Origin of the sequence: Burkholderia sp. Bp8998, from assembly GCF_003854235.1 — a bacterium.
In the GTDB taxonomy this organism is placed as follows: domain Bacteria; phylum Pseudomonadota; class Gammaproteobacteria; order Burkholderiales; family Burkholderiaceae; genus Burkholderia.
In genome coordinates, this window is record NZ_QTQF01000007.1 from 56,800 (window position 1) to 112,011 (window position 55,212).

The window sequence follows — 55,212 nt, forward strand, 5'->3', positions numbered from 1 at the left end:
TCCTTTCCCTTCTCTCGATGCCCGCCGCCGGCGCTCGCCGCGAGGCGGCGCGTTGCCTCGCGCATCGTCGCGCGAGCGTCGTTGCGTCGCATGCGTGCCCGGGCGCGCGCAACGATTCCTGCACCTGCACCTGCACCTGCGCATGTCCCGCTTTGCGCGTTCCTTCCTGTCCGTCCAGACGTGCCCATCGCGACCCGTTTGCGGCGCGTCATATACGCGATTTTTAGACGATTTGGTCGTTGTGACGAAATGTATCGTCATTGCGTCGAATTAATCGGTCGTTTCGCATCATTCTTCGTCTTGGAACTGATTTTGCGCGTCCCTAAACTGTGTTCATGGCTCGACGCCGTACACCAATACCCAACTCATCATCAGGAGATAAGCGCATGAAAATCGCCATCGTCGGCGCAGGTCTGATCGGCCACACCATTGCTCACATGCTGCGTGAAACGGGCGACTACGAAGTCGTCGCGTTCGACCGCGATGTGGATGCGCTCGCCAAGCTGTCGCGTGAAGGCATCGCGACGCAACGTGTCGATTCGGCCGACGCCAATGCGATCCGTGAAGCCGTGAAGGGCTTCGATGCGCTCGTCAACGCGCTGCCGTACTACCTCGCGGTCAACGTCGCCGCGGCGGCCAAGGCGGCCGGCGTCCATTACTTCGACCTGACCGAAGACGTGCGCGCGACCCATGCGATCCGCGAACTGGCCGACGGTTCGGATCGTGCGTTCATGCCGCAGTGCGGCCTCGCACCGGGCTTCATCGGCATCGCCGCACACGAGCTCGTGAACGGCTTCAGCGAAGTGCGCGACGTGAAGATGCGCGTCGGCGCGCTGCCCGAGTATCCGACCAACGCGCTGAAGTACAACCTGACGTGGAGCGTCGACGGCCTGATCAACGAATACTGCCAGCCGTGCGAAGCGATCCGCGACGGCCGCAAGCAGTGGGTGCAGCCGCTCGAAGGCCTCGAGCACTTCTCGCTGGACGGCACCGAATACGAAGCGTTCAACACGTCGGGTGGCCTCGGCACGCTGTGCGAGACGCTGTCGGGCAAGGTCGAGACGCTCGACTACAAGTCGGTGCGCTATCCGGGCCACCGCGAACTCGTGCAGTTCCTGCTCGAGGACCTGCGCCTGTCGAGCGACCGCGACACGCTGAAGTCGATCATGCGCCGCGCGGTGCCGTCGACCAAGCAGGACGTCGTGCTCGTGTTCGTCACGGTGACGGGCGTGAAGGACGGCCAGCTCGTTCAGGACGTGTTCACGCGCAAGATTTTCGCGAAGGACGTGTGCGGGATGCACATGAGCGCGATCCAGATCACGACGGCCGGCGCGATGTGCGCGGTGCTGGATCTGTTCCGCGAAAAGAAGCTGCCGCAGAGCGGTTTCATCCCGCAGGAGAAGGTGTCGCTGAAGGCGTTCCTCGCGAACCGCTTCGGCAAGTTGTACGAAGGCGGCACGATGGAGCGCGTGCACGAAGTCGCCTGACGATCGGTCTCCGGCACGAGGGCCGAGCGACGCCGGGAGCGCAACAGCGCTTCCGGCGTTGTTTTTTTGAAGCGCGTTGAAACGGGGAAGAGCAGGGAAGAGCGGTGCGGTACGCGCCGCTCAGGCGGGCAGCGGCGGCACCATCGTTGCCTGCTGCGCCGGCGGTGCGATGCGGTACAGCAGCGCATCGATGTCCGCGTCGGACGGTGCGGTGTTGTCGAACATCACGATGCCGTCGCATTCGTGGCCGATCGGCGCGAAGCGGCGTTGCCGGTATTCGTCCCAGTGCGCGAGCTTGTACGCGTCGTTCGGATTGCCGCGCGCGACGATCCGCTGGTGCGCGACGTCTTCCGCCGTATGCACCCAGACGACCGTCAGCGTGACGTCCGGCCCGATGCCGAGCCACGCGCGATCGAGGATGCGGCGGTCACGCACTTCGCGCGACAGCGGGCCGACCACGAGCACGCCGATGCCGAGCGCGAGATTCTCGCGGGCCGTGTCGAGCAGGCCCTGGTATTCGGGGTCGCGCAGATGCTTCAGGTAGAGCGGGCTGTCGCGGTCGTTCGGATCGGAGGTGAGGGCGCCCATCGCGGCCGAACTGTAGCGGCCGTAGAGCGTGTCCTTGTCGAGCAGGCAGAAGGCTTCACCGGTCGCGCGCATCAGCGGCCCGATCAGCCGCTTCGCGAGCGTGGTCTTGCCGGTGCCTGCATGACCGCAGAAGAACACCAGGTGCGTCACGAATACCGGCTCCCCGAATCCGCGCGCGGTGCGTCAGTGCGCTTGTCGTCGCGCGAAAACACTTCCGCCTCCAGCCACATCGCGTTGATGATGCCGAAGCCGAGCGCCACGCCGATGCCGAGTATCCACGAGAAATACCACATGGGTCTGTCTCCTTGACGGTTGGGCCGCACGGCCGTGCCGTGCGTCTGTCGAAGCGATGCCGTGCGCGTGCCGCGGCGCAGGCAGTCCGATCATGACCAATATCGGCGCGCCGCGCAAGCCGGGGGCCGCCCGCGCGCCAAACCGGTAAACTGATGCGAAAACGGCAACATCACGGACACCATGCTGATCAACTGTGCTGCATACCAGGACGGCCGCAAGCTGGCCGACATCGATATCGACGCCATCAGCGACTACGTGTCGAAGCCCGAGTGTTTCGTGTGGGTCGCGCTGAAGGATCCGACACCGGACGAGATCGACCTGATGGGCGAGGAATTCGGGCTGCACGAACTCGCGCTCGAAGATGCCCGCAAGGGGCATCAACGGCCGAAGATCGAGGAGTACGGCGACTCGCTGTTCGCGGTGCTGCATACGGTCGAGTTCGACGACGACGGCGAATTCAAGGTCGGCGAGCTGAACGTGTTCGTCGGCCCGAACTACGTGCTGTCGATCCGCAACCATACCGAGCAGGACTTCCGCGCGGTGCGCAAGCGCTGCGAGCGCGAGCCGCACCTGCTGCAGGAAGGGTCGGCGTTCGTCTTCTATGCGTTGATGGACCAGGTCGTCGACCGCTATTTCCCGATCCTCGAGGCGCTCGGCAACGAGCTCGAGGAACTCGAGGACCGTATCTTCACGAAGGCCACGCCCGCGTCGTCGCGCGTGATCATCGAGGACCTCTATTCGCTGAAACGCCGGCTCGTGATGCTGCACCAGCACACGGCGCCGCTGATCGAGCCGCTCGCGAAGCTCACCGGCGGACGCATCCCGCAGGTCTGCAGCGGGATGGAGCATTACTTCCGCGACGTGTACGACCACCTGCAGCGGATCGTGAAGACGATCGAAGGGCGGCGCGAGATGGTCGTGACCGCGGTCCAGGTCAACCTCGGGATGATCTCGCTCGCGGAGAACGAGGTGACCAAGCGGCTCGGCTCGTTCGCCGCGCTGTTCGCGATACCGACGATGATCGCCGGCATCTACGGGATGAACTTCGCGAACATGCCCGAACTGCACCTCAAGTACGGCTTCTACGGCTGCATCGCGGTGATGGTCGCGGCCGATCTCGCGTTGTGGTGGCGCTTCAAGCGGGCGGGGTGGCTGTAGCCATAGCCCCGTGCACCGCTAGCGCGGCGCGTGCTTGCCGATCACGACGCGCCACGGCCGCACGCGCCAGGACTTGACGAGGCCGTTCTGCACGTACGGATCGGCACGCGCGAATGACTCGGCGGCTTCCGGCGAATCGCCTTCGAACACGAGCACGGCCTGGTCGGCCGGATCCTGCAACGCGCCGGCGAGCACGAGTTCGCCGCGTTCGGTTGCCGCCCGCGCGAGTGCGAGGTGCTCGGCGCGATACTGTTCGCGCCGGGACAGGTAATCGTCGACGAGTTCGTAGATCAGCTGGTAGTGCATGGTCGCTCCGGGAAGAGTCGTGGCGGACGGTGCGTCGGCGCGGCCGTCAGCCTGCTGCGGCAGTATAGGACAGGCGGACGGTAGCGGTACGACCCGAACGACGGCGCGTGCCCCCGCTTATAAATGCAACTAACGGTCTGGACCGCATCCATCCTGAAATCCCGGCCCTAACGCACCTTCTATGCAGCCACGCCTGCAGGCCACATTCGGCGGCTCGTATCTACGCCTTGTAGCCGATCGTGCGCAGCAGATCCTTGCGCCAGCGCACGTCGTCGTCGTTCTCGATGCCGAGCGGCGGAAAACCGTCGACGACGCCGACGATTCCGCGTCCTTGCGCGGTTTCCGCGACGATCACGTCGGTCGGGTTCGCGGTCGCGCAATAGATCCGGCAGACCTCCGGGACGGCCTTGATCGCATTGAGCACGTTGACCGGATAGAAACCGTCGCCGAGGAACACGATGAACGCGTGACCGGCGCCGATCGCGCTGGCATTGCGGCACGCGAGTTCGACGAGTTCCGCATCGGTGCCGGAACGGCGCACGAGCCGCTTGCCCGATGCCTCGCAGAACGCGAGCCCGAAACGGATGCCAGGCACGGCGCCGACCAGCGTCTCGTGGATGTCCTCGACGGACTTGATGAAATGCGACTGGCCGAGAATGAAATTCACGGCCTCGGGCTTGTCGACGGCGACGGTTTGCAATTGCAGCATGGCGGACCTCGTCTGGCGATGCGGCGCGGGCGCCGCAATGGGCTCTCCAAGCTTAGTACGCGGCAGCCGGTGCTGATAGCCGCGGCGCGTCCTATCCTTCGTTGTGTATGGCGCGCGAGCGTGAATGCAAAGGGGGGGGCATGGACGTGCGACAAGGCTTCGTCGACTGCGTGGGGCGCACACCGCTGATCCGGCTGGCGAAGCTCAGCGCGGAAACGGGCTGCGAGATCCTGGGTAAGGCGGAGTTCATGAATCCGGGCGGATCGGTGAAGGATCGCGCGGCGCTCTACATCATCCGCGACGCCGAGCAGCGCGGCGCGCTGAAGCCGGGCGGCACCGTCGTCGAGGGCACGGCGGGCAATACGGGCATCGGTCTTGCGCATATCTGCGCCGCGCGCGGCTATCGCTGCGTGATTGTGATTCCCGACACGCAATCGCCGGACAAGATGGCGATCCTGCGCACGCTCGGCGCCGACGTGCGCCCGGTGCCGGCGGCGCCGTACCGCGACCCGAACAACTATCAGAAGATTGCAGGGCGGCTTGCGGACGAACTCGACAACGCGGTATGGGCCAACCAGTTTGACAACGTCGTCAACCGGCAGGCGCACTACGAGACGACCGGGCCGGAAATCTGGCGCGACACGGCGGGCACGGTCGATGCATTCGTCTGCGCGACCGGCACGGGCGGCACGCTGGCGGGCGTGAGCCGCTACCTGAAGGAGCAGAATCCGGAGGTCCGGATCGTGCTGGCCGATCCCCACGGCAGCGGGCTCTACGGTTACGTGAAGACGGGCGACCTCGGCACCGAAGGCAACTCGATCACCGAAGGCATCGGCTCGACGCGTGTCACCGCGAATCTCGCCGGCGCGCCGATCGACGACGCCGTGCGGATCGATGATCCACTGTGCGTGAAGATGGTCTACCGGCTACTGCGCGAGGAGGGGCTGTATGTCGGCGGATCGAGCGGCATCAACGTCGCGGCGGCGGTCTGGCTGGCGCGCCGGATGGGCCCGGGGCACACGATCGTGACCTTGCTGTGCGATCGCGGCGACATCTATCGAGCGCGGCTTTTCAACCGCGAATGGCTGCGCGAAAAGGGGTTGGAACCGGAGTTGGAGCTCGAATGAGGAAGGGGCGAAGCGGCGATTTCCATCGGGCCGAATGCGACCTATGCTGAACGAATCCGGAGCGATCTTCGTTCGCCCGATTTGCCCAGACGAGGTGTGCCATGCCTATGTCAGCCACCCTGCAGGATTGCCTGCGCCAGAAGTCATCGCGGTACGAGGTCGTGTACCACCCGTATAGCCATACCAGCATGGAGACGGCCGCCGCCGCGCATATCCCCGGCGATCGCCTCGCGAAAACCGTGCTGCTCGAGGACGACGAAGGCTACGTCGCCGCCGTGTTGCCGACGTCGCACGCGGTGCGGCTGTCGGATCTCTGGGTCAAGACCGGCCGCCATCTCGTGCTCGCCAGGGAAATCGAACTGCGCGAACTGTTCAAGGATTGCGACCTGGGCGCGTTGCCGCCGGTGTGCATGGCGTACGGGATGAAGACGTTCCTCGAAGAACATCTCGCACAGCAGCCGGAAGTGTATTTCGAGGCCGGCGACCACGAAGCGCTGATCCACATGATGCAGGACGAATTCCTGTCGCTGATGGAGACGGCCGAGCGCGCGCATTTCTCGCACAAGATGCAGGGGATGTGGTTGTCCTGATCATCGTCCTGTTGCGGGCGGTTTGCGGTGGGTGGAGACGGCGTCTGGCGGGCGGCCGTCGAGGGATCGCGTGTCGGCGGTTTTGCCGTGGCCGCGTTCACGGGGGAAAACGATGGCTGCGGGCGACCGGTGAGGCGGGATTCTGGCGGCGTCCGGCCGGGGTTTCAGTGGTGGTTTCGGGTAAATTTCGCATTTGACATAATCATAATTATCAAAGTTAAATTGCGATTTTGATTTGGCCCTTAAAGGGGCTGTCAGGCCCTGTAGTGGCTAGATTGAAACGGCTGTTTTTGCGGCCGATCTGCTGCCCGGATTCCAGTTGCCGGTTGCCGACGACGCGGCGTTCAACCCGCATTCATCACGTCCCGCGCGTTCCGGACGACGTATTCGCGGCCGTCTTCCTCGGCCAGCTTGACGTACTGCGCCAGCTTGCCGGATTGGATCTCCTTGAGCACCCACAACGCGGCGATCCGCTGATATTCGTGGCCGGTGTGCCATGCTCGCTCCGCGAGCGCTTCCGCATGAGCCGATCTCAGTGCGCCCAGCGCAAGCAACGCGCGCCGGCGCACGTATTCGTCTTCGTCGTTCACCAGGCGCAACAGCAGCGCTTCGGCCTCGGCGGCATGCGAGCCCAGTCCGCCGAGTCGCGCGGCCAGTTGCCATCTGGCGTTCGGCTCCGACGCATCGATCGAGGCGCGCGCGAGCGCCAGCAACGCGCCGGGTTGTGTCCAGAGCATGCTCGAAATGTGTTCCAGCGCGTGGTCGCGGGCAATCGCGTAAAGCAGGTCGGCGCACGCGGTTGCGGTCCAGGCGTCGGGCGCAAACGAGTCGACGACGGCAAGCGACGCGTCCCACAGCGCTTCCCAATGGCCGTACTCGCATTCCCATTCGGCGCTTCGCTGGCGGGCCGGGTATAGCGCCGCCCATTCCCTGAATTTCTCGACCTGTTCGTGCAGTGTGTTCGACGCGTGCATGGAAAGTGTATTGATTGCGGCGCACTTCGCGGTGCGATGCATGCGGCGCGAATGCGCGCCATCAGGTGCCGAGCGCCGCCCTGGCCCCGAATCGGATGCATCCGCCCCGCCCTCCGCGTTTGTCTTGCCGCCCAGCGCCGGTTGTGCCGCGAGACTCGCATGCCGCGCCGGCCATTCGACGGCACGCGCATGCGGTCCCGTGCCGGCGCCCGCGCGATCCGTGCACATATGCAGGTGAGGCGCGAATGTCCGTCGCGCTCGAAGCAAGCGTCCGGCAGGAACGGATCGGCGTCGTCCGGCGCGGGGCGAGATCGCGTCGCATCTACGGACGTGGGCAGGATTGTGCCAGCTTTGGCCGCGTTCGGAATGACGGATAGCGCACCGAGCAGGCGCGTGCGGCGGCAGCCCTGCCCTGATCCGCTTTCGGAGCCGTCGGAGGGGCGTGTGAACGGCTGGTCAGACGCGTTTTCATATTCGGCAGTTTAGGAAAATAATAATGCTATTGTGATAAGAAAAGTTATCCGGATAGTATCGATAAACAAGCGAAGTGCCCGACGCGTTCGAGCAAGCCACCGCGCAGCATTCGCAGCATTTCACCGCGCAAACCCCCGAATTCACGGCGGTCGATGCGTGTCATCGCGCACCAATGCCGGCTCGTTGGCGGCCGCGTCGATTCACCGCCAGCAATACGCCAGCAATACGCCGCCGCACCGATCGCCGCTGCGGCCGCCCCCCGCTCTACTCCGCATTTGTTCCCGTGACGCAAGACTGTTGGTCCACGGTGGGTGTTCGAACTCCGGCCTGACACGCCTAGAGTCTGGTCCATCGGATTCATCGATCCGGTCGGCACTGAAGCCGAAAACCAGTCACCTGTCGAGGCATATCATGAGCACTTCCAAAGTCATCATCGTCACCGGCGCATCGCAAGGCATCGGTGCTGAAACGGTCAGCGCATTCCGCGCCCAGGGCCATCGGGTGGTCGCGACGTCCCGCTCGATCGGGCCGTCGGACGATCCCGATCTCGTCGCCGTTGCGGGCAACATCGGCGACCCGGCGGTCGCGCGGCGTGTGGTCGACACCGCAATCGAACGCTTCGGCCGGGTCGACACGCTCGTCAACAACGCAGGCATCTTCATCGCGAAGCCGTTCACGCAGTACACGGCCGACGACTACGCGGCCATCAGCCGCGTCAACCTGGACGGCTTCTTCCACGTCACGCAGCGCGCGATTGCGGCGATGCAGCGCAATGGCAGCGGTCACGTGGTCAGCATCACGACGAGTCTCGTCGACCACGCGAACAGCAACGTGCCGTCGGCGCTCGCATCGCTGACGAAAGGCGGGCTCAATGCGGCGACGAAGTCGCTCGCGATCGAATATGCGAAGGCCGGCATCCGCGTGAACGCCGTGTCGCCCGGCATCATCAAGTCGCCGATGCATGCGCCCGACACGCACGCGACGCTCGCATCGCTTCACCCGGTCGGCCGGATGGGCGAGATGAGCGACATCGTCGGCGCGATCCTGTATCTCGATTCGGCGCCGTTCGTCACTGGCGAGATCCTGCACGTGGACGGCGGCCAGAGCGCCGGGCACTGAGCGCAGAGTAGCCAGAATGCGACGGCGCGGACGGTGCGAGGCGGCCCGCGACGGGCGCAGCCGTGCCGTTCGCGCCTCCCTGCTCCGTTGCCGGCGTGGCCGGACGCGGCTAGCGCGCCCGCTTGCCGGGCGCTTGCTCCAGATGTTCGACGAGAAAGTCGACGAAGACGCGCACGCGCGACGACAGATAGCGTGCATGCGGATACAGCAGCACGAACGGCCGCGACCGACCGCCCTGGCCGGACAGCACTTCCGTGAGCGTCCCCTCCCGCAGATCCCGTTCGACGATGAAGCGATAGGTCTGGAACAGGCCCGCGCCGCTGCGCGCGAGCGTGACGCCGGCAAGGACGTCGCCCGACGCGCCATAGCTGCCGGTCGTCGCGATTTCGATTTCCGTCGAGCCGTCGTTGAACAGCCACGGAATCGGCCGGCCGCTGCTCGGAAGCTCGAACTGGATGCATTCGTGCGCATGCAGATCGTCGACGGCGCGCGGCACGCCGGCGCGCTGCAGGTAGCCGGGCGTCGCGACGACGACGAGTTCGGCGTCCTCCAGCTTGCGTGCGACGAGGCTCGAATCCGCCGGCGCGCGGCCGCGGATCGCCAGGTCGAAGCCCTCCTCGGCGAAGTCGATGTTGCGGTTGCTCAGGTGTGTTTCGACGCGCACGTCGGGGTAGCGCTCGCGAAACGCGGGCAGCAGCGGCAGTACGCGATAGTGGCCATACGGCGTCGGCATGCTGATGCGCAGTACGCCCGCCGGGGTCGCCTGCTGCCCCGTCGCTTCGCGCTCCGCATCGACGAGCTGCGACAGCGCATCACGGCATTGCTCGAAGTAGCGCCGCCCGGAATCGGTCAGGCGGATTTGCCGCGTCGTGCGTACGAACAGGCGTACGCCGAGACGCTCCTCGAGCCGCGCGACCGACCGGCTGACCGCAGCTGGCGTGACGCTCGCGGCCGTCGCGGCGAGCGTGAAGCTGCCGAGTTCGGCTGCCAGGCAGAACAGCTCGATGCTGCCGAGGAGGAGGTCGTCGAATTTTCGTTGCATGGGGCGGCTCCTGCCGTGTCCGGTGCTGTCGTCGCGGGACGTCCAGACAGCGAGTGTGCAGGAATCCCGGGTGGGAAACCAGCGAACCGGCGAACTCGGCAGCCGGCACCGGGCGGCTTTGCCGGCATGCGTTCGCGTCGTTTGACGCCGCGCGCGATTCGTTACATCGCGTGTCGAATCAATTGCGCGAACGATATTTACCGGCCTGGGTGTTGTTCCTGTCCGGGCAACTGCCGCTCGCCGGCGGCAAGGTGGCCTATACGGGCCGCGTCGGCGAACAACTGAGCGTCGATGATGGTCGGCACGCGGCGCAGCTCGCAGCGTTGAACGTGCTCGCACAAATCCGAAAACACCTGGGCGGGTTCGACCGCCTGCATCACATCGTTCGGGTCGAGGGCCACGTCGCGTCGGCTGACGGCTTCTACGGCCAGCCGGCCGTGATCGACGGTGCGTCCGATCTGTTCGCCGCAGTGCTGGGCGACAAGGCGGGACACGCGCGTTCGGCCTTTTCCCAGCGCCTGTTGCCGGCCGACGCGGCCGTGATCCTGGTCGTGATCGCCGAATTCCGCGCGGCGTAATCGGGTTGCGGCCATCGGGGCAACGGCCGTTTCGACGGGCATCTGCCCTGCCCGTCGCGAAATTCTCCGTCCACCTCATTCTTTTTCGTGTCAGGGTCGAATCGTCCGGAAGCCTTGTCCCGCAAGGATGGGCGCGATCCGGATACATTGAAATACAAAATAGCGCATGCGATTTAATCGAATGCGCTTGACGTGGCGGATCGTCTCGACCAAACTGCATCGCATGCGATCGAATCGCATCTGAGAAAAACCTTCCAACCTGACGGAGTGAACGATGAGCAAGATCGAAAAAGTGCTGTACACGGGCAAGACGCATACGACTTCCGGCGGTCGCGACGGCACGGCCCGCAGTTCCGACGGTCGCCTCGACATCCAGCTGTCGTCGCCGGGCAGCGCCGGCACCGGCACGAATCCGGAACAACTGTTCGCGGCCGGCTGGTCGGCCTGTTTCATCGGCGCGATGCAGCTCGCGGCCCGTGCGGCGAAGGTCACGCTGCCGGCCGATCTCGCGGTCGACGCCGAAGTGGACCTGGGCATGGCCGGCACTGCGTACTTCCTGCAGGCGCGCCTGAACGTGAGCGTGCCGGGCCTGGATCGTGACGTCGTGCAACACATCGTCGACACCGCGCATCAGACCTGCCCGTATTCGAAGGCGACGCGCGGCAACATCGACGTCGAGATCCGCATCGTCTGATGCATTGCACCAGGTGGCCGCGTGCTGCCCTCCCGAATGTCCTGCCATTTTCTTGTCGAGGTAAATGATGAAAACCCAACTGATCGCTGCCCTTCTCGTTGCCGTGTCCGCTGCCGTTACCGCGCCGGCCTTTGCCAATGAAGCCGCCGTGACGCGTGCGCAAGTGCATGCCGAACTCGTTCAGCTGCAGCAAGCCGGCTATGTGCCGGGCCGCGCGAACGATCCGCACTACCCGGACGACCTGCAGGCCGCGCTGACGCGTATCCATGCGAACGACACCGTCGCGGCCGATACGGCGACGTCCGCTTATGGCAGCGACGCTGCAGCCGTCACACAATCGGGCAGCCGTTCGGTCACGCGTGTCGCCGAGCGCTCGATCTACTTCGGCCATTGAACGTCGAGACCAAATCGGCGATACCGCCCGTCAAATAAAGCGCATACGATGTAATCGTATGCGCTTTTGCTTGTTTACAACCTGGATAGGCGATCGCGTCTATGCTGTGCGACGAACGGCCTTCAAACAAGGAGCAGGCGATGCGGGAAGCAACGACCGGGCAGGAAAAAGGCGGATCGCATCCGCTCGACAACGCCGTATGGCATGCGCTCGCCGGCGCGCAGCATCGTTTTGCACTCGGCGACGCGCTCGCGCGCCGGTTTCCTCCGGCAATCGCGCCGTTTGCCGGCATGGCCGACCGCAGCCCGGCCGCCTTCGACGCGTTGCGCGGACTGATCGACGCACACGGACCGGCGGCACTGGTCACGCCGGACGAGATCCCGACGCCGGCCGGTTCTTCCGTGGTCCGGCGCGCGATGCTGCATCAGATGATCTGGCAGGGAACGCTCGGCGACGCGCATCCGCTGGAGCATGTCCGGCTGACCGAAGCCGATGTGCCGGAGATGCTCGAACTGATCGCGGCGACGGAACCGGGCCCGTTCGGCCCGCGCACGATCGAATTCGGCGGCTATATCGGTGTACGCAGACAGGACCGGCTCGTGGCGATGGCCGGTCAGCGAATGAGAGCCGGCGGTCATGCGGAGATCAGCGCCGTGTGCGTGGATCCCGCGTTTCGGGGCCAGGGCCTTGCGGCCGGGCTGATCCGGTCATTGATCGCGACCCTCCGCGCGGGAGCGGAAACGCCGTTCCTGCACGTGCTCACGTCGAATCACGCCGCGATCGAGCGCTATCGGACACTCGGCTTCGTGATGCGCCGCGACATGCATTTGCTGGTGCTGGGGCGCGAGGAAACCGGGACGGGCCAGCCGTAAGGGGCGGGTCGCGGTAGTGCGTCGCGCCTGACGGCGGGAAATGGACGGACATTGCGGAGGGTGCGGGCGGCAATCGCATCGCCGGCTCGACATCGAGCCGGCGTTTTACTCGTCTATTCGTCGATCGAATCGATCAGGTTGCCGCGCAGCGTGACGATCGCCTTCTGCATCTTCGCGAATTCGTCGGGCTTCAGCCCGGTGGCTTCGACCAGGTCCATGTCGAGCCCCTTCTCGCGCACGCGGCGGCCGCTTTTCGTCAGGCTCACGAGCACCTGGCGCTCGTCCGACGGATCGCGGTGCCGCTCCAGATAGCCCATCGCCTCGAGCTTCTTCAGGATCGGTGTCAGCGTGTTCGACTCGAGGAACAGCTTTTCGCCGAGTTGCCCGACCGTCTGGTTGCCCTCCTCCCACAGCGCAATGATCGTGATGTATTGCGTGTACGTGAGGCCGAGTTCTTCGAGGATCGGCTTGTATGCCTTGCCGAACGCGAGGTTCGTCGAGTAGATCGCAAAACACAGGAACTCGGACAGTTTCGGCGTGGCGGGCGATTGTGCTTCGGTCGGTTTCATGAGCGTCCTCCATCGACACGGGCTCGTGTCGCAGATGAACGCATTATATATCGCGTGCGATCTTATCGGAAGCATGATAATCGTTTCCGATCAACAACGTGCGATACCCGTGGTCCCTGCCCGCGCTCAGTCTCGTCCACCGTCGTTTCGACCCCGCCGGTCGGTCCGCTGCCGGCTGATCGACAGCAGCGAACACTGTACCGGATGCGCGATTTCGGTCGCGAGGCCGCCCGCGGCGAACAGCAGGATCATCAGCCAGCGGGTCATGCGTCCTCCACGACGGAAAGGCTCGCGCCGTCGGCGATCGCGGCATCGAGCGCATACGGATCGACGCCTTCGAGGCAGCCGAGATTGACGCGCCAGCACGCGGGATCCTTGCGCGTCTGATGGAACGGATAGACGCCGCACCGGCTGCAGAAATAATGGCGGGCCGTGTGCGTGTTGAAACGGTAGAGCGTCAGTGCGCCCTCGCCTTCGACGATCTTCAGGTCGGCCGCGGCGAACATCGGACTCATCAATGCGCCGCGCCGGCGGCAGAGGCTGCAGTTGCAGCGAACGGCCGGCGCAAGCGCGGTCCGGACTTCGAATTTCACGGCGCCGCAATGGCAGGATCCGTTGAACCATGTAGCAGACATGTCGTGCTCCTCAAGAGGTCATGTCTGCTTTATAGCGGGCGCAGGCCGATGCTTTGTATCGCGATGTATCCGCGCCGCGCGCGGATACAGAGCATTGCAATTTCGTGGCCGGCGATGCGCGTCGCGGCGCGTGGCCGGGGAATCAGTCCAGCGCGTGCTGCAACCGCGCGATGGCCGCCCGCGTCTCGCGCTCGAGCGTCGCGAACAGTTCGGCCGCCGGCAACGACCGGACGAGCGGTGCCGCCTGCCCGGCCCACTGCGCGCCGTAGCCGAACTCGCCTTTCGCCTTCGCGGCCGCATGCAGCGCCTTGCCCGCGTCGTACGCGATCGGATAGGCCGGCGTGGCCGGTGCGTGCGGGTCGTCGCCGAGCGCGGTCAGCCGGTTCGCGATGCCGCGCGCGATCCGGCCGGAAATCGCGGTCGTGAAGGTCGTGCGGCGCGCCGCGTCGCCGAGAATCGCGCGGCGATAACCGTCGTCGATCGATGTCTCCGGGCACGCGACGAAGGCGGTGCCGAGCTGCGCGGCCTGCGCGCCGAGCGCGAGCGCCGCGGCGATGCCGTCACCGTCCATGATGCCGCCGGCGGCGATCACCGGCAGCGTGCATTCGCGCACGAGCAGGCGCGTCAGCGCGAACGTGCCGAGCCGGGATCGAACACGCCACGGTGCCCGCCGGCCTCGATGCCCTGCGCGACGATCGCATCGATGCCGGCCGCGACGATCTGCCGGGCTTCGTCGGGATGCGTCGCGGACGCGAACAGCGTGATGCCCGCGCGCTTCAGCACGGCGATCGCCTCATCGGACGGCAACCCGAAATGAAAGCTCACCACCGCCGGTTTTTCCTCGACCAGCATCGCGAGCATTGCGTCGTCCGCGACGAAGCTCGTGTAGATCTCCGACAGCGACGCCGGCGGTGTCGCACCGTGTTCGCGGAACGCCGGCGCGAGCCAGTCGAGCCACGCGTGTTCGACGGCGGCATCGGCACGGGCCGGCTGGTGGCAGAACAGATTGATGTTGAACGGCCGGTCGGTGAGCGCGCGCGTATCGCGGATCATCTTGCGCGCGCCGTCGGCATTCGTCGCGCCGACGCCGAGCGAGCCGAGCCCGCCCGCATTCGACACGGCAGCCGCCAGCGCGGGCGTGCTGACGCCGGCCATCGGCGCCTGGATGATCGGGGTGCGGATGCCGAGCGTGCGCAACAGCGTCCGGTTGTCGGTCGAGGGAATCATGTCGTGCGTCTCCTGGGGGGCGGCGTGAACGCAAACGGGAAGCGTGCGGCGGGTGGTACGTGGATTGGCCGGCGGGCCGGCATTTCAAGAGTTCAGCGCTCAGGATAGCCGACCGGGAATACGCATCCAAGTCTGCCGAACGGCATATGCCCCATCGAGCCGCTTCGTGAAATACTGCGGCCACGCGTCCCTCCGGAACCCCGTGATGACCGACATGCCCTCGTTCCGTTGCCCGATCATGCGTTTCGCGTTGACGTGCGCCTTGACGTTGCTGATCGCCGGGCCGGCCACCGCTGTCTCGGCCACGGACGCCACGGACTCGCCGAGCGGTCCGCCCGTCCCGGCAACGCGCACGCCGCAACGCATCCTGTTCGTCGGCGACAGCCTCACGCACGGCCGTTACACGCCCGTGCGTTCGTACGGCGCGATGCGTGCCGGCGGCCAGGTGATAGACGGCCAAGCGATCGACGGCACCGCGCAGGTCGTCGACGAAAACGTCGGGCAGACCGGTGCTCGCTCGGAACGTGAACCGGGCCCGTGGGGCGGAATTCCGGGGATCTTCGCGCGCTTCGCCGCCGAAGCCGGGCTCGACTACGAGGTCCACCTCGAGGCGATGTCGGCGACGAGTCTCGCGAAACATGACCGCGTCGCATCGGATGTGATCGACCGGCCCACGTGGGACGTGGTCGTCCTGCAGGAGCTGAGCGCGAAGCCGCTGCCGTTCGCGCTCGCGCACAGCCGCGCGAGCGATCCGGCCGGTTTCCGTGCGAGCGTCGCGAAGCTGGCGCGCGGCATTCGTGCGGCCGCGCCGCAAGCGCGTATCTACCTGTATGAGACCTGGCCGCGCGCCGATCTCGCGAAAGCGCTTGCCGGCGAACCGGGCAGCGCCGGTTTTCACACACGCTACGTCGATCGTCTCGCCGACCTCGTCGCCGCCTATCGCGATGCATTCGAGGGTGCGTGCCGGACCGATCCGGCGATCGCCGCCGTCGCGCCGGTCGGCCGCGCCTGGCAACGCGCATGGACGACCGGCGTGGCCGATCCCGATCCGTATGCGCCGTCCGGCGCGCCGCTGCTGTGGTACGGCATCCGCGCGCAGAACGACCCGCCGATCCCGCGGCCCGATTATCTGCATCCGGGCGTGCTGGGCGCTTACCTGAGCGCGCTGGTGCTGTTCCAGCAGATCGCCGGTATCGACGTCCGTACATTGGGCCCTCGGGAGCAAGCGGCCGGGCAACTCGGCATCGCACCCGACATGGCGGCAAGGTTGCAGGCAGTTGCGTCGGATACGGTTCGGCAGGAACGGGCCGACCCCGATATCGATGCCGGTCTGGCGGCGACAGCCGGACGTCCCGATCGGTGCGCGTCGCGATGAGCGGTAACGGGGCGCGACCGACGCATCACATCGGGCAATAGTGTGTGACGAATGCGAGCGGCTGCGCCTGCCGCTCCGTAGTGCGGCGCCGGCCGGCTCGACCGATGCCGGACCGCTCCGTACGGCGTCGCGGACCGCCGAACACGCGCGGCGCCTCCCATGGTTTTCCCTGCCCTTGCGTTTGCGCGGTGGCCGGCCCTTCATCCGAAGCCCGTCCCGCGGGCGTTCCGCAGCCTTTCTGCGCGGGAAAGGATGCTTGAAGCATCCGCAATTATCGCGTCGAGCAAATTCGCCCACCATGGTTCGGACGATCGGCGCCACCCGCGCATCCGGCCTTTCGCGGGCCTGGCGGGCACGTGCGTCGCGTCGCGCGAGCGGGCTCGCCAGGCCGGCCGCGAACGGCCGGCCGTCGCGCCGCGGCACATCGACAATCTGGAGACACGATGAACAGCCAATCCCTCGAACTTGGCGGCACCGCGGGCGGACCCGCGACCGCCGTACCGTCCGCGGCCCGGGCCGGTGCCGACGTAACGGCCCGGCCCGCGCGCGGCATCACGCTCGGCGAATTCATGGACGATCTCCCGGTCGGTGCGCTGCACCGGTTCGTCGTCTGGGTGATCGGCATCGGGCTGTTCTTCGACATGTACGAGATCTTCCTCGTCAGCACGATCGGCTCCGCGCTGCAGAACGAATACGGGCTGAGCCGGCAAAGCGCCGATTTCAAGCTGCTGCTGGCGTCGGCATTCATCGGGATGTTCGTCGGCGCGATGTGTCTCGGCAGCCTCGCCGACCGCATCGGCCGGCGCAAGGCGTTCCTGATGACGCTCGTCTGGTACAGCGCGTTTTCGCTGATCGGCGCATTCTCGGTGAACGCCGACATGCTGGTCGCATGTCGGTTCCTGACGGGGATCGGCGTCGGCGCGATCTACCCGGTCGCCGACAGCTTCCTGTCCGAAATCCTGCCGAAGGACAAGCGCGGCCGGCTCGCCGCGTGGGCCTATACGACTTCGTACGTCGCGGTGCCGCTGGTCGGCTTCCTCGCACTGTGGCTGAATCCGCTGCATGTCGCGGGCGTGACCGGCTGGCGCATCATCCTCGCGATCGGCAGCCTCGGCGCCGTGTACGTGCTGATGGTCCAGCACCGGCTGCCGGAAAGCCCGCGCTGGCTGCTCGCGCAGGGCCGCACCGCGGATGCGCATGCCGCGGCCAAGCGCTTCGCGGACAGCGCGGGTGTGCCCGTGCCCGCGCAGTTCACGGCATCGGCCGAACCGCAGCGGCCACTGAGCCTCGGCGAGCGCATCGCGCTGCTGCGCCGCCGGCCCTACGGCGCGCGCTACCTGATGCTCGCGGTGTTCCACCTGTTCCAGGGCTTCGGCTATTACGGCTTCGGCACCCTCGCGGGCACGGTCGTCAAGAGCCGCGGGTTCGACGTGACGGACAGCACGCTGTTCATTGCGCTGTCGTTCATCGGCTATCCGATCGGCTCGCTGCTGTCGATTCCGCTGTTGAACTGGATCGAGCGCCGCACGCTCGTGATCGTGTCGATCCTGTCGATCGCCGCGTTCGGGCTGTGCTTCGCGTATTCGGGCAATACGATGCTGATCGTGTGCTTCGGTTTCCTGACGACCTGCGCGTCGAACGTATTCAGCAACGCGTATCACGTGTACCAGGCGGAGATCTTCCCGGCACGCGTACGCTCGACCGCGATCGGCAGCACGTATGCGCTGTCGCGCATCGTCAGCGGCGCCCTGCCGTTCATGCTGCTGCCGGTGCTGGCCGAACACGGCGCCGGTGCGATGTTCGGCGTGATCTCGGTCGCGCTCGGCATCGTCGCCGTTACGCTGCGCGTGCTCGGGCCGCTGACCACGCGACGCAGCCAGGACGACATCAACCCGGTATGACGCGGCGGGCGGCACGGGGCATGCAGATGCGTGCCCCGTGCATCGCGCGCGGTATGTTCAGCGCGCCGACATGAAATCGAACAGCTTCGCGATGTCGGTGGTCAGCACGGTGCCGGCCTTCACGCCGACCCACAGCGTGCGAGTTGCCCACGCGTCGTCGAGCTTCACGACCCCCAGCCGCGCCGCGCGCTCGCCGGTCACCGCATCCCGCGGCAGCACGCCGATCCCGAGCCCGGCCTCGATCATCCGGCTCACGCCGTCGAAATTCGATACCTGGATGCGCAGCTTCAGCGAGCGCTCGGCCGCGAACGCGGCGTCGGTCATCCGCGCGAGCAGCGAACTGCCGTCGCTCAGGCCGACGTAGTCTTCCTCGAGCGTATCCGCGAAGCGGATGCTGTCGTGCGCGGCGAAGCGATGCCCGCGCGGCACGAGCAGCACGAGCTCGTCGCGCCGGTACAGCCGGCGTTCGATGCCGGGCGCCGGCACGTTGTCCGCGAACACGCCGAGATCGGCCTTGCCGGACGCGAGCGCGTCGACGATCTCGTGGCTCAGCCGCTCCTCGAGACTGACCTTGATGCCCGGGTTGTCGGTGAGGAACGCGGCGAGATCGGCCGGCAGGAACTGGACGATGGCCGACGTATTGGTCCACACGTGAATGTGGCCGCGCACGCCGGCGACGTAATCGCTCATCTCGTGCGCCATCCGGTTGACCTGCTCGATGACCTTCGCCGCATGGTCGAGCAGCGCGCGGCCCGCCGGCGTCAGCTCGACGCCGCGTGCATGCCGGACGAACAGCGCGCTGCCGGTCACGCTCTCGAGTTCGGCGATCCGCTTGCTGACCGCGGACAACGTGAGCTGGCCGTGTTCGGCCGCCTTGGTCAGGCTGCCGTGCTCGGCGACGAGCGCGAATACGCGCAACGACTGCAGATCGAAATGAAGCGGGTTCACCATGATGAAGGTCCTGGGGAAAGCCGTGCGGCGCCGGACCGGCCTGATGCCGATCATACGCCCGGCCGCGCGCGGTGCGACATCGCGCAAGGCGACGTGAAACGGCGTGGTCAGCGCGGCGCGATCGCCTGCAATGCGGCGAGCATCGCGCTGTCGGGTGTCGCGAGATCGTCGAGCACCGTGAAGTGCTGCATGCCGGGCAGCCACGCGCGTGCGATCCGTTCGCCGGCCGCTTCGCACGCGTCCGCGTATTCGTGTGCCTGGCGCACGAGTTCGGGCAACTCGGCGGCACCGACCGCGACGACGGTCGGCGTGCCGGGCCCGACATGGCGCAGCGGGCTGTACGCGGCGATTTCCTGCGCGGTGAGTTTCAGCTTGTCATCGAGCACGCATAACGAGATCGGTTCGAGATCGACCAGCGGGCTGATCGCGAGCGCCGACACGACCGCCGGATGCGCGCGATGCACGGCCGTCAGGTGGCCGCCCGCCGAGTGACCGCTCAGGTGAATCGGTCGTCCAGCGGTGCCGATGCCGTCGGGATCGGCCGCGAGATGGTCGAGCAACGCGCCGATCTCGCCGACGATGTCGGTCATCGATGCCGCCGGTGCGAGCGTGTATTCGGCGAGCACGACGTCGAAGCCGCGTGCGAGCGGCCCGGCCGCCGCATACGCGAAATCCTCCTTCGCGCAGTGCTGCCAGTAGCCGCCATGAATAAACACGAACAGCGGCGCGTCGGGCCGGCCGCCCCGCAGCCAGTCGAAGCGCTGCGCCGGCCGCGCACCGTAACGCAGGTCGCGCTGCCCGGGCGCCGCATCATAAAGGGCCGCGCTGCGCGCCTGGCAGGACGCGAGCACCGCAGGGAAATCGGGAATGGCCTTCGTGTTCAGGTAGGCGGCGTCGAGCGCCGCGCGGTCCATGCCGCGATAGAGGATCGTCATTCGGGAAGCACCTGGGTCGGATTGCGGATGCGCGGGACGTTCATGGTGCCCGCTGCGAAGGCGCCGGACAGGCCGACGCCGTTGCACCATTATCCGCAGCGCAACCCGGGCCGGCTATCCGGAATCGGCGGGTGCGGCGCGCGCCTGTCCGCTTTCGGCGGCGGACTGTCGCACAGCGGGCGCATCGTGCCGGCGCATGCACGAACGGGCGGACCGGCGCGACGAAGCAGCACGACAAAGCGGCACGACGGCTGCCGCTCCGCGCAACTGCATGTCACTCAGATCAACTCGGAAATCTCGATCAGGTTCAGGTCCGGATCGCGCACGTATACCGACCGGATCTTCTGCGTCGCGCCGGTGCGCTCGACGGGCCCTTCGACGATCGGCCATTCGACGCGGTGCAGATGCGCGATCACGTCGTCGAGCGGCACCGCCGCGATGAAGCACAGGTCGAGCGCGCCAGGCACCGGCACGTGCGCTTTCGGCTCGAACTCCGCGCCGCGCACGTGCAGGTTGATCTTCTGGTTGCCGAAACGGAACGCGAGCCGGCTCGCGCCGAAGGTTTCGAGCTGCATCTGCAGCACTTCCGTATAGAAGTGCTGCGTCCGCTCCGGATCGACGCAGGTCAGCACGAGGTGGTCGAGGTGGTCAATCAGCGCCATGTGATTCGCTCCTGTTCACGAGAAAGCCCGCTGTGCCGGCATGTCGCCGGCCTCGGCGCGCGGCGGCGGATGAAGGTCCGAGCGGCGCCCGGCCTTCAGGATCTGGCTCGGCACGTCATGCCCGATCAGCGCGGGCAGCCGCGCGGCCGCGGCGAGCACGGCCGCGAGGTCGACGCCCGTGTCGTAGCCGTCGAGCGCGAGCATGTGCACGAGCTCCTCGGTGCACGCGTTGCCGGTCGCGCCGGGCGCGTACGGACAGCCGCCGAGCCCGCCGAGCGACGCGTCGAAGCGGTCGATGCCGGCGTCGAGCGCGGCGAGCGTGTTCGCGAGCGCCATCCCGCGCGTATTGTGAAAGTGCAGCGTGAGCTGCAGCGCGCCGAAGCGTTCGCGCGCGAGTTCGGCCAGGTCGCACACCTGCGACGGATACGCCATGCCGGTCGTGTCGCACAGCGTGAAGCCGTGCACGCCGAGATCCGCGAAACGCTGCATCCACGCGAGCACGGTTTCCGCGCGCACGTCACCTTCCATCGGGCAGCCCATCGCGGTCGACAGCGATACGTTGATCGCGACGCCCGTGCCGCGCACCGCATCGATCACGTCGCGCAGTTGCGCGAACGACTGCTCGCGGGTCATCCGCAGGTTCGCACGGTTGTGGCTCTCGCTCATCGACATCACGAGGTTCACCTCGTCGACACCGCACGACAGCGCACGCTCCGCGCCGCGCACGTTCGGCACGAGCACCGTATAGACGACGCCCGGCGCGCGCACGATGCCGTGCATCACGGCCTCCGCGTCGCGCAGCGCGGGGATCGCCTTCGGCGACGTGAACGACGTGACCTCGATCTTCGCGTAGCCGCACGCGCTCAACGCGTCGACGAGCGCGATCTTGTCGTCGGTGTCGACGAACGCCGCTTCATTCTGGAAACCGTCGCGTGTCGCGACTTCGTGGATGTAGAGTCGTTGGGCGTGCTTGCTCATGTCGTCGTTCCGGTGGCCGGTTCAGATCACGCCGCGCGTGCGCCAGTCGTCGCGCGTCGCGGCATCGATGCCGATCGATTCGAGTACCGCGTCGGTATCGGCGCCGAGCGCGGGTGCCGGACGCGCGATGCGTCCCGGGGTCGCGCCGAGTTTCGGCACGACGCCGGGCACGAGCACGGGCGTGCCGTCGGGCAGTGCGGCGTCGACGATCATGTCGCGCGCGCGGTAATGCGGATCGGCCGCGATGTCCGCGACGTCGTAGATGCGCCCGGACGGGATACGTGCGTCGTTCAGCGCGGCGAGCACGCCGTCGAGGTCGTGCCGCGCGCTCCATTCGCCGATCGCCGCGTCGATGCGCGCGACCTGCGCGACGCGCCCGTCGTTGTGCGCGAGCACCGGATCGTTGCCGAGATCGGGGCGCCCGATCAGCTCCATCAGACGCCGGAAGATGCTGTCGCCGTTGCCGGCGATCAGCGCGTACTTGCCGTCGCGGCAGCGGTACGCGTTGGTCGGCGCGATGCCGGGCAGGCTGCTGCCGGCCGCCTCGCGCACCGCGCCGAACACCGCGTATTCGGGCAGCAGGCTTTCCATCAGGTTGAAGACGGATTCGTACAGCGCGACGTCGACGACCTGCCCCTTGCCGCCCTGCTGCTCGCGATGGCGCAGCGCGAGCAGGATGCCGATCACGCCGTGCAGCGCCGACAGCGAATCGCCGAGCGACACGCCGACACGCACCGGCGTGCGGCCCGGTTCGCCGGTCAGGTGGCGCAGGCCACCCATCGCCTCGGCGATCACGCCGAAACCGGGCCGGTCGCGATACGGGCCGGTCTGGCCGAAGCCCGATACGCGCAGCATCACGAGCCCGGGGTTGATCGCGGACAGCGCGTCCCAGCCGAGCCCCCAGCCTTCGAGCGTGCCGGGCCGGAAGTTCTCGATCAGCACGTCGGTCTCGGCGACGAGGCGGCGCACGACGTCCTGCCCTTCGGGCGTGCGCAGGTCGAGCGCGAGCGAGGTCTTGTTGCGCGACTGCGCGGCCCACCAGACCGACGTGCCGTCGTGCAGCAGCCGCCATTTGCGCAGCGGGTCGCCGACGCCGGGCGGCTCGACCTTGATTACGTCCGCGCCGAATTCGGCGAGCATCCGGCCCGCGAACGGCCCGGCGATCAGTTGGCCGAGTTCCAGCACGCGGATACCGTCCAGGGGTCGCGTCATGACTCTCTCCGATGACATCGTGTTGTCGATGACGGCGATCATGACCGCGTTCGCACCCGGCGAAAATCGATCGATGCTCAACCCGCCTTTCCCGAACGGAAAGGCACGCATGGCCGTGAATCGTGCAAGCGTCGCGCCGCCCTGTCCACGCAGGAAAGCCCGCTCGCGCAATGCGCAAGCCCGATCACGCGCGCCGTTGGCAGAATCGTTGCCGTTGCGCGCCCGCCGGGCGCCCGTCAGCGAGACCCGCCATGTTTTCCAGTTCCTCTCCCGCGAAGATCGTGTTGCTCGACCGCGCGACGCTGTCGCCGCAGACCGTGCTGAAGCCGTTTCCGTTTCCGCATGCACTCCGCACCTTCGAACGGACGGCCGCGCATGAAGTGGCCGCGCGTATCGGCGACGCGGACATCGTCGTGACCAACAAGGTCCGGCTCGACGCGGCGGCGCTCGACCGTGCGCCGCACCTGAAAATGATCGCGATCGCCGCGACGGGCACCGACATCGTCGGTCTCGATGCCTGTGCGGCACGCGGCATCGTCGTCAGCAACATTCGCGGGTATGCGGTGCGCACGGTGCCCGAGCACGCGTTCGCGCTGATCTTCGCGCTGCGGCGCAGCCTCGTCGCGTATCGCGACGCGGTGCGCGCGGGACGCTGGCTCGACAGCGGACAGTTCTGCTTCTTCGATCATCCGATCCGCGACCTGGCCGGCGCGACGCTCGGGATCGTCGGCGACGGCGTGCTCGGCCGCGCGGTGGCCGGCATCGCCCGCGCGCTCGGCATGCATGTGCTGTTCGCCGCACACGGCGATGGCCGCGGCGGCGACCCTGTACCGCTCGACACGCTGCTGCGCGACAGCGACGCGATCACGCTGCACTGCCCGCTGACGCCGGCGACCCGGAACCTGATCGACGCGGCCGCGTTCGCGCGGATGGCGCGCCGCCCGCTGCTGATCAACACCGCGCGCGGCGGGCTCGTGGATGAAAGCGCGCTCGTCGACGCGCTGCAGTCGGGGCAGATTTCGGGGGCGGGCTTCGACGTGGTCACGCAGGAGCCGCTGCCGGCCGCGCATCCGTTCCACGCGATCCTGTCGCATCCGGCATTCATCCTGACGCCGCACGTCGCGTGGGCGAGCGACGAGGCGATACAGGCACTGGCCGACCAGCTCGTCGACAACGTCGCCGCGTTCGTCGGCGGCGAGCCACGGCATGTCGTGACGGCGGGTTGAGCGTGGCGGCGGCGAGGGCGAAAGGCAGCCGGTGTGCGGTGCCCGGTGTCGGCAGCACCGCACCTGCCTGCAGGACGTGAAGACGTGGCGACGCGTTGCGGACGGCAGGCCGCAGCGGGATCGGGAGAAACGGGGGAAGCGGTGGTCAGACGACGCGCGACCGGAACCGGTGCGCGCGGGGGTGCGATGCCCGCCGCCGGCGCGTGTCGGCCATCGGCCGCGCGCGGGCGGGAATCAGCGGGGAGGCGTCAGCGGGGGACGAGACTCAGTAAGCGGACATCTCGACGCAAGGATCGACCTTGGACGGCGAGCAGATGACCGAATACTTGGCGCTTTCGCGCATCAGCGCTTCGCCTTCGTGCAGTGCGATCTTGATCTCGGGGTGACGCTCGTACGCGAGGAAGGCGGAGCAGAAGGCCGCGGACATCACGACCAGCGAAAACACGAATTTTTCAAGGGATTGGAAACGTTCGGGCATGGTTCGACCTTTCTTCTAGCCCGTCATTATATCTCGAATTAAGGGTTTTCCCTATATTCCGGCCCGCATACCGAGGATGGCTTCGACCGATACCGGGCCGCGTTTGCGCCCTTTTTCCCTGTTGCCGTCGGCGTCGTCGCCGGCGGGTCGCCCGGTGGCCAGCGTCGGAATGAAGGAACGGTGCGGTCCCGATCGCCGGGACCGTACCCGGAAGGACGCACGACGAAACCCTTCAAGGGCGCGTCACTGCGGCGCCGATGCGCCGCTGGCCGCATTGCCGGGCCAGGCCTTGCCGATCCTGTCGATCAGCGACTTGGCGGCGCCGGTCGCGATGGCGGCGTCGACGCCCGAGGTCTGCCACGAACCGTCGGCGGCCTGGACGAAGGTCAGGTTCGCGCGCGACGGCGCGTAATCGCCATTGCGCCACGTGACCACGACGTCGCACGTGTAGGTCCGTTCGCCGACCTTCTTGCAGTCGCCGTCGGGTTTCGCGGAGATCACGTCGGCCGACACGGGCAGCGGCTGGCCGAACAGCGCGTTCAGGCCGCCGTGGTTTTCCGCTTCGAGCGCGCGGCGCACCGCGGCATCGACGTCGCTCGATCCGGGACCGTCGTGGAGCAGGTTGCAGGCGGCAAGCAGCGTGGCGGCAGCGCCGAGCGTCAGGAGCGTTTGAAGCTTCATGGAACTCCGTGAATCGGGTGAACGTCGGATGGCGACGGCGATGCATGCGAACGCATCGCCGAGCCGTACGCCGCGTAGTCTGCAACGTCCGCGCGTCGTTCGCGGTATCCATTTGTAACCAATTGCACGGCGAGCGGCGGCCCAACGGACGGCCCGCACGACGCCGACGCGCGCCGGTCCGCCCCGCCGCTGTCGTTCGCGCGACCGCCTACTGCCGCTCCTGCTTCACGCGACTCACGAGCTGCGTCGGGCTCACGAACTGCAGCGCGATCACGACCCACACGAGCGTGATGGCCATGTAGATCATCGCCATCGCGTCGATCGACTGCGGCGCGCGCACGCCGGTCGAGAACACCGCGTAATACAGCGCGACGACGAGCGTCTGCGTGCTCGGGCCCGCGGTGAAGAAGGTCAGCTCGAACATCCCGATCGTGCGCACCAGCACGAGCAGCCCTGCCGCGAGCATGCCGGGCACCAGCAGCGGCAGCAGCACGTAGCGGAAATAGCGCCACGTGTTCGCGCCGAAGATGCGCGCGGCGGCTTCGAGGTTCGGATCGATCTGCTCGATGAACGGCGTCATCACGAGGATCACGAACGGCAGCGCCGGCACGAGGTTCGCGAGGATCACGCCCGGCAGCGTGCCGGCAAGCCCGACCTTGTACATCACGGTCGCCATCGGGATCCCGTACGTGACGGGCGGCACCATCAGCGGCAGCAGGAACACCAGCAGCGCGAAGCGCTTGCCGCGGAACCGCACGCGCGCGAGCGCATAGGCGGCCGGCACGCCGAGCGCGACCGACAGCAGCACGACCGCGCCGACCACTTCGACCGTCACCCACAGCACGCTCGCGAGCTGGAAGTCTTCCCACGCCTTCGCATACCAGTGCAGCGTGAAGCCCTGCGGCAGCGGCGTGCCGAACCAGCGCGTCGCGACCGAGTTCACCGCGACGGTCGCGATCAGCAGCATCACGTTCAGCAGGAAGAACGCCATCAGCCCCCACACGAGCGCCTTCCATGCACGGCCGGCGAGGCTGCCGCGCATCTTCCGGGGCTTCATCGCGTTGACGGGCTGCGCGCCGGGCGGGCGCTGCTTCGGCGGCCACGCCGGCGCGGCATGATTGTCGGTCGCCATCAGCCCTTGCCTCCCGTGACCGGACCGGTATAGAAGAAGCGGCGAGCACCGAGCATCGACGCGACCACCAGCAGCTGCACGAAGCCCATCACGATCGCGATCGCCGACGCGAGCGAATAGTCGTAGCTCTCGAACGCGGCTTCGGCGGCCGCGATCGAGATCACGCGCGTCGGCCCGGCCGGCGCGCCGAGCAGCACGGCCGACGGGAACACCGAGAACGCCTGCACGAACGACAGGCACGCGGCCATCGCGAGCCCCGGCACGAGCAGCGGCAGGTAGATCTGCCGGAACTGCTGCCACGGGTTCGCGCCGAGCGTGGCCGCGGCGCGCGCGAGCGTCGGGTCGATGCCGCTGATGTACGACAGCATCAGCAGGAACGCGAACGGAAAGCCCGACACGATCAGCGACAGCAGCACGCCCCAGTAGTTGTGCGTGAGGCGCACTTCGTCGGTGTACAGGTGCAGCCCCTGCAGCGCTTGCGGGAACCAGCCGTTCGGGCCGAAGTACGTAAGCATTCCGTCGGCGACGAGCACCGTGCCGAGCGTGACGGGAATCACGAGCAGCGTCGTGACGAACTTCTGGTACGGCGAGTTGCGGCGCAGCGCGAACGCGACGGGCACCGAGATGCCGACGTTGATCAGCGTCGCCGGCACCGCGAGCTTCAGCGTGACGAGCACGGTCGGCCACATCGCGGTATCGGAGAAGAACTGCACGTAGTTCGCGAGCGCGCTGCCGCCGTTCATCGGCTGGAACGACAGCACGAGCCCGTACGCGAACGGATAGATGAACAGCGCGACGATGAACGCGAGCGCCGGCGTCACGAGCCACGCCTTCGCGTCGCGCGGCGTGCCGCCAGTCGCGAGCGTGCTCATGAGGCCTCCCGGGGGCGCGCTGCCGCGCACGCGGTGCCTCGGCCGTTCATGGCGCGTCTCCCGCATACACGAGCGTGCGTGCCGGCGCCACGCGCAGCCGCAGCCGCTCGCCCTCCGCGAATTCGCCGGCGACCCGCGCCCAGATCGGGCCGAACGGCGCGATCGCGCGAATGAGTGAGTCGCGGCCGCCGTATTCGACCGTCTCGACGGTCGCGTCGAATGCGTTGTCGGCGCCGTCTTCCGCGCGCTCGATGTCGTCGGGGCGCAGCGCGACCACGACGTCCCGGCCGTCGAAGCCGGCCATCGGCACGCCGGTGACGCGCACGCCGGCGGCCGCGACGTTCACGTAGTCGCCGGCCATCCCTTCGAGCGTGAACGGCAGCACGTTGCGATAGCCCATGAAGCGTGCGACGTGCAGGTTGTGCGGGCGCGTGTACACGTCCTTCGGCGACGCGACCTGCTGCACGACGCCCTCCTTCATCACGACGATCCGGTCGGCCATCGACAGCGCCTCGTCCTGGTCGTGCGTCACGTAGATCGTCGCGCGTTCGAGCTGCGTGTGGATGCGGCGGATCTCGGCGCGCATCTCGATGCGCAGCTTCGTGTCGAGGTTCGACAGCGGCTCGTCCATCAGCACCAGCGGCGGCTCGATGACGATCGCGCGCGCGATCGCCACGCGCTGCTGCTGCCCGCCCGACAGCTGCCCGGGCAGCTTGCCCTCGTGGCCGACGAGTTGCACGAGTTGGAGCGCCTGCTGCGCGCGCCGCCGCGTTTCCTGCTTCGGCACGCCGCGCATCTTGAGCCCGAAGCCGACGTTGTCGAGCACCGACATGTGCGGGAACAGCGCGTAGTTCTGGAACACCATGCCGAAGCCGCGGCGCTCGGGCGGCAGCACGTCGATGCGCGTGTCGTCGAGCCAGATGCCGCCGCTCGTGAGCGGCTGCAGCCCGGCGATGCAGTTCAGCGCGGTCGACTTGCCGCAACCCGACGGGCCGAGCAGCGCGATGAACTCGCCGCGCCTGATGTCGAGATCGAGACCGTCCAGTGCGGCGACCTGCGCGCCCTCCGCATTGGTGAAGCTGCGGCACACGCCGTCGAGCCGCAACCGTTCGAAACTGTGCTTCATCACGCGAACTCCATCGGCGCGGGCGCCGCGGCACCCGCGGGTTCATGCGTCATTTCGACTTCTGCGACCCGATCTCGCGGTCCCACTTCTGGAACGCGGCGACCATCGCCTGCGCGTTGAGGGGCTGCACGTGCGGACGATCCGCGAGCAGCTTCGCGTACTCGGGGCGGCCGAATTTCCGGATCACTTCCTGGCTGTGCGCGGGCGCCATCTCGAGCGTCACGCCCTTCACCGCCGGGCCCGGATAGAAGTAGCCGTCGTCGTAGGTCATCGCCTGCTGCGCCGGTTCGAGCAGGAAGTTCATCAGCTTGAACAGCACGTCGAGCTTGTCCTTCGGCACGCCCTTCGGGATCACCATGTAATGCGCGTCGTTGACCCACGTCATGTTGTCGAACGCCTGAATCCGGAAATCGGCCGGCACGATGCCGAGCGCGCGCGGGTTGAGGTCCCAGCCGGTGACGGTCACGGTCATGTCGCGCGTGCCTTCGCCGAGCTCCTTCATCACCGCCGACGTGCCGCCCGGGTAGTACGGCACGCAGTCGTTGAGCTGCTTCAGGAACGCCCAGGTCTTGTCCCAGCCGTTGATCGGATCCTGCGGGTTCTTGTCGCCGAGCACGTACGGCAGCCCCATCAGGAACGTGCGGCCGGGGCCCGAGTTGGCCGGGCGCGCGTAGATCAGCTTGTTCGGATGCGCCTTGCACCACGCGAGCAGCTGTTCGGGCGTCTTCGGCGGGTCGCTGACCTTGGCCGGGTTGTATTCGAGCAGCGGGCCGGCCGGCATGTAGGTCACTTCGAGACCGAAGCCCTGTGCGACATCCTGCATCTTGCGCGGGCCGGGTGCGTACCTGTCGAGCACGCCGGGGAACGCGCCGGCGTTGTCGGGCAGCAGCTTCAGCCACAGGTTCTGCTCGATGCCGGCGGCCAGCGCGTCGGTGCCGGTCAGCACGAGGTCGATGTCGGCGCGCCCTGCCGCCTGCATCGCCTTGATCTTGCCCGGCAGCTGCGGCGCGGGCGCGTTCGTGAACGTGACGTTCACGACGAGATTCGGGTTCTTTTCCTTGAACGCTTCGATGGCCTTCTGCGTGAGCTGCAGGTTGCCCGCGACGTCGACGACATTCAGCGACACCGGGGCCGCGACGGCGGCCGCGGCCGACAGCGTCAGGCCCAGCGCCAGGGCGATCCGGCGGACACGGCGCGCGATCGTGGTGGGGTTCATGTCTCCTCGCTTCGGTCGGTGGATGGGACCTTTCTTTCAGGAAATCATGACGGCGTTATACGATGTCGGTCAACAAAAAACCGACCGGGGCGGGGCGGGATTTTCCCTGACAAACGCCTTCCGTTTGTCGAGGATTTGCTGATTGACCGATCTCACGGCGTGCCGCGGCAATGGACGGATGTCGTGTTAGGACGTCGTATATCATCAGGCGCTGAAAATGGAATCGGTTCACGCGGCCGCGTCGGCATGAAATCCGGCGCGGCGCGTTGCAGAGACGGCGCTCAGTCCGAACGGAGCGCGATCACCTCCCCGATCAGCCGTTCCGCGTCATGCCACTCGCCATACCCGGACGCCGGGTTCAGGTGTCCGACCTCCCCCAGATCGACGAGCCGGCTACCCCACCCCGCCGCCATCGCCTCGACGCGCTCGAAGCGCGCAAGCGGATCGTTGCGGCTCGCGGCCACGATGCTCGGAAACGGCAGCGGCCGGATCGGCACCGGCGTCCAGCCGTGCGCGTCGAGCGCATCCGGTGCCGGATAGCCCGCGGGCATCGGCGTGTCGAGATCGGCCGGTGTGGCGAGCAACGCGCCATCGATGGGACGCTTGGCCTGCTGCGCCCAATGCACGGCGATCATCACGCCGGCGCTGTGCGCGACGAGGATCACGGCGCCGTCGATCGCGGCCAGTGCCGCATCGAGCGCCGCGACGCGCGCGGTACGGCTCAGCCTGTCGGCGTCGAGCGGCGCGACGGCGCGCGCGTTCGGCAGACGTCGTTGCAGATGCGTCTGCCAGTGATCTTCGACGTGATCGCGCAAGCCGGGCACGATCAGGATGGTGGGCGCGGTCGCCAGGGTCATGCAGCCTCCGGGAGGGTTCGGTTCAGGAAAGGGGTGACGCGCGCCGTTCACGCTCGACGCGCGCGAGATCGGCCGCGTAGCTCGCGCGTCCGATCGCGAACAGCACCGCGGCCGCGAGCGGCACGGCGGGAATCCATTGCAGTGCGCCGACGAGCCCGGCGCGATCGGCGACCCACCCCGTCAGCAGCGGGCCCGGCGCCATGCCGAGCAGGTTGTTGGCGAGCGTGAGCGTCGCGAATGCCGATGCGTGGATCGCGGCCGGCGTCAGGTTCGCGACCATCGCGCCCGACGCGCCCGATGCGCCGGCGCCGACCAGCATGCCCGCGCAGATCAGCGCGAGCTGCAGCGGCCCGGGCGGCAGCCGGAACGCGACTGCGAGGCACACGCCGGTCAGCACGCAATACGCGATCGCGGTCAGCCATTTGCGCGAGCCGTCGGCGCGCCCGACGCGGTCGGTGACGATCCCGCAGCCGACCATCCCGACGCCCGACAGCAGCACGAAGCCGGCCGCGAGCACGGCGGCGCGGTCGGGCGCCATCGCGTAATAGCGGTTCAGATAGCTCGGCAGCCACGCGAACAGCGCGCCGGGCACGAACAGGTGCAGCCCGCTGCCGACATACGCGCAGATCACCGAACGCGACGCGAACAGCCCCGACATCAGCACACGCACGCTGCCGCGCAGGTCGCGCGGCGCATCGGCATGGGGCCGACACGGTTCGACGCGGCATGCCGTGAGCCGCCGTTCGGTGACCACGCCGCGGTACGCGACGAGCAGCACGATGCCGAGCGCGGCCATCACGCCGAACGACCAGCGCCAGCCGAGATGCGCGCCGACGAGGCCGCCGAGCGCCATTCCGAACACGGAGCCGAACGCGCCGCCGGCCATGAACGCGCCGGTCAGCGTCGCGCGCAGGCGTGCCGGAAAGATGCTGAGGATCAGGGCGACGCCGACGCTGCCGTATGCGGCTTCGCCGAGGCCGACGAGGCCGCGCGACACGAGCATTTCGGTGTAATTGGTCGACAGCGCGCAGCCGAGCGTCGCGACGCTCCACAACGCGGCCATCAGCACGATGCTGCGCACGCGGCCGAAGCGGTCGGCGAGCACCGACAGCGGAAACGTCAGCAGCCCGACCAGCAGCGCGACGACGCCGGACAGCGAACCGAGCTGCGTGTCCGACAGCCCCCACGCGTGCTTGAGCAGCGGAAACACGGCATTGAGCACCTGCCGCGACATGTAGTCCGACAGCAGCAGGCCGACGGTCAGCCCGAACACGAGCCAGGCATAGGCCGGCGCGCGCCGCCCGGTGGCCGCGACGCCCTGCAGCGACGGCTCGACGTGATGAATCAGCATGCGTGTCTCCTCCGGCACCGGTGCGGCAACGCGCCGGCGCGGCTTGCGCGGCCCCGCTCCGTTCGTCGGAGCTTGCCTCGCGCACCGCGCGAGGGTGGGTGCCGCGCCACATCGATCGGCGGGCGGCGCTCGCGGGCCGCCCGGATGCGCGGTGCGTCAGGCCGCGCGCAGCGGCACGTTGACCTGGCCCGGCCGGCGGTTCGGCGCCATCCCGAGCTGCGCGAGCGTCTCGTCGACGCCGTCGTACTGCACGCCGATCCGGTAGATCGCCTTCGCCTCCTTGCCCGTCGCGATGTCGCGGCCGAGTTCGCGCGCGATCCGCACGCACTGCTCGACCTGCTGCACCGACGTCATCCGGTTGCCCTGCTGATCGATGATCGTATCCTCGATCCCGCAGCGCGGATGCAGGCCCAGCGCCATCGCGACCGTGTTGATCGGCAGCACGTTCTTCATCAGCGATTCGAGCGTGATGCACGCGCCGTCCGGGCAGCGCCGCACGAATTCCATGAAGTTGTACGGATTCGGGCCGTCGAAGCCGCCGCCGATGCCGACCCACGTGACGTTCAGCGGACCGCGATAGACGCCGCGGCGGATGATCCGCTCGAGCGTCTCCAGCGCATGCATGCCGGTGAGCTGGAAATGCGGCTGGATGCCGGCCGCCTGCAGCCGGCGCAGGTGCTCGTCGACCCAGCCGGGGCCGGCCGGCACGGTCATCTCGCGGTACGCGTCCCACAGCGCGGCTTCGTTCAGCGACGTGCCGGCGATGTCCTTGCGGTTCATCAGCTCGGTGATGTTCATCTGCACGGTGTTGATCGCGACCGTCACCTGGTCGGGCTTCGGCGTCAGCTCGGCGAGCATGTGGCGCGTGTCGTCGGACAGCCATTTCGCTTCCGCGCCGTCGCCTTCCGGCGCGAACGAGATCGAGCCGCCGACCTGCAGGATCATGTCGGGCACCGCCTCGCGCAGCCGGCCGAGCAGCTCGTTGAATTTCGACAGCCGCTTGCTGCCCTTGCCGTCGAGTTCGCGCACGTGCAGGTGCAGCACCGTCGCGCCCGCGTTGTAGCAGTCGACGGCCTTCTGCACGTGCTCGTCCATCGTCACCGGAATGTCTTCCGGAAAATCGGCGGGCATCCATTCGGGTCCGTACGGCGCGACCGTGATGACCACCTTGTCCTGGTTTTCCGGGTGCAGCGAATCGTCGAGAAATTGCATGTCGTCCTCCAATGGAATCGTTGTGTTCGGGGTGTACGGGCGTGCGTATCCCGTCGCGCCGGGCGGCGGGCCAGGCGCGTGGTGCGAGGGTGCGGATCGGTTACGGTGCGGGTGCGTTCGGATCAGTACGGCACGTCGCCGACGATGCCCGCGCGCTCCATCTTGCGCACGCACGGCGGGTAGTCCATCACCGCGTAATGCTGCGTGCTGCGGTTGTCCCAGATCGCGACGCTGTTCTTCTTCCAGCGCCAGCGCACCTGGTATTCGGGGATATGCGCCTGGCTGACCAGGTACTGCAGCAACTGGCCGGCGCCGGGGTTCGCGTCCTGCCCGAATCGCACGCGTGCGGGCGTATGGAAATTCGTGAAGTGCGTCGTGAACGCATTCACGTACAACACCTTCTCGCCCGTTTCGGGATGCGTGCGCACGACCGGATGCTCGGCGTCCGGGTATTGCGCCTTCAACGCGAGACGCTTGTCGATCGGCATCGCCGCGCCGAAGCTCGCCTCGATGCTGTGGCGCGCGCGCAAGTCCCCGATCTGCTGCTTCACGTCTTCCGGCAAATGCTCGTATGCAAGCACCATGTTCGCCCACATCGTGTCGCCGCCAACCGGCGGACCCTCGATGCAGCGCAGCACACAGCCGAACGGCGGCGCCACGCGCCAGCTCGCATCGCTGTGCCACGCATTCTCGTAGCGGTCGTTCGGCTGGTCGGGCGACTTGTAGATCCGCACGAGCCCCGGGTGTTCGGGGTCGCTGCCGGCGACCGGATGATCCTCGAGCTCGCCGAAGCGGCGCGCGAATGCGACGTGCTCGGCACGCGTGATGTCCTGGTCGCGCAGGAACAGCACGCGATGGCGCAGCAGCTGCGTGCGGATCTCGGCGAACAGGCCGTCGTCGTGCACGGCGTCGGCGAGGCTCACGTCCAGCAGCTCCGCGCCGATCGCACAGGTCAGGGGTTCGACTCGCATGCGCGTCTCCTCAGACGATGAACACCGACGAGCCGGTCGTCTTGCGCGACTCGAGGTCTCGATGCGCCTGCGCCGCGTCCTGCAGCGCATAACGCTGGTTGATTTCGATCCGGATGCGGCCGGCCGCGACGTGCGCGAACAGCTCGCCGGCCAGGTCGTTCTTCTCGGCGGGATCGGCGATGTAGTCGGCCAGCGCCGGGCGCGTCAGGTACAGCGAGCCCTTCATCGCGAGGCGCTGCGGATCGAACGGCGGGATCGGGCCCGACGCGGTGCCGACGCAGACCATCAGCCCGCGCCGCTTCAGCGAATCGAGCGAGCCTTCGAAGGTGTCCTTGCCGACGCTGTCGAACACGACGTCGACGCCGGCGCCGTCCGTCAGTTCGCGCACGCGCTTCGCGACGTCCTCGCGGCTGTAGTCGATCGTATGGTCGCAGCCGTGCGCGCGGGCGATCGCGGCCTTGGGTTCGCTCGACACGGTGCCGATCACCGTGAGCCCGAGCAGCTTCGCCCATTGCGACACGATCAGCCCGACGCCGCCCGCGGCCGCATGCAGCAGGATCGTGTCGCCCGGCGCGAACGCGTGGATGCGGCGCAGCAGGTACGCCGACGTCAGCCCGCGCATCGTCATCGCCGCGGCCGTGTCGCATGCGATGCCGGCCGGCAGCTTCACGAGCGGCGCGGCCGGGATCAGCCGTTCGGTGCTGTATGCGCCGAGCGTGTTCAGGAAACCGGTGTAGGTCACGCGGTCGCCGACCGCGACGTTCGTCACGCCGGGGCCGACCGCCTCGACCACGCCGGCGGCCTCGACGCCGATGCCCGCAGGCAGCGGCACCGGATACAGGCCGCTGCGGAAATACGTGTCGGCGAAGTTCAGGCCGACCGCCTCGTGCCGCAGGCGGACCTGGCCCGCGCCCGGATCGCCGACGTCGACTTCTTCCCAGCGCAGCACGTCGGGGCCGCCGGTTTCGTGGAATCGCACTGCATGTGCCATCTTGTTCTCCGTAGGTATTCAGTCGGATGCGTGTTCCGCATCGTCGGGTTCGTCCGCGCCCGGCGTCGTCGCGGCCGGGCCGCTCGCCGGGGGCGTGTCCAGTTCGTTCCAGTCGGCGTCGCCCAGGTAGCGCCGCGCGGCCGGGAAAATCACGCCTTCCATGCGCCCCATCTGTTCGAACGCGCCGCGCGCATAGACGGCGAGCGCGGCATCGAACGCGGCCGACGGCAACCCGTCGGCGGCGAGCCGCGCCAGCGCGTCGAGCGCGTGCGCATCGCGGCGCCGCTGGCGGTCGAGCTCGTCGAGTTCGGCCGCGGTGCTCTCCGCACGCCTGCGCAATGCCGCGCAGAGGCGTGCTTCGGCGGACGTGCCGAAACGCGCGTTCTGCAGCGCCGCGAGCGATGCCAGTGCCGCCCGCGCGGCGTCCGCGTCCGCGTCGGCCGTCGGCCGCGTTGCCGCGGTCGAGCCTTCACTCGCCATCATCAGCGCCGTCAGCCGCTCGCCGAGCGCGCGATGCGCGGCGAGGCAACGGGCCATCACGCGTGTCTCGGCCGGTGCATGCCGCGCCGGGCATACGAGCACCGGCACGCTGCTCGTCTCGAGCAGCAACCGCCGTTGCGCGGCTGCGCCGGCATCGGCATCGTGCGGCAGCGCCGCGACGCCGATCAGGTCGCAGTCAAGCGCGCCGGCGAGCGCGCCGGGCGACGTGTCGGCGGCCGCCGGGTAGCCGGCCCCCGGATGGCCGGCCCCCGGATGGCCGGCCCCCGGATGGCCGGCCCCCGCGATCGCATGGGACAGGCCCTGCGCCCGCGCGGCGGCTTCCACTTTCGCACCGTGTTCCGGCATCCGCGCTCCGGATAAACGCGAGTCGGGCGTGGCGCCGGTCAGCACGAACGTGACCCGCGCGCCGACCGCACGCGCCAGTTCGAGCGCAGGGCCGATCGCGTCGATGCCGCCGGGCATGCCGTCGACCGTCACGAGCAGATGGCGATACATCGTGCCGCTCCGCTTATCCGGCGTTCGGCGCGCTGCGTCGCGCGCCGGTCGATACGATGTTCATGGCCCCTCCTCGTTGCATTCGTCAATCGCGTTCGTCACGCATCGGAACCCATGCTATCGACCGGACGGCGGTGCGGCCCCACTCGTCGCGGGGGGGATTGACGCGCGAACGCGGTTCGGTCGATCCTTCCCCCCACACCCACCCCGGACGCTGGCCCGCACGGCATCGCCGGATTCCGACTGCTGCCCCGATGGCCCACCCACCCGATCGCGCCGACGCGCCTCCCACCGAACTCGTGCTGAAGACGACCGCGCCACGCGTGCCGGCGCAGTTGCTCGCGCGTGCGCGGCTGAGCCTCGCCGCGCCGGCGTTCGACGCCCGGGCCGTCACGCTCGTGCAGGCGCCGGCCGGCTACGGCAAGACCTCTCTGCTCGCGCAATGGCGGCGCGAATCCCTCGCGCTCGGCCGTGCGGTCGTGTGGCTGTCCGCCGACGAGCGCGACGACGCGCCGCGCCTGCTGCAGGGGCTCGTGCAGGCGGTGCGCACCGGTTGCGCGCGGCCGGGCTTCGGGCGCCTGGTGCCGGACGGCGCGGCCCGCGCGCTGGAGGGGCTGACCGCGTGGCTGGCCGAAGTCGCGCAACTGTCGATCGACGCGCTGTTGATCGTCGACGACGCGGAGCGGCTGCCGCCCGCCGGCCTCGACGCGCTGACCTACGTGCTGCACAACGCGCCGCAGAACCTGCGTGTCGTCGTCGCGGCCCGGCGCGGGCTCGATCACGCGGCCGGCGACCTGCTCGCCGGCGGGCAATGCACGCTCGCGGGCCCCGACTGGCTGCGCTTCACGCTCGACGAGACGATCGCGCTGGTCGGCGCGCGCTTTGCGCAGCGGGTCGATGCGGACGCGTGCGCGCGGCTGTTCGAGCGTGTCGACGGCTGGCCGCTCGGGCTGCAGCTCGCGATGGCCGCGATGGCGCGTTCGGCCGATCCGCGCCAGGCCGTCGACGCGCTCGCCGCGCGGATGGACGGCACCCGCGACCGGCTCGTCGAGCTGCTGCTCGCGAATTTGTCGGCCGACGACACCGCGTTCCTGACGCGCACGAGCGTCGCCGACCGCCTGCATCCGTCGCTGTGCGCCGCGCTGCTCGACGACGCGGACGCCCCCGACCGGCTCGCGCGGCTCGCGCGCGACACGCCGCTGTTCATCGCGTCCGACGATTCCGACTGGTGCCGGCTGCATCCGCTCGTGCGCGATACGCTGCGCGACCGCCTGGCGGCGGGCCCCGATGCAGACCGCAACGCGCTGCACGCACGCGCGGCCGCGTGGCTCGACGCACACGGGATGACCGAGGAAGCCGCGCGCCACGCGTATGCGGCCGGCCAGTTCGAGACGGCATACGCGCTCGCGCAGCGCTGTCTCGAGGACGCGATCAAGCAGGGCCGCATCAACGACGTGCTCGACTGGCTCGCGCTGCTGCCCGATGCGGAACTCGACAAGCGTCCGACGCTGCGGATCGCGGTCGCCTGGGCGCTGGCACTCGGCGAGCGCCATGTCGAGGCGCGGCGCCAGATCGCCGGCATCCTGGCCGACGCCGGCACGCCGGCCGCGATGCGCTACGAATGCGCGCTGATCCTCAGCGCGGCGGCCTACTACGCGGACGAGATCGACCAGTTCGTCGAGCTGTTCGAACCGTGGGCCGAGTTCACGCCGCCGGCGGCGACGTGGCTCGCGCAGATGCATGCGAACCGCCTGTCGGCGCGCGCGATCATCGTCGGCGAACCGGCGCAGGCGCGCCGCTTCCAGCAGGCCGCGCCGCGCGGCGAGACGGCGGCCGGGTTCGGCTACGTCGCGCGCTGGGGCGAGCTGATCACCGGCTTGAGCTACTTGCGCGAAGGCCAGATCCGGCTCGCGGACGACGCGTTGTCGCCGGCCCTCGCGCGCGCGGAAGCCGATCTCGGGCGCCGCCATCCGCTGACCTGCATGCTTGCGGCGATGTGCGCGGCAATTGCGTACGAGGCCGATCGCGTCGACCAGGCCGCCGCGCTGCTCGCGAACCGGCTCGACGTGCTCGAGCACGCGGGCACGCCCGACACCGTGCTGCTCGGCTACCGGACGGCCGCGCGGATCGCGCTGCTGCGCGGCGTCGAGCATCGCGCGATCGACCTGCTCGAAGCGCTCGACGCGATGGGTGTCGCGCGCCGGCTGCCGCGCCTGTCAGTCGCGAGCCTCGCCGAGCAGGTGCGCATTCACGCGGCGCGCTATCGCGAGGCGACCTGCCATGCGCTCGTCGAGCGGATCGATGCGATCGCCGCGGCCGAATTTCCGTCGCACGGGCCGCTGTGGCGGCGCCCGGTCGTGCTGCTGCAGGCGATGGCGCACGCGGGCGCGGCGCTTGCCGCGCGCCGCTGGGACGATGCGAGCGCGGCGCTCGACGAAGCGGCGGTGCTGGCCCGCGAAATGAGCATGGGACGCGAGCGCATCGAAATCATGGCGCTCAGCGCGTTCGCGCTCGAACAGTCGGGGCACGGCGGCCGCGCGCTGCTCGACGAGGCGATGAACCTCGCGGACATGTTCGGCCTCACGCGCACGCTCGCCGACGCGCATCCGGCCGTCGCCGACTGGGCGCGCCGCGCCGGCGACGAGGCGGCCGCGGGCGACGGTCCCGCGCGGCCCGCGCAGCCGCAGCCGCGCATCGTGCCGCCCGCGCCGCGCAGCACGGCCAGCCCGCGCGCGGTGCCGAGCGTCGTGCTGACACCCAAGGAACGCGCGATCCTCGAGCTGCTCGCGCGCAACCTGTCGAACAAGGAGATCGCGGTGGCGCTCGCCGTCGGCGAGGAAACCGTGAAGTGGCACCTGAAGAACCTGTTCGGCAAGCTCGACGCCAGCTCGCGCAAGCACGCGGTGCGCCGCGCGCTGGTGCTCGGGCTGCTCGAAAGCGCGCCTTGAAGAGCGCGCCCTAGGGCATGTTCACGCTAATAACGGGCTTGCGCTGGCCCCGAGAAGGGCCGAGCGCAAGGAATGCGACGAAGCGAATACTCGACGTATTCGCGAGGAGCATGACGCGGCGATCGGCCCTTCTGGGGGCCAGCCCCACGAATGAATTTTCCAAAACAGGGGAACGTGCCTTTCCGCCCGCACGTCCGTACCGGCCTTTGCCCGGCGGTTGACGGCAACCTCGTCGCCCGCCCCCCTTCGATTCTCCGCAACCCTGCCCCCCGCGCATGGGGGGGAGCGGCCGCGCGCCGTTGCGTAGTCTTTCCGCACGGCTCGCACCGGCGTCGCATCCCGCGCCCGCCCGCCTGCCTCGATGCTTCCCCGCTTTACCCGCACGGGCTCGATCCCGAGCGGTCCATTACGATCCTGGAGACTTCGATGAAGACGAAACTGGCCGCGCTCGCGGCGCTTGCCGGCTGTTCGGCGCTCGCGCACGCGCAATCCTCCGTCACGCTGTACGGAGTGGTCGACACGGGCCTGCTGTACCAGAGCACGTCGGCCGCGTCGTTCGGCCCGAACGCGCCGAACACCGGCAAGGTGTTCCGCATGAAGGACGGCGGCATCTATTCGAGCTTCTGGGGCATCAAGGGCAGCGAGGACATCGGCGGCGGCTACAAGATCAACTTCAAGCTGCAGGGCTCGTTCGACAGCGGCACCGGCAAGATGCAGCTGAGCGATACGCCGGGCACCGTCGCGATCTTCAACCAGGTTGCGTCGCTCGGCGTGTCGGGCCCGTTCGGCACGTTCACGGCCGGCCGGCAGATCGTGCCTATGATCTACGCGATGGCCGACACCGACGTGCGCAACGCGCAGTTCTTCGGCAGCGTGCTGACCGCGTGGCTCGGCCTGAACACCGCGGCCGGCTGGCCGGGGACGAGCACCAACGGCGCGATCGGCGCGCTGTACGACAGCAATGCGCTCGTCTATCAGTCGCCGACGTTCGCGGGCGCGTCGATCGCGCTCGAATACGCACCCGGCGGCGTCGCCGGACAGTTCCAGGGCGGCACGCGCGAATCGGTCGTGCTCAAGTATGCGAACGACGGGCTCGACGCGTCGGCCGTCTACTACAACGGCCACGACACGAGTCCGGCGCCGGGTGTCGCGCCGACCGGCGTCGACAACAACCGCTTCATCTACGTCGGCGCGAAATACACGATCCGCGACTTCTCGGTGTCGGCGTCGTACGGCAACGGCAGGAATCCGTCGCATGCGGACAGGGTGAATCTCGACATGCTGTCGGCGGGTGTCGGCTATCGCTTCACGCCCGCGCTGCAGGTCGCTTCCGCCGTGTACTACCTGAAGGACCGCAACCGCTCGGAGAACCGCTCGACGGCCGTCGTGCTGACGGCCGACTACAGCCTGTCGAAGCGGACGATGGTCTATGCGCAGGCCGGCCACGTGAACAACCGCGGCACCATGAACCAGATGCTCGTGTACGGGCAGCCGGTCGCGCCCGGGGTCGGCACGACCGCCGCGATGGTCGGGCTGCGGCACAACTTCTGACGACGCGGTGCGGTATCGCACGGCGCGATGCACGCGCGGCGGCGCTCGGCCGCGCTTCGCGGCCGTCGCCTGCAGCGATCGCGGGGATCGGCTACAGTGGGCGTTTTCGGCGCGCCCCGCCCGCCTGTCGATGCGTTCGTCCCGTTCCTGCCGCCGTGTCAGGGGCTGTCGGCGCCGCGCGGCCGGACGGCGGAGCGCGGATCCTCCACGTTGACGAGCGAACCTTCATGCCCGATCTGTCCGCCTTCCCGATCACGAAGAAGTGGCCGGCCCAGCATCCCGACCGTCTCCAGCTGTACTCGCTGCCGACGCCGAACGGCGTCAAGGTGTCGATCATGCTCGAGGAAACCGGCCTGCCGTACGAGCCGCACCTCGTGCGCTTCGACACGAACGACCAGTTGTCGCCCGAATTCCTGTCGCTGAACCCGAACAACAAGATCCCGGCGATCATCGACCCGAACGGCCCCGACGGCCGGCCGCTGCCGCTGTTCGAATCAGGCGCGATCCTGATCTATCTCGCGGACAAAACGGGCCAGCTGATCCCGAAGGATCTCGCGGGCCGCTACGAAACGATCCAGTGGGTGATGTTCCAGATGGGCGGCATCGGCCCGATGTTCGGCCAGGTCGGCTTCTTCCACAAGTTCGCCGGCCGCGATTACGAGGACAAGCGTCCGCGCGATCGCTACGTCGCCGAATCGAAGCGCCTGCTCGGCGTGCTCGACGCGCACCTCGCGAACCGCAAGTGGGTGATGGGCGATACGTACACGATCGCCGACATCGCGATCTTCCCGTGGGTGCGCAACCTGGTCGGGTTCTACGAGGCGGGCGATCTCGTCGGCTTCAACGAGTTCCGCCACGTCGCGCGGGCGCTCGACGCGTTCGTCGCACGTCCGGCCGTCGCGCGCGGGCTCAACATCCCGGCACGCGGCTGAGCCGCGCAGCGGGCTCGGCCCGGTTGGCTGTCCAGCCCGCCGCATCGCGCGGCGGGTGGTTTTCCCGCTTCCTTTCGGCGATTCCGTTTCCCGGCGTTGCGTTCGGCGTGACGATTCGGCGGCGCTATTTTCCTGCCGACGCCCCTTTCCCCAATCCCGCCAGCAGTTTTTCCAGCAACGCTGAAAGTTGTGCCTGCTCGGCCTCCGACAGCGCGGCCAGCATCGCGCGCTGATTGTCGACGTGCGCGACCACCACGTCGTCGATCAGCGCGCGGCCGGCGTCGGTCAGCGCGACCAGCGTGCCGCGGCCGTCTGCCGGGTTAGGCCGGCGCTCGACCCAGCCGGCCTTCTGCAGCCGGTCGATGCGCGCGGTCATCCCGCCCGACGACATCATCAGCGCGTCGTACAGCGCGGTCGGTGTCAGCGCGAACGGCGCGCCGCTGCGCCGCAGCGTCGCCAGCACGTCGAATTCGCCCGGCTGCATCCCGTAGCGCGCGAACAGCGGATTGAGACCGTCGCGCGCGATCACGAGCGCGGCCTCCTGCAGCCGTCCCATCACGAGCATCGACGATGCGTCCAGATCCGGACGCTCGATGCGCCATTGCGCGAGCGCATGTGCGGCTCGGTCCATTAACCCTCCTCGGCTCACCAGTTATCTTGACGTCGAGATAAATTCGCATTTATCTTGATGTCGAGATACTTTACATGAAAACGCACGGTCCCTCTGACGGAGGTGTCGTGCATCGATATCGAGGGCCAATCCATGAATCGCTTCACCTCCCCCGGCTGGCGGCTTGCCGCCATCGTGCTGGTCGGACTGAACCTGCGGCCCGCGCTGGCCGCGATCGGTCCGCTACTCGACATGATCCAGCGCGCGACCGGCATCGGCGACGGCGCGGCGAGCCTGCTGACGACGATCCCGATCCTGCTGATGGGCCTGGGCGCGCTGAGCGCGCGGCGGCTGCAGCGCGTGACGGGGATCGCGGGCGGCGTGTGGCTCGGCGTCGCGCTGATCGGGCTCGCCTGCGCGTCGCGCATCGGCGCGCAGCACGCGTGGCTGCTGCTGGCGAGCGCATGCTGCGCGGGCATCGGGATCGCGATGGTGCAGGCGTTGCTGCCGGGGTTCGTGAAGGCGCATTTCGCGACGCGGATCGGCGGCGCGATGGGCGTCTATTCGACGTCGATCATGGGTGGCGCGGTGCTCGCGAGCGTCGTCGCACCGATTGCCGCGGCGCGCTGGGGCTGGCTCGTCGCGCTCGCGGGCTGGGCATTGCCGGCCGCGGTCGCAGCGCTCGCGTGGCCGCTGGCCAGCCGTGGCGGCGTTGCGCTGGCGTCCGGGCCGAGGGCGGCATCGGCTTCGACGTCGGTGACGCACGCTCGGCCGTCACGTTCGCCGCGCGCATGGCGGCTCGCGGTGTTCTTCGGGATCGCGACGGGCGCCTACACGCTCGTGCTGGCGTGGCTGCCGCCGTACTACATGCGACTCGGCTGGTCGCCGACCGCAGCCGGCAGCCTGCTCGGCGGCGTGACGCTCGCGGAAGTCGTCGCGGGGCTGGCGATCTCGGCGACGATCGACCGCCTGCCCGATCGCCGGCCCGCGCTGCACGCGGCGATCGCGTCGCTGTTCGTCGGATTGCTGGTGATGCTGGCTGCGCCCGAAGCGCTCGCGATGCCCGCCGCGCTGCTGCTCGGTGCGGGGATCGGCGCGCTGTTTCCGCTGTCGCTGATCGTCACGGTCGACCATGCGGCGACGCCGGCTGACGTCGCATCGCTGACGGGGTTCGTGCAGGGCGTCGGCTATCTGATCGCGGGCCTGTTTCCGTTCGCAGCGGGTATCGTGCGCCAGCATCTCGCGGATCTGACGCCGGCATGGATCGCGATGGCATGCCTGTGTGTCGTGTTGTTCGCGCTGGCGGCAGGCTTCGCGCCGCAGTTTGCGCGGCGCGTCGCGCGGGCCTAGGGCGGATCGGACGCGGCGCGTGGGGCCACTGGCCGGGTGCGTTGCCGGCGCGCGGTTGCCCGGTGTTATTCAGCCGAGCCGGATTGCACGGTTAGCGCCGTTCGATCGCATACAGCGTCGAATCCGCGAACCCTTCCGCATCGAGCACGCGCCCGATCAGAATCAGCGCGGTGCGTTCGATCCGCGTGCCCTGCACCTTGCCGACGATGTCGGCCAGCGTGCCGGTCACGCGTTCCTCGTCGGGCCAGCTTGCACGATAGATCACCGCGACCGGGCACTCGGGCCCGTAATGCGGCAGCACTTCGTCGACGATCCGCGCGAGATGGCGCACGCCGAGATGGATCGCGAGCGTCGCGCGATGCGCGGCAAGCGCACCGAGCGCTTCGCCTTCCGGCATCGTCGTCTTGCCCGCGAAGCGCGTGAGGATCACGGTCTGCGCGACGCCGGGCAGCGTCAGCTCGACGCCGAGCGTCGCCGCGCACGCGGCCGTCGCCGTCACGCCCGGCACGATTTCATACGGAATCCCGAGCGCTTTCAGTCGGCGAATCTGTTCACCGATCGCACCGTACAGCGACGGATCGCCCGAATGCACGCGCGCGACGTCCTGCCCTTTCGCATGCGCAGCGGCGAGCAGCGCGACGATCGCGTCGAGGTCGAGCTCGGCCGTATTGACGACCTGCTCCGCGCGATGGCCGTCGAGCACGGCCGGCGGCACGAGTGAACCTGCGTACAGGATCACCGGGCACGTGCGCACGAGGCGCTGCCCCTTCACCGTGATCAGCTCCGGGTCGCCAGGGCCCGCGCCGATGAAATACACCGTCATCGAAAAATCTCCGTCAATTCATGGGGCAGCCGGTCGCGCCGCATCACGCGCGCGCGGCCGGGTCGAGCGCATCGAGCAGCTCGGCGACCGAGTCGAACGCGCGATCGGCGTCGGGCAGCGACGGCCGTTTCAGCATCACGACCGGCAGCCTGCGTTCGCGCGCGACGTCGAGCTTGGCTTCGGTCGCGGCGCCGCCGCTGTTCTTGCTGACGACGACGTCGATGCCCGCGAGCGCGAACAGCGCGCGTTCGCTTTCGAGCGTGAACGGCCCGCGCGCGGCGACGATCTGCGCGCGCACGTTGCCGGGATGCGGATCGAGGCAGCGCACCAGCCAGAACTGGTGCGGCGGGATCGCGTCGAGATGCGCGAGCGGTTCGCGGCCGAGCGTGAACAGCGGCCGCCGGAACGGCGCGAGCGCGGCCTCGATGCCGGCCCAGTCGTCGACCATTCGCCAGTCGTCGCCGGGGCCGGGTGTCCACGGCGCGCGGCGCAGCGCCCACAGCGGCACGCCCGCGTCGCGCGCGGCTGCTGCTGCGTTCGCGCTGATTTGCGCGGCGTACGGATGCGTCGCGTCGATCACGAGGCCGATGCTGGCGCTGCGCAGATACGCGGCCAGCCCCGCCGCCCCGCCGAAGCCGCCGACGCGGACGTCGCAGCTCAGGTCGTCGGGCACCTTGCCGAGGCCCGCGAGGCTGTAGACATGTTGCGGGCCGAGCGCGCGTGCGATCTTCAGCGCGTCGCCGGTGCCGCCGAGCAGCAGGATGCGCGGGCTCATCGTGCGCGCCCGACGAAGCGGCCCTGCCGGTCGATCGCGAACATCTCGACCGCGACCGAGGCCGGCACGATGTCGCGCGCGACCCGCAGCGCGTGTGCGCAGACGAGGTCGCCGAGCGGCACGCCTTCGGCCAGCGCGAGCTTCAGCGCTTCCTGGCTGGTATTCGCCGCGCGCATCGCGGCCTGCAGTGCCTCGTTCGCGCCGGCCTCGGCCGCCCACTGCGCGAGCAGCGGCAGGTCGATGCTCGAATGGCGGCTGTGCAGGTCGAGATGGCCGGCCGCGAGCTTGCTGAGCTTGCCGAAGCCGCCGCACATCGACAGGCGCGCGACCGGCGCGCGGCGCAGGTGCTTCAGCACCGCGCCGGCGAAATCGCCCATCTCGATCAACGCCATGTCGGGCAGGCCGTAGTGCGCGCGCATCGCATCCTCGCTCGCGTTGCCGGTGCACGCGGCGATGTGCGTGATGCCGTTCGCGCGGGCGACGTCGATGCCCTGGTGGATCGACGCGATGTACGCCGAGCACGAGAACGGCCGCACGATGCCGGTCGTGCCGAGGATCGACAGGCCGCCGACGATGCCCAGGCGTGGGTTCATCGTCTTCAGCGCGAGCGCCTCGCCGCCCTCGACGCCGATCGTCACGTCGAAGCCGCCCGTGTAGCCGTATTCGGCCGCGAGCGCGTCGAGGTGCGTGGTCATCATCTGGCGCGGCACCGGATTGATCGCCGGTTCGCCGACCGGCAGCGTGAGTCCCGCGCGCGTGACGGTGCCGACACCCGGCCCCGCATGAAAACGCACGCCGGGCGCGGCCGACAGTGCGACCCGCGCGAAGATCAGCGCGCCGTGCGTGACGTCCGGATCGTCGCCGGCATCCTTGATGGTGCCGGCCTCGGCGCCGTCGGCCGTGGCCCGGCAGAACGCGAGCCGCATCATCACGTGCTGTCCCTTCGGCAACACGATCTCGACCGCATCGACCGCGCGGCCCGCGAGCAGCAGGCGCGCGGCGGCGAGCGACGTCGCGGTCGCGCAGCTGCCGGTCGTATAGCCGAACCGCAGCGGTGCGGGTTGTTCGGGGGTTTCGTCGCGCATCACGCGGGGTCCGCGAAGTCCGTTGCCGTGGAATCGGGCTTGCGCACGTCATACAGCGTGACGGGCAACGGCTGCCGCCACGTGTCGAAGCGGCCGAGCGGCTCGGCGTGCGCGAGCGATACGCGCGTGAGCGTGCCGCCGTGCGCGTCGCGCCACGCGGCGAGCGCCAGCTCGCCCTGCAGCGTGACCGCGTTCGCGACGAGCCGGCCGCCGGGTTTCAGCGCCGACCAGCACGCATCGAGCACGCCCGGCGCGGTCGCGCCGCCGCCGATGAAGATCGCGTCGGGCGCGGCGAGCCCCGCGAGCGCATCGGGCGCGCGCCCCGCGACGAGTTGCAGGCCCGGCACGCCGAGCACGTCGCGGTTGTGCTCGATGAAGCGCTGCCGCTCCGCGTGCGACTCGATCGCGATCGCCTGGCACGACGGATGCGCACGCATCCACTCGATGCCGATCGAGCCGCTGCCCGCGCCGACGTCCCACAGCAGTTCGCCGGGCGCGGGCGCGAGGCGCCCGAGCGTCAGCGCGCGCATGTCGCGCTTGGTGAGCTGGCCGTCGTGGCGGTACGCGTCGTCGGGCAGGCCGGGCGTGAGCGCGCGGCGCGGCGCATCGGGGCCGGCCTGGCAGTCGAGCGCGACGAGATTGAGCGCGGCGGTCTCGTCGACGTGCCAGTCTTGCGCGAGGCCGTCGATGCGCCGCTCGAGCGGGCCGCCGAGATGTTCGAACACGCTGATGCGCGTCGGCCCGAAGCCACGCGCGACGAGCTCGGCGGCGACCGCGGCCGGCGTGCGGCCGTCGGCGCTCAGCACGAACAGGCGCCGGCCCGGCAGCAGGTGGCGCGCGAGCGTCGCGAGCGGCCGGCCGACGAGCGACACCGCCCCGACGCCCTGCAACGCCCAGCCGAGCCGCGCGGCCGCCAGCGACAGCGACGACGGTGCGGGCAGCACGCGCCATTCGTCGGGGGACAGTTCGCGCGCGAGCGTCGCGCCGACGCCGAACAGCATCGGGTCGCCGCTCGCCAGCACGCAGACGGGCGAACCGCGCTGCGCGAGCAGGCCCGACAGGTCGAACGGCGACGGCCACGCCGCGCGTTCGGCCGGCAGCCGCGCGGGCAGCATGTCGAGGTGCCGCTTCGCACCGACGACCCGCGTTGCCTCGAGCAGCGCGCGCCGCGCACTGCGCCCGAGCCCCGCGTAGCCGTCGTCGCCGATGCCCACTACCGTCAGCCACGCCGTCATGCTCCCTTCCCCATCGTCCGATTCCATCGAGTCGCTGCTCGGCGGCCGTAAAGGCGCCGGTGCGGCCGTCCGCATTGCGAAAGTCGGCATGGTACCGTGTTCCACCGCGGGTTTCATCTGCGGGGCCGCCGACGCCGGGCCGCGTGGTCGGCCGCATTTGGCATCGGCCACGGCGCCCGCCCGGCGGTCGCGAAGCGCCGGTGAAATCGGGTATGCTACGGCCGTTCGTTCGCCGGTGCCCTTCGGGGCCGAAGAGGGAACACAGGGCGCGCCGCGCGCCGCTGTGGCTGCCCCCGCAACTGTAGACAGCGAGCCGATCTCCCCTCATGCCACTGGTTTCACCGGGAAGGCCGGGAGCAGGCGCCGACCTGTCAGCCAGGAGACCTGCCGGCCTGAAAGTGCGTGCGTGCCAGTCGGCGTCGGGCGGGGTGTACCGATGCGTTGGCCGCGGCGCGACACTGCCCCGGTATCCCGTTGAGTTCCGTCCCCGTTTCGATTCCTGCGTCGTCCGTCATGCGCCCGTCGGCCTGCCCGGGGCTCATGCGCGTCGTCGCGGCCGCCGACGGCGGGCTGTGCCGGATCAAGCTGCCGGGCGGCCGGCTCGACGCGCGGCAGGCGTGCGCGATTGCCGCCGCCGCGCGCGCCTGCGGCTCCGGCGCGATCGACGCGACCAATCGCGCGAATCTCCAGTTGCGCGGCATCCGCGACGGCATGGCCGATACGCTGGCCAACGCATTGCTCGACGCGGGCCTGGGCCCGCGTGCGGGCGCCGGCGATGCCGCGGAGGACCGGGCCGCGCTCGCCGCGAGCGACGACGTCCGCAACCTGATGCTCAGCCCGCTCGCGGGGCTCGATCCCGACGCACTGCTCGACAGCCGCGCGCTCGCGCTTGCGCTGCTCGACATGCTGACGCACGAGCCGCGCCGCGGCGAGGTGTCGCCGAAATTCTCGATTCAGCTCGACGGCGGCGAAGCGGTCGCGGCGCTCGATCATCCGCACGACATCTGGCTCGCCGCATGGCGTCGCGGCGACGGCGCGGTTCGCATCGCCGTGGGCCTGGCCGGCTGTCCGCCGGTCGCGCCCGGCGATCCGCCCGCTTCGTTCGACGTGGCGCCGGACCAGGCCGTCGCGCTCGTCCGCGCGTTGCTGCTCGCGTTCCTCGATCTTGCGCCGGCCGACGTCACGCGGATGCGTGCGTGGCTCGCGACCGGCGGCGCACGCGCGTTGCGCGAGCGCGCGCAGCATTACGTACCCTTCCCGCTCGAAGCCGATCCGGCACTGGCCGGCTGGCGGCGCACGCACGCGGATGCCGCGCTGCGTTTCGGCGCACGGCCGTCGCGCGACGCGGATCGCTGCAGCGTCGGCGCGCAGTTCGTGCTCGGACGGCTCGACGCGTCGCAACTGAACCGGCTCGCGGCACTGGCCGAAGCAGAAGGCGACGGCACGTTGTCGATGACCCCGTGGCAAGGCATCTTCGTGCACGGCGTGCGGCACGAACGTGCGCCGGCCGTGCTCGACGCGCTCGCGTCGCTCGGGCTCGTGTGCGCGACAGCCGACCCGCTGGCGGCGCTGGTCGCGTGCACCGGCAGCGCGGGCTGCGCGAAGTCGCGCGCCGATACGAAACGCGATGCGCTCGCGCTGGCCGCGCGCGTCGGCCATCCGGTCGACGTGCACCTGACCGGCTGCGAACGCCATTGTGCGTTGCCGCACCCCGCGACGCACACGCTCGTCGCGGTTGCGCCCGCACGCTACGACCTTTACCGGCGCGACGCCGCCGCGGGCCTCGGCGCCCCGCTCGCGCGCCATTTGACGATTGAACAGGCCGCGGCCCGACTGACGGGCGCGCGGCACAGCCAGGACACCACCGATGCTTGACTACATTCGCGACGGGCAGGAAATCTACCGCCAGTCGTTCGCGACGATCCGCGCCGAGGCCGACCTGTCGCAGGTTCCGCCCGATCTCGAGAAGCTCGCGGTGCGCGTGATCCACGCGTGCGGGATGGTCGATGTCGCCTACGACCTGCGCTTCTCGGCGGGCGCCGGCACGGCGGGCCGCACGGCGCTCGCGGCCGGCGCGCCGATCCTGTGCGACGCGAAGATGGTTGCCGAAGGCATCACGCGCGCGCGGCTGCCGGCCGGCAATCGCGTGATCTGCACGCTCGGCGAACCGGAAGTGCCCGACCTTGCGCGGCATCTCGGCAACACGCGCTCGGCCGCGGCGCTCGAACTGTGGCGCCCGCATCTGGCCGGCAGCGTCGTCGTGATCGGCAATGCGCCGACCGCGCTGTTCCACCTGCTCGACATGATCGACGCCGGTGCGCCGCGCCCCGCGCTGATTCTCGGCTTTCCGGTCGGCTTCATCGGCGCGGCCGAATCGAAGGCGGCGCTCGACGCGAACAGCCGCGGCGTGCCGTACGTCGCGCTGCTCGGCCGGCGCGGCGGCAGCGCGATGGCGGCTGCCGCGGTCAACGCACTCGCGACGGAGGCCGAATGACGGCCCCGCGCGGACGCCTGTTCGGGGTCGGCGTCGGCCCCGGCGACCCTGAACTGATGACGATCAAGGCGCTGCGGGTGCTGCAGGCCGTGCCGGTGGTCGCGTATTTCGTCGCGAAGGGCAAGAAAGGCAATGCGTACGGGATCGTCGAGGCGCACCTGCTCGACGCGCAAACACAACTGCCGCTCGTCTATCCGGTGACGACCGAGGCGCTGCCGCCGCCGCTCTGCTACGAGACCGTGATTGCCGACTTCTACGACACCGCCGCGGAGATCGTCGCGTCGCATCTCGACGCCGGGCGCGACGTCGCGGTGATCTGCGAAGGCGATCCGTTCTTCTACGGGTCGTACATGTACCTGCACGATCGTCTCGCGCCGCGCTACGACACCGAAGTGATCCCGGGCGTGTGCGCGATGCTCGGCGGCACGGCCGTGCTCGGCCAGCCGCTGGTCTATCGCAACCAGAGCCTGTCGGTGCTGTCCGGCGTGCTGCCGGAGGACGAATTGCGTGCGCGGCTCGCGCAGGCCGACGCGGCCGTCGTGATGAAGCTCGGCCGCAACTTCGACAAGGTGCGGCGCGTGCTCGACGAACTGGGGCTCGCGAAGCGCGCGCTGTACGTCGAGCGCGCGACGATGGCGGCGCAGCGCATCGTGCCGCTCGACGAAGTCGATCCGATGGCGTCGCCGTATTTCTCGCTGCTCGTCGTGCCGGGGGAAAAATGGCAAGGATGACGACTCCGCCCGCGATCGTGGTTCTCGGCGCGGGCGCGCTCGATACCGCGCGGCGCATCCAGGCGCGCTATCCGGGTGCCGTCGTGCATGGGCTCGCGTCGCGCGTCGAGGCCGACGTGCCGTTCGACGAGCTCGGCGCGCACCTGCGCGAGCTGTACGCGCGCGGCTTGCCGATCGTCGCGCTGTGCGCGGCCGGCATCGTGATCCGTTGCGTCGCGCCGGCGCTGGCCGACAAGGGTGTCGAGCCGCCCGTGCTCGCGGTCGCGGAGGACGGTTCGGCCGTCGTGCCGCTGCTCGGCGGGCTGACGGGCGTCAATGTGATCGCGCGCGAAATTGCCGAGTGCCTCGGCGTCGCACCGGCGATCACGACAAGCGGCGAGCTGCGCTTCGGCGCGTGCGTGCTCAATCCGCCCGACGGCTATGCGCTCGCCGATCTCCAGCAAGGCAAGCGCTTCGTGTCCGACCTGCTCGCGGGCGCGGCCACGCGCGTCGACGGCGCGGCGCCGTGGCTCGACGACGTCGCGCTGCCGCGCGACGACGCGGCCGCGCATGCGATTCGCGTGACGCCCGATGCGTGGCGCGGCGCGCGCGACGAACTCGTGATCCATCCGCGCAGCGTGGTGGTCGGCATCGACGCGCGCGGCGCGCAGGCCGGCGGGCCGCCGTCGCTTGCCGAACGCATCGACGCGTTGCTCGATACGCACGGTCTCGCGCGGCTGGCGCTTGCCGCGCTCGTCGCACCGGCGACGTTGCTCGGCGATGCGCGGGTTGAAGCGGCCGCGCGGACGCTGGGCGTGCCGCTGCGCTTCGCCGATGTCGATGTCGATGTCGATGGAGCTGGCAGCAGCGATGCCACCGCCGTGCTCGGCAGCACGTTGCGCGTGGCGCATACGCTGCGCGCAACGTCCGACGGCCTCGCCTGCGCGGTCGCCGCGCAACCGGTCGATCCCGCCGCGCTCGGCCGTGCGCGCGGCCGCCTGACGGTGCTCGGCCTCGGCCCGGGCGATGCCGCGTGGCTCACGCCCGCCGCGCGCCGCGCGCTCGCGGAAGCCACCGACATCCTCGGATATACGACCTACGTGACGATGGCCGGCCCGTTCCGCGCGGATCAGCGCGTGCATGGAACCGACAATCGCGAGGAAATGCAGCGCGCGCGCCATGCGTTCGAACTGGCGGCCCAGGGCCGGCGCGTCGCGGTCGTGTCGTCGGGCGACCCGGGCGTGTTCGCGATGGCCGCGGCCGTGCTCGAGGCACTCGACGAAGCGCGCGATCCGCAATGGGCCGCGGTCGAGCTGCGCGTCGAACCCGGCGTATCGGCGTCGCTGGCGACCGCCGCGCAGGCCGGCGCGCCGCTCGGCCACGATTTCTGCGCGATCTCGCTGTCGGACAACCTGAAGCCATGGGACGTGATCGAGATGCGGCTGCGGCATGCGGCGCAAGCCGATCTCGTGATGGCGTTCTACAACCCGATCTCGCGTGCGCGGCCGTGGCAACTCGATCGTGCGCTCGATGCCGTGCGCGCGCACCGTGCGGCCGATACGGTCGTCGTGCTCGGCCGCGATATCGGCCGGCCCGGCGCGACGCTCGTGACGACGACGCTCGGCGCGCTGCGCAGCGATCAGGTGGACATGCGCACGATGGTGATCGTCGGTTCGTCGACGACCCGGCGTTTCGCGATCGGCGACGGACGCGAGTGGGTTTATACGCCGCGCTGGTATCGCTGAGGGCGCGCGTACCTGAATGCCCGGGGACCCCGGGCAGCGCGGCAGGTGGCTACGTTACCCGCGCCCCTGCTCGGCCAGCAGCCGCGCCTTCGCATCGACCAGCAGCGCCGCATGCGTGTCGCGATGCTGGCGGATCCGCTCGGTCGGCCCGACGACCGACAGCCCGTACCAGTCGCCGTCGAGCGTCAGCGCGACCGCGATCGCCGACAGCTCGGGCGCGCTCTCGCCGACGTTCTCGGCCCAGCCGAGTTCGCGAAACCACGCGGCTTGCGCGACGAGCGCCGGCAGGTCCGCCACCGTCGCATCGGTGAAGCGTTCGAACGACAGCTGCGCACCGAGCGCCTGCTGCGCGTCGCTCGCGAGTTCCGCGAAGATCGCCTTGCCGATCGAGTTCGCATGCAGCGGGCGCAGCTCGCCCGGCTGGCGCGTATAGCGGATCGCCTGTTCGGACTCGACGACGTCGAGGTACGTGACCGACGTGCCCTGGATCTTGCCGAGCACGGCTGTCTCGCGGCTCGCGTCGCGCAGCGCGACGAGATGCGGATGCACGATGTCGACGACGGGATCGGTCGCGTCGATCGCGGTGGCGATCGTCTGCAGGCGCCGCGTCGGATAGTAGCCGCCGCGCTTGCGCACCTCGTACAGATAGCCGCGGCTCACGAGCGTGCGCGCCATCGCCAGGCAGCTCGACGCCGGCACGTTGAGCAGGCGCGCGAGTTCGGTGAGCGGCAGCGGCCGCCGTTCGGCGGCGAACAGCTCGAACAGGTCGAGCGTGCGGGCAACGAGTTTGACGTCCATGACGAGCGCTTGATTCGGAACGGGAAATCGCGCCGTGCCGGCCGCCGGGTCGGTACGGTCAGTACGACTTCGGCAGCCCGAGCACCTTCTCCGCGATGTAGCACAGGATCAGTTGCGGGCTCACGGGCGCGAGCCTCGGAATCATACACTCGCGCAGGTAGCGTTCGACATGGTATTCCTTCGCATAGCCCATCCCGCCGTGCGTCGCGATCGCCGTCTGGCACGCCTGGAACGCGGCTTCCGCGCCGAGGTACTTCGCGGCGTTCGCCTCCGCCCCGCACGGCTGCCCCGCGTCGTAGCGCGTCGCGGCCTTCATCACCATCAGCCACGCGGCCTCGAGCTGCATCCACGCCTGCGCGAGCGGATGCTGGATCGACTGGTTCTGCCCGATCGGCCGGCCGAACACGACGCGCTCGCACGCATACCGCGTCGCGCGGCGCAGCGCGGCCTGCCCGAGGCCGATCGCCTCGGCGGCGATCAGGATCCGCTCGGGGTTCAGCCCGTGCAGCAGGTAGCGGAAGCCGTCGCCCTCGTTGCCGATCAGGTCGTCGCGCGGCACGCGCAGGTTGTCGATGAACAGCATGTTCGAATCGACGGCCTTGCGGCCCATTTTCTCGATCTCGCGCACCTCGACGTGCGAACGGTCGAGGTCGGTGTAGAACAGGCTCAGCCCGTCGGTCGGCTTCGCGGCCTGGTCGAGCGGCGTCGTGCGCGCGATGATCAGCATCTTGTTCGCGACCTGCGCGGTCGAGATCCAGATCTTGCGTCCGCTCAGCACGTAGTGGTCGCCATCGCGGCGCGCCTGCGTGGTCAGGTGCGTCGTGTCGAGGCCCGCGTCCGGCTCGGTCACCGCGAAGCAGGCCTTGTCGCGCCCGGCGATCAGCGGCGGCAGGAAGCGCGCCTTCTGCGCGTCGGTGCCGAACACCTGTACCGGGTTCAGCCCGAAGATGTTCATGTGGACGGCGGACGCACCCGACAGGCCGGCGCCCGACGCGCTGATCGTGCGCATCATCAGCGCGGCCTCGGTCATCCCGAGTCCGGCGCCGCCGTGCGCCGGGTCCATCGCGATGCCGAGCCAGCCGGCCTCGGCGAGCGCCGCGTGAAAATCGGACGGAAACCCGCCCGCACGGTCGCGTTCGAGCCAGTAGTCGTCGCCGAAGCGTTCGCAGATTTTCTCGATCGCGCTTTCGATCGCGCGCTGGTCGTCGGTCAGGTCGAACTGCATGGGTTGCTCTCCAGGAAAACGGGAACGGCCGCGCCGCTTTCGACACGGCGCCGGGCTTTGAGGGGATTTCTCGGTGGAGGCCGGCGCGGCGCGACGGGGATACGGACGCTCACAACGGAAACACGCCCGCAACGACCGCGGCGAAGACCATCAGCACGGTAGCGGCGAACAGGAACGGAATCGTGAATTTCTGGTGCTCGGCCAACTCGACGCCGGTCAGGCCGACGATCAGGAACGTCGCGGGCGTGAGCGGGCTGACCGGAAAACCGGTCGTCATCTGGCCGAGCAGCGCGGCCTGCGCCATCTGGATCGGCGGCACGCCGAGCAGCTTCGCGCTTTCCGCGAGCACCGGCAGCACGCCGAAGTAGAACGAGTCGGGGTCGAACAGCAGGCTCAGCGGCATCGACAGCAGGCCGAGCACGAACGGCATGTGGCGCGCGTGCTCGACCGGCACGTGCGCGACGACGACATCGGCCATGGCCTTCAGCATGCCGGTGCCGGACATGATCCCGGTGAACGCGCCGGCCGCGAGCAGCACGCTCGCCATCATCAGCGCGGCCTTCGCATGCGCGTCGATCCGCTCGCGCTGCGCTTGTACGTCCGGATAGTTGATGACGAGCGCGGCGACCGTGCCGAGCATGAACATCACCATCGGGTCGACGATGCCCGACACCAGCGTGCCGAGCACGACGAGCGTCAGCACCAGGTTGATCCGGAAGCGGCCGGGCCGGCGCAGCGCGCGTTCGGCGTCGGTCAGCACGCGCGGTGCGATCGCGAGCGACGCCGCGCCGGCGCGATCGAGCCCTAGCCGCTTCGCCTCGCGCACGCCGAGCACGTAGGCGGTGCCGAACACGAACACGAGCCCGGCGATCTGCACCGGGATCATCGGCATGAAGATCGCCGAGCCGGGAATGTGCAGCGCGGCCGACGCGCGCAGCATCGGCCCGACCCACGGCAGGAAGTTGACGCCG

At 69.0% G+C, this 55,212-nt stretch carries 54 protein-coding genes, 1 pseudogene and 1 riboswitch (1 of these 56 only partly in view); of the genes and pseudogenes, 20 read left to right on the forward strand and 35 right to left on the reverse strand.

The annotated features are described in order from the left end of the window. The first annotated feature begins 386 nt into the window (after positions 1 to 386). Complete coding sequence (locus DIE06_RS10145) at positions 387 to 1,487, forward strand: saccharopine dehydrogenase family protein (protein WP_124661305.1); 1,101 nt, start codon at positions 387 to 389, stop codon at positions 1,485 to 1,487. Positions 1,488 to 1,607: 120 nt separating this feature from the next. Here DIE06_RS10145 and DIE06_RS10150 read toward each other — a convergent pair whose 3' ends face one another. Next, entirely contained in the window at positions 1,608 to 2,225 is a 618-nt protein-coding gene (locus DIE06_RS10150; protein WP_124661306.1) for an ATP-binding protein, read from the reverse strand. Next, on the reverse strand, positions 2,222 to 2,368 hold the full coding sequence (cydX, locus tag DIE06_RS10155) for a cytochrome bd-I oxidase subunit CydX (RefSeq protein ID WP_124610811.1): 147 nt from the start codon (positions 2,366 to 2,368) through the stop codon (positions 2,222 to 2,224). The genes DIE06_RS10150 and cydX overlap by 4 nt, the downstream gene beginning before the upstream one ends. Before the next feature lie 181 nt (positions 2,369 to 2,549). On the opposite strand from cydX, the gene corA reads away from it, so the two are divergent. Then, entirely contained in the window at positions 2,550 to 3,527 is a 978-nt protein-coding gene (gene corA, locus DIE06_RS10160; protein ID WP_124610810.1) for a magnesium/cobalt transporter CorA, read from the forward strand. Between the two features lie 18 nt (positions 3,528 to 3,545). Here the strand turns inward: corA and DIE06_RS10165 are convergent, their stop codons facing one another. Together DIE06_RS10165 and DIE06_RS10170 are read right to left on the reverse strand one after the other, a co-directional pair. Continuing rightward, positions 3,546 to 3,833 carry a YciI-like protein gene (locus DIE06_RS10165; RefSeq protein ID WP_124610809.1) on the reverse strand — a complete coding sequence of 96 codons (288 nt, stop codon included), beginning with the start codon at positions 3,831 to 3,833 and terminating at the stop codon, positions 3,546 to 3,548. Between the two features lie 220 nt (positions 3,834 to 4,053). Further along, entirely contained in the window at positions 4,054 to 4,542 is a 489-nt protein-coding gene (locus tag DIE06_RS10170; RefSeq protein ID WP_014896986.1) for an adenosine-specific kinase, read from the reverse strand. 140 nt (positions 4,543 to 4,682) lie between these two features. On the opposite strand from DIE06_RS10170, the gene DIE06_RS10175 reads away from it, so the two are divergent. Both DIE06_RS10175 and DIE06_RS10180 read left to right on the forward strand, forming a co-directional pair. Next, entirely contained in the window at positions 4,683 to 5,669 is a 987-nt protein-coding gene (locus DIE06_RS10175) for a cysteine synthase A (protein ID WP_124661307.1), read from the forward strand. A 101-nt stretch (positions 5,670 to 5,770) separates the two neighbouring features. Beyond that, positions 5,771 to 6,259, forward strand: a complete 489-nt coding sequence (locus DIE06_RS10180; RefSeq protein WP_124501412.1) for an aminoacyl-tRNA deacylase — start codon at positions 5,771 to 5,773, stop codon at positions 6,257 to 6,259. A gap of 344 nt (positions 6,260 to 6,603) precedes the next feature. Here DIE06_RS10180 and DIE06_RS10185 read toward each other — a convergent pair whose 3' ends face one another. After that, positions 6,604 to 7,233: a HEAT repeat domain-containing protein gene (locus DIE06_RS10185; protein ID WP_185733380.1), complete on the reverse strand. Its 630-nt coding sequence runs from the start codon at positions 7,231 to 7,233 to the stop codon at positions 6,604 to 6,606. A gap of 885 nt (positions 7,234 to 8,118) precedes the next feature. Between DIE06_RS10185 and DIE06_RS10190 the strand changes: the two genes are divergently transcribed. Continuing rightward, positions 8,119 to 8,826, forward strand: a complete 708-nt coding sequence (locus DIE06_RS10190) for an SDR family NAD(P)-dependent oxidoreductase (RefSeq protein WP_124661309.1) — start codon at positions 8,119 to 8,121, stop codon at positions 8,824 to 8,826. A gap of 109 nt (positions 8,827 to 8,935) precedes the next feature. On the opposite strand, the gene DIE06_RS10195 is transcribed toward DIE06_RS10190, so the two are convergent. Beyond that, positions 8,936 to 9,868 (reverse strand): LysR family transcriptional regulator, encoded by a 933-nt coding sequence (locus DIE06_RS10195; RefSeq protein WP_124661310.1) that lies wholly within the window; start codon positions 9,866 to 9,868, stop codon positions 8,936 to 8,938. Positions 9,869 to 10,038: 170 nt separating this feature from the next. Between DIE06_RS10195 and DIE06_RS10200 the strand changes: the two genes are divergently transcribed. The 4 genes from DIE06_RS10200 to DIE06_RS10220 all read left to right on the forward strand — a co-directional run bounded on the left by DIE06_RS10200 (position 10,039) and on the right by DIE06_RS10220 (position 12,406). Further along, entirely contained in the window at positions 10,039 to 10,446 is a 408-nt protein-coding gene (locus DIE06_RS10200; RefSeq protein WP_260433588.1) for a RidA family protein, read from the forward strand. 274 nt (positions 10,447 to 10,720) lie between these two features. Beyond that, positions 10,721 to 11,140 carry an organic hydroperoxide resistance protein gene (locus DIE06_RS10210; protein WP_124661311.1) on the forward strand — a complete coding sequence of 140 codons (420 nt, stop codon included), beginning with the start codon at positions 10,721 to 10,723 and terminating at the stop codon, positions 11,138 to 11,140. A 67-nt stretch (positions 11,141 to 11,207) separates the two neighbouring features. After that, positions 11,208 to 11,534 (forward strand): DUF4148 domain-containing protein, encoded by a 327-nt coding sequence (locus DIE06_RS10215; protein ID WP_124661423.1) that lies wholly within the window; start codon positions 11,208 to 11,210, stop codon positions 11,532 to 11,534. A gap of 140 nt (positions 11,535 to 11,674) precedes the next feature. Further along, positions 11,675 to 12,406 carry a GNAT family N-acetyltransferase gene (locus DIE06_RS10220; RefSeq protein WP_124661312.1) on the forward strand — a complete coding sequence of 244 codons (732 nt, stop codon included), beginning with the start codon at positions 11,675 to 11,677 and terminating at the stop codon, positions 12,404 to 12,406. Between the two features lie 113 nt (positions 12,407 to 12,519). Here DIE06_RS10220 and DIE06_RS10225 read toward each other — a convergent pair whose 3' ends face one another. The 4 genes and pseudogenes from DIE06_RS10225 to DIE06_RS10235 form a co-directional block, all read right to left on the reverse strand. Continuing rightward, complete coding sequence (locus DIE06_RS10225; protein WP_121862263.1) at positions 12,520 to 12,975, reverse strand: MarR family winged helix-turn-helix transcriptional regulator; 456 nt, start codon at positions 12,973 to 12,975, stop codon at positions 12,520 to 12,522. Positions 12,976 to 13,101: 126 nt separating this feature from the next. Beyond that, on the reverse strand, positions 13,102 to 13,242 hold the full coding sequence (locus DIE06_RS38240) for a hypothetical protein (RefSeq protein WP_185733381.1): 141 nt from the start codon (positions 13,240 to 13,242) through the stop codon (positions 13,102 to 13,104). Beyond that, positions 13,239 to 13,610: a GFA family protein gene (locus tag DIE06_RS10230; protein ID WP_124661313.1), complete on the reverse strand. Its 372-nt coding sequence runs from the start codon at positions 13,608 to 13,610 to the stop codon at positions 13,239 to 13,241. Before DIE06_RS10230 ends, DIE06_RS38240 begins: the two co-directional genes overlap by 4 nt. A 142-nt stretch (positions 13,611 to 13,752) precedes the next feature. After that, positions 13,753 to 14,837, reverse strand: a pseudogene (locus tag DIE06_RS10235) (NAD(P)H-dependent flavin oxidoreductase). 205 nt (positions 14,838 to 15,042) lie between these two features. Here DIE06_RS10235 and DIE06_RS10240 point away from each other — a divergent pair. After that, positions 15,043 to 16,212 carry a hypothetical protein gene (locus tag DIE06_RS10240; protein ID WP_124661314.1) on the forward strand — a complete coding sequence of 390 codons (1,170 nt, stop codon included), beginning with the start codon at positions 15,043 to 15,045 and terminating at the stop codon, positions 16,210 to 16,212. Between the two features lie 443 nt (positions 16,213 to 16,655). Further along, positions 16,656 to 18,113 (forward strand): MFS transporter, encoded by a 1,458-nt coding sequence (locus DIE06_RS10250; RefSeq protein ID WP_124661316.1) that lies wholly within the window; start codon positions 16,656 to 16,658, stop codon positions 18,111 to 18,113. A gap of 57 nt (positions 18,114 to 18,170) precedes the next feature. Here the strand turns inward: DIE06_RS10250 and DIE06_RS10255 are convergent, their stop codons facing one another. The 5 genes from DIE06_RS10255 to DIE06_RS10275 all read right to left on the reverse strand — a co-directional run bounded on the left by DIE06_RS10255 (position 18,171) and on the right by DIE06_RS10275 (position 22,851). Continuing rightward, positions 18,171 to 19,064 (reverse strand): LysR family transcriptional regulator, encoded by an 894-nt coding sequence (locus DIE06_RS10255; protein WP_124661317.1) that lies wholly within the window; start codon positions 19,062 to 19,064, stop codon positions 18,171 to 18,173. Between the two features lie 107 nt (positions 19,065 to 19,171). Then, positions 19,172 to 19,999: an alpha/beta hydrolase gene (locus DIE06_RS10260; protein WP_124661318.1), complete on the reverse strand. Its 828-nt coding sequence runs from the start codon at positions 19,997 to 19,999 to the stop codon at positions 19,172 to 19,174. 278 nt (positions 20,000 to 20,277) lie between these two features. After that, entirely contained in the window at positions 20,278 to 20,661 is a 384-nt protein-coding gene (locus DIE06_RS10265; RefSeq protein ID WP_124661319.1) for a VOC family protein, read from the reverse strand. A gap of 15 nt (positions 20,662 to 20,676) precedes the next feature. After that, positions 20,677 to 21,639, reverse strand: coding sequence for a hydroxymethylglutaryl-CoA lyase (locus DIE06_RS10270; RefSeq protein ID WP_124661320.1), 963 nt, complete (start codon positions 21,637 to 21,639; stop codon positions 20,677 to 20,679). 21 nt (positions 21,640 to 21,660) lie between these two features. Further along, positions 21,661 to 22,851, reverse strand: coding sequence for a CaiB/BaiF CoA-transferase family protein (locus DIE06_RS10275; protein ID WP_124661321.1), 1,191 nt, complete (start codon positions 22,849 to 22,851; stop codon positions 21,661 to 21,663). Positions 22,852 to 23,102: 251 nt separating this feature from the next. Here DIE06_RS10275 and DIE06_RS10280 point away from each other — a divergent pair, with 251 nt between their 5' ends. After that, positions 23,103 to 24,077 (forward strand): D-2-hydroxyacid dehydrogenase, encoded by a 975-nt coding sequence (locus DIE06_RS10280; RefSeq protein ID WP_124661322.1) that lies wholly within the window; start codon positions 23,103 to 23,105, stop codon positions 24,075 to 24,077. 265 nt (positions 24,078 to 24,342) lie between these two features. On the opposite strand, the gene DIE06_RS10285 is transcribed toward DIE06_RS10280, so the two are convergent. From DIE06_RS10285 to DIE06_RS10340, 12 genes are all read right to left on the reverse strand, one after another. Then, positions 24,343 to 24,555 (reverse strand): hypothetical protein, encoded by a 213-nt coding sequence (locus tag DIE06_RS10285; RefSeq protein ID WP_124661323.1) that lies wholly within the window; start codon positions 24,553 to 24,555, stop codon positions 24,343 to 24,345. 243 nt (positions 24,556 to 24,798) lie between these two features. Then, positions 24,799 to 25,236 carry a hypothetical protein gene (locus DIE06_RS10290; RefSeq protein ID WP_124661324.1) on the reverse strand — a complete coding sequence of 146 codons (438 nt, stop codon included), beginning with the start codon at positions 25,234 to 25,236 and terminating at the stop codon, positions 24,799 to 24,801. A 208-nt stretch (positions 25,237 to 25,444) separates the two neighbouring features. Further along, on the reverse strand, positions 25,445 to 26,368 hold the full coding sequence (locus DIE06_RS10295) for an ABC transporter permease (RefSeq protein ID WP_124661325.1): 924 nt from the start codon (positions 26,366 to 26,368) through the stop codon (positions 25,445 to 25,447). Further along, positions 26,368 to 27,240, reverse strand: a complete 873-nt coding sequence (locus tag DIE06_RS10300) for an ABC transporter permease (RefSeq protein ID WP_124661326.1) — start codon at positions 27,238 to 27,240, stop codon at positions 26,368 to 26,370. The genes DIE06_RS10295 and DIE06_RS10300 overlap by 1 nt, the downstream gene beginning before the upstream one ends. Before the next feature lie 46 nt (positions 27,241 to 27,286). Continuing rightward, the gene (locus tag DIE06_RS10305; RefSeq protein WP_124661327.1) at positions 27,287 to 28,366 is read right to left on the reverse strand and encodes an ABC transporter ATP-binding protein; all 1,080 of its coding nucleotides are present in this window, start codon (positions 28,364 to 28,366) and stop codon (positions 27,287 to 27,289) included. Positions 28,367 to 28,415: 49 nt separating this feature from the next. Then, the gene (locus DIE06_RS10310) at positions 28,416 to 29,582 is read right to left on the reverse strand and encodes an ABC transporter substrate-binding protein (protein ID WP_124661328.1); all 1,167 of its coding nucleotides are present in this window, start codon (positions 29,580 to 29,582) and stop codon (positions 28,416 to 28,418) included. Positions 29,583 to 29,863: 281 nt separating this feature from the next. Beyond that, positions 29,864 to 30,439, reverse strand: a complete 576-nt coding sequence (locus DIE06_RS10315) for an alpha/beta hydrolase (protein ID WP_124661329.1) — start codon at positions 30,437 to 30,439, stop codon at positions 29,864 to 29,866. A gap of 22 nt (positions 30,440 to 30,461) precedes the next feature. Further along, the gene (locus DIE06_RS10320; protein ID WP_124661330.1) at positions 30,462 to 31,790 is read right to left on the reverse strand and encodes an MFS transporter; all 1,329 of its coding nucleotides are present in this window, start codon (positions 31,788 to 31,790) and stop codon (positions 30,462 to 30,464) included. A 156-nt stretch (positions 31,791 to 31,946) separates the two neighbouring features. After that, positions 31,947 to 33,002, reverse strand: coding sequence for a 3-keto-5-aminohexanoate cleavage protein (locus tag DIE06_RS10325; protein WP_124661331.1), 1,056 nt, complete (start codon positions 33,000 to 33,002; stop codon positions 31,947 to 31,949). A 122-nt stretch (positions 33,003 to 33,124) separates the two neighbouring features. Continuing rightward, positions 33,125 to 33,973 (reverse strand): TauD/TfdA family dioxygenase, encoded by an 849-nt coding sequence (locus DIE06_RS10330; protein WP_124661332.1) that lies wholly within the window; start codon positions 33,971 to 33,973, stop codon positions 33,125 to 33,127. Positions 33,974 to 33,983: 10 nt separating this feature from the next. Continuing rightward, positions 33,984 to 34,964, reverse strand: a complete 981-nt coding sequence (locus DIE06_RS10335; RefSeq protein WP_124661333.1) for a quinone oxidoreductase — start codon at positions 34,962 to 34,964, stop codon at positions 33,984 to 33,986. Between the two features lie 18 nt (positions 34,965 to 34,982). After that, the gene (locus DIE06_RS10340) at positions 34,983 to 35,960 is read right to left on the reverse strand and encodes a universal stress protein (protein WP_124661334.1); all 978 of its coding nucleotides are present in this window, start codon (positions 35,958 to 35,960) and stop codon (positions 34,983 to 34,985) included. Between the two features lie 254 nt (positions 35,961 to 36,214). Here DIE06_RS10340 and DIE06_RS10345 point away from each other — a divergent pair, with 254 nt between their 5' ends. The 3 genes from DIE06_RS10345 to DIE06_RS10360 all read left to right on the forward strand — a co-directional run bounded on the left by DIE06_RS10345 (position 36,215) and on the right by DIE06_RS10360 (position 41,391). Further along, positions 36,215 to 38,908 (forward strand): LuxR C-terminal-related transcriptional regulator, encoded by a 2,694-nt coding sequence (locus DIE06_RS10345; protein ID WP_124661335.1) that lies wholly within the window; start codon positions 36,215 to 36,217, stop codon positions 38,906 to 38,908. A gap of 426 nt (positions 38,909 to 39,334) precedes the next feature. After that, positions 39,335 to 40,459 (forward strand): porin, encoded by a 1,125-nt coding sequence (locus DIE06_RS10355; protein ID WP_124661337.1) that lies wholly within the window; start codon positions 39,335 to 39,337, stop codon positions 40,457 to 40,459. A gap of 227 nt (positions 40,460 to 40,686) precedes the next feature. Beyond that, on the forward strand, positions 40,687 to 41,391 hold the full coding sequence (locus DIE06_RS10360; protein ID WP_124661338.1) for a glutathione S-transferase N-terminal domain-containing protein: 705 nt from the start codon (positions 40,687 to 40,689) through the stop codon (positions 41,389 to 41,391). A 124-nt stretch (positions 41,392 to 41,515) separates the two neighbouring features. Here DIE06_RS10360 and DIE06_RS10365 read toward each other — a convergent pair whose 3' ends face one another. Beyond that, entirely contained in the window at positions 41,516 to 42,022 is a 507-nt protein-coding gene (locus tag DIE06_RS10365; RefSeq protein ID WP_124661339.1) for a MarR family winged helix-turn-helix transcriptional regulator, read from the reverse strand. Between the two features lie 132 nt (positions 42,023 to 42,154). Here DIE06_RS10365 and DIE06_RS10370 point away from each other — a divergent pair, with 132 nt between their 5' ends. Then, positions 42,155 to 43,351 (forward strand): MFS transporter, encoded by a 1,197-nt coding sequence (locus DIE06_RS10370; protein WP_124661340.1) that lies wholly within the window; start codon positions 42,155 to 42,157, stop codon positions 43,349 to 43,351. A gap of 91 nt (positions 43,352 to 43,442) precedes the next feature. Here DIE06_RS10370 and cobM read toward each other — a convergent pair whose 3' ends face one another. From cobM to cbiE, 4 genes are read right to left on the reverse strand one after another with little or no spacing between them, the layout of a single operon-like run. Continuing rightward, positions 43,443 to 44,174 carry a precorrin-4 C(11)-methyltransferase gene (gene cobM / locus DIE06_RS10375; RefSeq protein ID WP_124661341.1) on the reverse strand — a complete coding sequence of 244 codons (732 nt, stop codon included), beginning with the start codon at positions 44,172 to 44,174 and terminating at the stop codon, positions 43,443 to 43,445. A 43-nt stretch (positions 44,175 to 44,217) separates the two neighbouring features. Then, positions 44,218 to 44,949, reverse strand: coding sequence for a cobalt-precorrin-6A reductase (locus tag DIE06_RS10380; protein ID WP_124661342.1), 732 nt, complete (start codon positions 44,947 to 44,949; stop codon positions 44,218 to 44,220). Further along, positions 44,946 to 46,034, reverse strand: a complete 1,089-nt coding sequence (locus DIE06_RS10385; protein WP_124661343.1) for a cobalt-precorrin-5B (C(1))-methyltransferase — start codon at positions 46,032 to 46,034, stop codon at positions 44,946 to 44,948. Before DIE06_RS10385 ends, DIE06_RS10380 begins: the two co-directional genes overlap by 4 nt. After that, positions 46,034 to 47,269, reverse strand: a complete 1,236-nt coding sequence (gene cbiE / locus DIE06_RS10390; protein WP_124661424.1) for a precorrin-6y C5,15-methyltransferase (decarboxylating) subunit CbiE — start codon at positions 47,267 to 47,269, stop codon at positions 46,034 to 46,036. Before cbiE ends, DIE06_RS10385 begins: the two co-directional genes overlap by 1 nt. Before the next feature lie 216 nt (positions 47,270 to 47,485). Next, positions 47,486 to 47,676: riboswitch (cobalamin riboswitch) on the forward strand. Positions 47,677 to 47,782: 106 nt separating this feature from the next. Here cbiE and cobG point away from each other — a divergent pair. Genes cobG through cobJ form a run of 4 tightly spaced genes read left to right on the forward strand, consistent with a single transcriptional unit; the run spans position 47,783 to position 52,218 of the window. Next, positions 47,783 to 49,144 (forward strand): precorrin-3B synthase, encoded by a 1,362-nt coding sequence (gene cobG, locus DIE06_RS10395; RefSeq protein ID WP_185733382.1) that lies wholly within the window; start codon positions 47,783 to 47,785, stop codon positions 49,142 to 49,144. After that, on the forward strand, positions 49,137 to 49,763 hold the full coding sequence (locus DIE06_RS10400) for a precorrin-8X methylmutase (RefSeq protein WP_124610768.1): 627 nt from the start codon (positions 49,137 to 49,139) through the stop codon (positions 49,761 to 49,763). The genes cobG and DIE06_RS10400 overlap by 8 nt, the downstream gene beginning before the upstream one ends. Beyond that, complete coding sequence (locus DIE06_RS10405) at positions 49,760 to 50,494, forward strand: precorrin-2 C(20)-methyltransferase (RefSeq protein ID WP_124661345.1); 735 nt, start codon at positions 49,760 to 49,762, stop codon at positions 50,492 to 50,494. The genes DIE06_RS10400 and DIE06_RS10405 overlap by 4 nt, the downstream gene beginning before the upstream one ends. Further along, positions 50,491 to 52,218, forward strand: coding sequence for a precorrin-3B C(17)-methyltransferase (gene cobJ / locus DIE06_RS10410; RefSeq protein WP_124661346.1), 1,728 nt, complete (start codon positions 50,491 to 50,493; stop codon positions 52,216 to 52,218). The genes DIE06_RS10405 and cobJ overlap by 4 nt, the downstream gene beginning before the upstream one ends. A 54-nt stretch (positions 52,219 to 52,272) precedes the next feature. On the opposite strand, the gene DIE06_RS10415 is transcribed toward cobJ, so the two are convergent. The 3 genes from DIE06_RS10415 to DIE06_RS10425 all read right to left on the reverse strand — a co-directional run. Next, on the reverse strand, positions 52,273 to 53,016 hold the full coding sequence (locus DIE06_RS10415; RefSeq protein WP_124661347.1) for an IclR family transcriptional regulator: 744 nt from the start codon (positions 53,014 to 53,016) through the stop codon (positions 52,273 to 52,275). 58 nt (positions 53,017 to 53,074) lie between these two features. Further along, positions 53,075 to 54,241, reverse strand: a complete 1,167-nt coding sequence (locus DIE06_RS10420; protein WP_124661348.1) for an acyl-CoA dehydrogenase family protein — start codon at positions 54,239 to 54,241, stop codon at positions 53,075 to 53,077. 109 nt (positions 54,242 to 54,350) lie between these two features. Next, positions 54,351 to 55,212 carry the 3' portion of a CitMHS family transporter gene (locus DIE06_RS10425; protein WP_124661349.1) on the reverse strand. It continues 440 nt past the right edge of the window, so only the last 862 of its 1,302 coding nucleotides appear in the window; its start codon lies off the right edge, out of view — the gene reads right to left on this strand; the stop codon is at positions 54,351 to 54,353.

Bases quoted from the DNA above. Each gene is read 5' to 3' on its own strand.
- DIE06_RS10145 (WP_124661305.1), top strand. From the start codon at position 387: ATGAAAATCGCCATCGTCGGCGCAGGTCTGATCGGCCACACCATTGCT.
- cydX (WP_124610811.1), bottom strand. From the start codon at position 2,368: ATGTGGTATTTCTCGTGGATACTCGGCATCGGCGTGGCGCTCGGCTTC.
- corA (WP_124610810.1), top strand. From the start codon at position 2,550: ATGCTGATCAACTGTGCTGCATACCAGGACGGCCGCAAGCTGGCCGAC.
- DIE06_RS10165 (WP_124610809.1), bottom strand. From the start codon at position 3,833: ATGCACTACCAGCTGATCTACGAACTCGTCGACGATTACCTGTCCCGG.
- DIE06_RS10170 (WP_014896986.1), bottom strand. From the start codon at position 4,542: ATGCTGCAATTGCAAACCGTCGCCGTCGACAAGCCCGAGGCCGTGAAT.
- DIE06_RS10175 (WP_124661307.1), top strand. From the start codon at position 4,683: ATGGACGTGCGACAAGGCTTCGTCGACTGCGTGGGGCGCACACCGCTG.
- DIE06_RS10180 (WP_124501412.1), top strand. From the start codon at position 5,771: ATGCCTATGTCAGCCACCCTGCAGGATTGCCTGCGCCAGAAGTCATCG.
- DIE06_RS10185 (WP_185733380.1), bottom strand. From the start codon at position 7,233: ATGCACGCGTCGAACACACTGCACGAACAGGTCGAGAAATTCAGGGAA.
- DIE06_RS10190 (WP_124661309.1), top strand. From the start codon at position 8,119: ATGAGCACTTCCAAAGTCATCATCGTCACCGGCGCATCGCAAGGCATC.
- DIE06_RS10195 (WP_124661310.1), bottom strand. From the start codon at position 9,868: ATGCAACGAAAATTCGACGACCTCCTCCTCGGCAGCATCGAGCTGTTC.
- DIE06_RS10210 (WP_124661311.1), top strand. From the start codon at position 10,721: ATGAGCAAGATCGAAAAAGTGCTGTACACGGGCAAGACGCATACGACT.
- DIE06_RS10215 (WP_124661423.1), top strand. From the start codon at position 11,208: ATGAAAACCCAACTGATCGCTGCCCTTCTCGTTGCCGTGTCCGCTGCC.
- DIE06_RS10220 (WP_124661312.1), top strand. From the start codon at position 11,675: ATGCGGGAAGCAACGACCGGGCAGGAAAAAGGCGGATCGCATCCGCTC.
- DIE06_RS10225 (WP_121862263.1), bottom strand. From the start codon at position 12,975: ATGAAACCGACCGAAGCACAATCGCCCGCCACGCCGAAACTGTCCGAG.
- DIE06_RS38240 (WP_185733381.1), bottom strand. From the start codon at position 13,242: ATGACCCGCTGGCTGATGATCCTGCTGTTCGCCGCGGGCGGCCTCGCG.
- DIE06_RS10230 (WP_124661313.1), bottom strand. From the start codon at position 13,610: ATGTCTGCTACATGGTTCAACGGATCCTGCCATTGCGGCGCCGTGAAA.
- DIE06_RS10240 (WP_124661314.1), top strand. From the start codon at position 15,043: ATGACCGACATGCCCTCGTTCCGTTGCCCGATCATGCGTTTCGCGTTG.
- DIE06_RS10250 (WP_124661316.1), top strand. From the start codon at position 16,656: ATGAACAGCCAATCCCTCGAACTTGGCGGCACCGCGGGCGGACCCGCG.
- DIE06_RS10255 (WP_124661317.1), bottom strand. From the start codon at position 19,064: ATGGTGAACCCGCTTCATTTCGATCTGCAGTCGTTGCGCGTATTCGCG.
- DIE06_RS10260 (WP_124661318.1), bottom strand. From the start codon at position 19,999: ATGACGATCCTCTATCGCGGCATGGACCGCGCGGCGCTCGACGCCGCC.
- DIE06_RS10265 (WP_124661319.1), bottom strand. From the start codon at position 20,661: ATGGCGCTGATTGACCACCTCGACCACCTCGTGCTGACCTGCGTCGAT.
- DIE06_RS10270 (WP_124661320.1), bottom strand. From the start codon at position 21,639: ATGAGCAAGCACGCCCAACGACTCTACATCCACGAAGTCGCGACACGC.
- DIE06_RS10275 (WP_124661321.1), bottom strand. From the start codon at position 22,851: ATGACGCGACCCCTGGACGGTATCCGCGTGCTGGAACTCGGCCAACTG.
- DIE06_RS10280 (WP_124661322.1), top strand. From the start codon at position 23,103: ATGTTTTCCAGTTCCTCTCCCGCGAAGATCGTGTTGCTCGACCGCGCG.
- DIE06_RS10285 (WP_124661323.1), bottom strand. From the start codon at position 24,555: ATGCCCGAACGTTTCCAATCCCTTGAAAAATTCGTGTTTTCGCTGGTC.
- DIE06_RS10290 (WP_124661324.1), bottom strand. From the start codon at position 25,236: ATGAAGCTTCAAACGCTCCTGACGCTCGGCGCTGCCGCCACGCTGCTT.
- DIE06_RS10295 (WP_124661325.1), bottom strand. From the start codon at position 26,368: ATGGCGACCGACAATCATGCCGCGCCGGCGTGGCCGCCGAAGCAGCGC.
- DIE06_RS10300 (WP_124661326.1), bottom strand. From the start codon at position 27,240: ATGAGCACGCTCGCGACTGGCGGCACGCCGCGCGACGCGAAGGCGTGG.
- DIE06_RS10305 (WP_124661327.1), bottom strand. From the start codon at position 28,366: ATGAAGCACAGTTTCGAACGGTTGCGGCTCGACGGCGTGTGCCGCAGC.
- DIE06_RS10310 (WP_124661328.1), bottom strand. From the start codon at position 29,582: ATGAACCCCACCACGATCGCGCGCCGTGTCCGCCGGATCGCCCTGGCG.
- DIE06_RS10315 (WP_124661329.1), bottom strand. From the start codon at position 30,439: ATGACCCTGGCGACCGCGCCCACCATCCTGATCGTGCCCGGCTTGCGC.
- DIE06_RS10320 (WP_124661330.1), bottom strand. From the start codon at position 31,790: ATGCTGATTCATCACGTCGAGCCGTCGCTGCAGGGCGTCGCGGCCACC.
- DIE06_RS10325 (WP_124661331.1), bottom strand. From the start codon at position 33,002: ATGCAATTTCTCGACGATTCGCTGCACCCGGAAAACCAGGACAAGGTG.
- DIE06_RS10330 (WP_124661332.1), bottom strand. From the start codon at position 33,973: ATGCGAGTCGAACCCCTGACCTGTGCGATCGGCGCGGAGCTGCTGGAC.
- DIE06_RS10335 (WP_124661333.1), bottom strand. From the start codon at position 34,964: ATGGCACATGCAGTGCGATTCCACGAAACCGGCGGCCCCGACGTGCTG.
- DIE06_RS10340 (WP_124661334.1), bottom strand. From the start codon at position 35,960: ATGTATCGCCATCTGCTCGTGACGGTCGACGGCATGCCCGGCGGCATC.
- DIE06_RS10345 (WP_124661335.1), top strand. From the start codon at position 36,215: ATGGCCCACCCACCCGATCGCGCCGACGCGCCTCCCACCGAACTCGTG.
- DIE06_RS10355 (WP_124661337.1), top strand. From the start codon at position 39,335: ATGAAGACGAAACTGGCCGCGCTCGCGGCGCTTGCCGGCTGTTCGGCG.
- DIE06_RS10360 (WP_124661338.1), top strand. From the start codon at position 40,687: ATGCCCGATCTGTCCGCCTTCCCGATCACGAAGAAGTGGCCGGCCCAG.
- DIE06_RS10365 (WP_124661339.1), bottom strand. From the start codon at position 42,022: ATGGACCGAGCCGCACATGCGCTCGCGCAATGGCGCATCGAGCGTCCG.
- DIE06_RS10370 (WP_124661340.1), top strand. From the start codon at position 42,155: ATGAATCGCTTCACCTCCCCCGGCTGGCGGCTTGCCGCCATCGTGCTG.
- cobM (WP_124661341.1), bottom strand. From the start codon at position 44,174: ATGACGGTGTATTTCATCGGCGCGGGCCCTGGCGACCCGGAGCTGATC.
- DIE06_RS10380 (WP_124661342.1), bottom strand. From the start codon at position 44,949: ATGAGCCCGCGCATCCTGCTGCTCGGCGGCACCGGCGACGCGCTGAAG.
- DIE06_RS10385 (WP_124661343.1), bottom strand. From the start codon at position 46,034: ATGCGCGACGAAACCCCCGAACAACCCGCACCGCTGCGGTTCGGCTAT.
- cbiE (WP_124661424.1), bottom strand. From the start codon at position 47,269: ATGACGGCGTGGCTGACGGTAGTGGGCATCGGCGACGACGGCTACGCG.
- cobG (WP_185733382.1), top strand. From the start codon at position 47,783: ATGCGCCCGTCGGCCTGCCCGGGGCTCATGCGCGTCGTCGCGGCCGCC.
- DIE06_RS10400 (WP_124610768.1), top strand. From the start codon at position 49,137: ATGCTTGACTACATTCGCGACGGGCAGGAAATCTACCGCCAGTCGTTC.
- DIE06_RS10405 (WP_124661345.1), top strand. From the start codon at position 49,760: ATGACGGCCCCGCGCGGACGCCTGTTCGGGGTCGGCGTCGGCCCCGGC.
- cobJ (WP_124661346.1), top strand. From the start codon at position 50,491: ATGACGACTCCGCCCGCGATCGTGGTTCTCGGCGCGGGCGCGCTCGAT.
- DIE06_RS10415 (WP_124661347.1), bottom strand. From the start codon at position 53,016: ATGGACGTCAAACTCGTTGCCCGCACGCTCGACCTGTTCGAGCTGTTC.
- DIE06_RS10420 (WP_124661348.1), bottom strand. From the start codon at position 54,241: ATGCAGTTCGACCTGACCGACGACCAGCGCGCGATCGAAAGCGCGATC.